This window comes from Neptunicella marina, assembly GCF_014270035.1.
Lineage (GTDB): Bacteria > Pseudomonadota > Gammaproteobacteria > Enterobacterales > Alteromonadaceae > Neptunicella > Neptunicella marina.
The window spans coordinates 57,672-113,494 of record NZ_JACNEP010000011.1 but is presented as its reverse complement, the minus strand read 5'-3'; the positions used below and the strand labels follow the sequence as shown (position 1 = coordinate 113,494).

General features: G+C 44.8%; 53 protein-coding genes (1 of these 53 only partly in view). 21 read left to right on the top strand and 32 right to left on the bottom strand.

Going from position 1 to position 55,823, the window contains the following annotated elements; genetic code table 11:
- The 4 genes from H8B19_RS13655 to H8B19_RS13640 form a co-directional block, all read right to left on the bottom strand.
- Positions 1 to 88, bottom strand: an 88-nt coding sequence (locus tag H8B19_RS13655) for a valyl-tRNA synthetase (protein ID WP_186507450.1), incomplete at its 3' end; no start/stop codon positions are given.
- A 92-nt stretch (positions 89 to 180) separates the two neighbouring features.
- A complete protein-coding gene (locus H8B19_RS13650; protein WP_186507449.1) occupies positions 181 to 927 on the bottom strand; it encodes a gluconate 2-dehydrogenase subunit 3 family protein in 747 nt (248 codons plus the stop codon).
- 1 nt (position 928) lies between these two features.
- Positions 929 to 2,608, bottom strand: coding sequence for a GMC family oxidoreductase (locus H8B19_RS13645; RefSeq protein WP_186507448.1), 1,680 nt, complete (start codon positions 2,606 to 2,608; stop codon positions 929 to 931).
- 1 nt (position 2,609) lies between these two features.
- A complete protein-coding gene (locus tag H8B19_RS13640) occupies positions 2,610 to 3,305 on the bottom strand; it encodes a 3-keto-disaccharide hydrolase (protein ID WP_186507447.1) in 696 nt (231 codons plus the stop codon).
- Between the two features lie 397 nt (positions 3,306 to 3,702).
- Here H8B19_RS13640 and H8B19_RS13635 point away from each other — a divergent pair, with 397 nt between their 5' ends.
- From H8B19_RS13635 to H8B19_RS13610, 6 genes are all read left to right on the top strand, one after another.
- Entirely contained in the window at positions 3,703 to 4,425 is a 723-nt protein-coding gene (locus H8B19_RS13635) for a helix-turn-helix domain-containing protein (RefSeq protein ID WP_194362724.1), read from the top strand.
- A 465-nt stretch (positions 4,426 to 4,890) separates the two neighbouring features.
- Positions 4,891 to 7,929, top strand: a complete 3,039-nt coding sequence (locus H8B19_RS13630) for a TonB-dependent receptor (RefSeq protein ID WP_186507445.1) — start codon at positions 4,891 to 4,893, stop codon at positions 7,927 to 7,929.
- 90 nt (positions 7,930 to 8,019) lie between these two features.
- Positions 8,020 to 10,881, top strand: a complete 2,862-nt coding sequence (locus tag H8B19_RS13625; RefSeq protein WP_186507444.1) for a discoidin domain-containing protein — start codon at positions 8,020 to 8,022, stop codon at positions 10,879 to 10,881.
- Positions 10,882 to 11,047: 166 nt separating this feature from the next.
- The gene (locus H8B19_RS13620) at positions 11,048 to 11,626 is read left to right on the top strand and encodes a thymidine kinase (RefSeq protein ID WP_186507443.1); all 579 of its coding nucleotides are present in this window, start codon (positions 11,048 to 11,050) and stop codon (positions 11,624 to 11,626) included.
- Between the two features lie 42 nt (positions 11,627 to 11,668).
- Positions 11,669 to 12,346 (top strand): hypothetical protein, encoded by a 678-nt coding sequence (locus H8B19_RS13615; RefSeq protein ID WP_186507442.1) that lies wholly within the window; start codon positions 11,669 to 11,671, stop codon positions 12,344 to 12,346.
- A 17-nt stretch (positions 12,347 to 12,363) separates the two neighbouring features.
- Complete coding sequence (locus H8B19_RS13610; RefSeq protein WP_186507441.1) at positions 12,364 to 12,786, top strand: DUF3859 domain-containing protein; 423 nt, start codon at positions 12,364 to 12,366, stop codon at positions 12,784 to 12,786.
- Here the strand turns inward: H8B19_RS13610 and H8B19_RS13605 are convergent.
- Positions 12,783 to 13,292 carry an arsenate reductase ArsC gene (locus H8B19_RS13605; protein WP_186507440.1) on the bottom strand — a complete coding sequence of 170 codons (510 nt, stop codon included), beginning with the start codon at positions 13,290 to 13,292 and terminating at the stop codon, positions 12,783 to 12,785. The two genes, H8B19_RS13610 and H8B19_RS13605, sit on opposite strands and share 4 nt — an antisense overlap.
- 201 nt (positions 13,293 to 13,493) lie before the next feature.
- On the opposite strand from H8B19_RS13605, the gene H8B19_RS13600 reads away from it, so the two are divergent.
- On the top strand, positions 13,494 to 14,666 hold the full coding sequence (locus H8B19_RS13600; RefSeq protein ID WP_186507439.1) for a benzoate/H(+) symporter BenE family transporter: 1,173 nt from the start codon (positions 13,494 to 13,496) through the stop codon (positions 14,664 to 14,666).
- 1 nt (position 14,667) lies between these two features.
- Positions 14,668 to 15,294: a GntR family transcriptional regulator gene (locus tag H8B19_RS13595; RefSeq protein ID WP_186507438.1), complete on the top strand. Its 627-nt coding sequence runs from the start codon at positions 14,668 to 14,670 to the stop codon at positions 15,292 to 15,294.
- A 31-nt stretch (positions 15,295 to 15,325) separates the two neighbouring features.
- Here the strand turns inward: H8B19_RS13595 and recJ are convergent, their stop codons facing one another.
- The 4 genes from recJ to H8B19_RS13575 all read right to left on the bottom strand — a co-directional run bounded on the left by recJ (position 15,326) and on the right by H8B19_RS13575 (position 20,063).
- Positions 15,326 to 17,044: a single-stranded-DNA-specific exonuclease RecJ gene (gene recJ, locus H8B19_RS13590; RefSeq protein ID WP_186507437.1), complete on the bottom strand. Its 1,719-nt coding sequence runs from the start codon at positions 17,042 to 17,044 to the stop codon at positions 15,326 to 15,328.
- A gap of 8 nt (positions 17,045 to 17,052) precedes the next feature.
- Positions 17,053 to 17,763 carry a bifunctional protein-disulfide isomerase/oxidoreductase DsbC gene (gene dsbC, locus H8B19_RS13585; protein WP_186507436.1) on the bottom strand — a complete coding sequence of 237 codons (711 nt, stop codon included), beginning with the start codon at positions 17,761 to 17,763 and terminating at the stop codon, positions 17,053 to 17,055.
- 98 nt (positions 17,764 to 17,861) lie between these two features.
- A complete protein-coding gene (gene xerD, locus H8B19_RS13580; protein WP_186507435.1) occupies positions 17,862 to 18,776 on the bottom strand; it encodes a site-specific tyrosine recombinase XerD in 915 nt (304 codons plus the stop codon).
- A gap of 39 nt (positions 18,777 to 18,815) precedes the next feature.
- A complete protein-coding gene (locus H8B19_RS13575; RefSeq protein ID WP_186507434.1) occupies positions 18,816 to 20,063 on the bottom strand; it encodes an EAL and HDOD domain-containing protein in 1,248 nt (415 codons plus the stop codon).
- 223 nt (positions 20,064 to 20,286) lie between these two features.
- On the opposite strand from H8B19_RS13575, the gene fldB reads away from it, so the two are divergent.
- On the top strand, positions 20,287 to 20,808 hold the full coding sequence (fldB, locus tag H8B19_RS13570; RefSeq protein WP_186507433.1) for a flavodoxin FldB: 522 nt from the start codon (positions 20,287 to 20,289) through the stop codon (positions 20,806 to 20,808).
- Positions 20,809 to 20,817: 9 nt separating this feature from the next.
- Here fldB and can read toward each other — a convergent pair whose 3' ends face one another.
- On the bottom strand, positions 20,818 to 21,447 hold the full coding sequence (gene can / locus H8B19_RS13565; protein WP_186507432.1) for a carbonate dehydratase: 630 nt from the start codon (positions 21,445 to 21,447) through the stop codon (positions 20,818 to 20,820).
- Between the two features lie 147 nt (positions 21,448 to 21,594).
- Positions 21,595 to 22,305, bottom strand: a complete 711-nt coding sequence (locus tag H8B19_RS13560; protein ID WP_206683189.1) for a methyltransferase — start codon at positions 22,303 to 22,305, stop codon at positions 21,595 to 21,597.
- A gap of 160 nt (positions 22,306 to 22,465) precedes the next feature.
- Between H8B19_RS13560 and H8B19_RS13555 the strand changes: the two genes are divergently transcribed.
- A complete protein-coding gene (locus H8B19_RS13555) occupies positions 22,466 to 23,461 on the top strand; it encodes a serine/threonine dehydratase (RefSeq protein ID WP_186507431.1) in 996 nt (331 codons plus the stop codon).
- Between the two features lie 46 nt (positions 23,462 to 23,507).
- Here H8B19_RS13555 and H8B19_RS13550 read toward each other — a convergent pair whose 3' ends face one another.
- Positions 23,508 to 24,269, bottom strand: coding sequence for a LytR/AlgR family response regulator transcription factor (locus H8B19_RS13550; RefSeq protein ID WP_186507430.1), 762 nt, complete (start codon positions 24,267 to 24,269; stop codon positions 23,508 to 23,510).
- Positions 24,262 to 25,356 (bottom strand): sensor histidine kinase, encoded by a 1,095-nt coding sequence (locus tag H8B19_RS13545; protein WP_241737610.1) that lies wholly within the window; start codon positions 25,354 to 25,356, stop codon positions 24,262 to 24,264. Before H8B19_RS13545 ends, H8B19_RS13550 begins: the two co-directional genes overlap by 8 nt.
- Positions 25,357 to 25,786: 430 nt before the next feature.
- Between H8B19_RS13545 and H8B19_RS13540 the strand changes: the two genes are divergently transcribed.
- The gene (locus H8B19_RS13540) at positions 25,787 to 28,759 is read left to right on the top strand and encodes a TonB-dependent receptor (protein WP_186507429.1); all 2,973 of its coding nucleotides are present in this window, start codon (positions 25,787 to 25,789) and stop codon (positions 28,757 to 28,759) included.
- A gap of 82 nt (positions 28,760 to 28,841) precedes the next feature.
- Here H8B19_RS13540 and H8B19_RS13535 read toward each other — a convergent pair whose 3' ends face one another.
- Both H8B19_RS13535 and H8B19_RS13530 read right to left on the bottom strand, forming a co-directional pair.
- A complete protein-coding gene (locus H8B19_RS13535; protein ID WP_186507428.1) occupies positions 28,842 to 30,263 on the bottom strand; it encodes a PepSY-associated TM helix domain-containing protein in 1,422 nt (473 codons plus the stop codon).
- Between the two features lie 14 nt (positions 30,264 to 30,277).
- The gene (locus H8B19_RS13530) at positions 30,278 to 30,811 is read right to left on the bottom strand and encodes a hypothetical protein (RefSeq protein ID WP_186507427.1); all 534 of its coding nucleotides are present in this window, start codon (positions 30,809 to 30,811) and stop codon (positions 30,278 to 30,280) included.
- A 337-nt stretch (positions 30,812 to 31,148) separates the two neighbouring features.
- Here H8B19_RS13530 and H8B19_RS13525 point away from each other — a divergent pair, with 337 nt between their 5' ends.
- The 5 genes from H8B19_RS13525 (at position 31,149) to H8B19_RS13505 (ending at position 35,246) form a co-directional block, all read left to right on the top strand.
- Positions 31,149 to 31,622: a MarR family winged helix-turn-helix transcriptional regulator gene (locus H8B19_RS13525; protein ID WP_186507426.1), complete on the top strand. Its 474-nt coding sequence runs from the start codon at positions 31,149 to 31,151 to the stop codon at positions 31,620 to 31,622.
- A gap of 33 nt (positions 31,623 to 31,655) precedes the next feature.
- Positions 31,656 to 32,912, top strand: a complete 1,257-nt coding sequence (locus H8B19_RS13520; protein ID WP_186507425.1) for a S41 family peptidase — start codon at positions 31,656 to 31,658, stop codon at positions 32,910 to 32,912.
- Positions 32,913 to 34,090: 1,178 nt separating this feature from the next.
- A complete protein-coding gene (locus H8B19_RS13515; RefSeq protein ID WP_186507424.1) occupies positions 34,091 to 34,396 on the top strand; it encodes a DUF1889 family protein in 306 nt (101 codons plus the stop codon).
- 104 nt (positions 34,397 to 34,500) lie between these two features.
- Positions 34,501 to 34,815: a hypothetical protein gene (locus H8B19_RS13510; RefSeq protein ID WP_186507423.1), complete on the top strand. Its 315-nt coding sequence runs from the start codon at positions 34,501 to 34,503 to the stop codon at positions 34,813 to 34,815.
- Positions 34,812 to 35,246 (top strand): hypothetical protein, encoded by a 435-nt coding sequence (locus H8B19_RS13505; RefSeq protein WP_186507422.1) that lies wholly within the window; start codon positions 34,812 to 34,814, stop codon positions 35,244 to 35,246. Before H8B19_RS13510 ends, H8B19_RS13505 begins: the two co-directional genes overlap by 4 nt.
- Before the next feature lie 791 nt (positions 35,247 to 36,037).
- Here H8B19_RS13505 and H8B19_RS13500 read toward each other — a convergent pair.
- Both H8B19_RS13500 and H8B19_RS13495 read right to left on the bottom strand, forming a co-directional pair.
- The gene (locus tag H8B19_RS13500; protein ID WP_422121161.1) at positions 36,038 to 36,262 is read right to left on the bottom strand and encodes a DUF1653 domain-containing protein; all 225 of its coding nucleotides are present in this window, start codon (positions 36,260 to 36,262) and stop codon (positions 36,038 to 36,040) included.
- On the bottom strand, positions 36,249 to 37,451 hold the full coding sequence (locus H8B19_RS13495; RefSeq protein WP_186507420.1) for a XylR family transcriptional regulator: 1,203 nt from the start codon (positions 37,449 to 37,451) through the stop codon (positions 36,249 to 36,251). The genes H8B19_RS13500 and H8B19_RS13495 overlap by 14 nt, the downstream gene beginning before the upstream one ends.
- A 236-nt stretch (positions 37,452 to 37,687) precedes the next feature.
- Here H8B19_RS13495 and xylB point away from each other — a divergent pair, with 236 nt between their 5' ends.
- Together xylB and xylA are read left to right on the top strand one after the other, a co-directional pair.
- Complete coding sequence (gene xylB / locus H8B19_RS13490) at positions 37,688 to 39,142, top strand: xylulokinase (protein ID WP_186507419.1); 1,455 nt, start codon at positions 37,688 to 37,690, stop codon at positions 39,140 to 39,142.
- A 150-nt stretch (positions 39,143 to 39,292) separates the two neighbouring features.
- Positions 39,293 to 40,612 carry a xylose isomerase gene (gene xylA, locus H8B19_RS13485; protein ID WP_186507418.1) on the top strand — a complete coding sequence of 440 codons (1,320 nt, stop codon included), beginning with the start codon at positions 39,293 to 39,295 and terminating at the stop codon, positions 40,610 to 40,612.
- A gap of 38 nt (positions 40,613 to 40,650) precedes the next feature.
- On the opposite strand, the gene H8B19_RS13480 is transcribed toward xylA, so the two are convergent.
- Positions 40,651 to 41,754, bottom strand: coding sequence for a hypothetical protein (locus H8B19_RS13480; protein ID WP_186507417.1), 1,104 nt, complete (start codon positions 41,752 to 41,754; stop codon positions 40,651 to 40,653).
- Between the two features lie 152 nt (positions 41,755 to 41,906).
- A complete protein-coding gene (gene serB / locus H8B19_RS13475; protein WP_338401529.1) occupies positions 41,907 to 42,911 on the bottom strand; it encodes a phosphoserine phosphatase SerB in 1,005 nt (334 codons plus the stop codon).
- A 122-nt stretch (positions 42,912 to 43,033) separates the two neighbouring features.
- Here serB and H8B19_RS13470 point away from each other — a divergent pair, with 122 nt between their 5' ends.
- Positions 43,034 to 43,630, top strand: a complete 597-nt coding sequence (locus tag H8B19_RS13470) for an AhpA/YtjB family protein (RefSeq protein ID WP_186507416.1) — start codon at positions 43,034 to 43,036, stop codon at positions 43,628 to 43,630.
- Between the two features lie 14 nt (positions 43,631 to 43,644).
- On the opposite strand, the gene H8B19_RS13465 is transcribed toward H8B19_RS13470, so the two are convergent.
- From H8B19_RS13465 to rpoE, 10 genes are all read right to left on the bottom strand, one after another.
- Positions 43,645 to 44,430, bottom strand: coding sequence for a TatD family hydrolase (locus tag H8B19_RS13465; RefSeq protein ID WP_186507415.1), 786 nt, complete (start codon positions 44,428 to 44,430; stop codon positions 43,645 to 43,647).
- 8 nt (positions 44,431 to 44,438) lie between these two features.
- Positions 44,439 to 45,086, bottom strand: coding sequence for a pyridoxamine 5'-phosphate oxidase (gene pdxH, locus H8B19_RS13460; protein ID WP_186507414.1), 648 nt, complete (start codon positions 45,084 to 45,086; stop codon positions 44,439 to 44,441).
- Positions 45,087 to 45,088: 2 nt separating this feature from the next.
- Complete coding sequence (era, locus tag H8B19_RS13455; protein ID WP_186507413.1) at positions 45,089 to 45,988, bottom strand: GTPase Era; 900 nt, start codon at positions 45,986 to 45,988, stop codon at positions 45,089 to 45,091.
- Positions 45,981 to 46,664, bottom strand: a complete 684-nt coding sequence (rnc, locus tag H8B19_RS13450) for a ribonuclease III (RefSeq protein ID WP_186507412.1) — start codon at positions 46,662 to 46,664, stop codon at positions 45,981 to 45,983. Before rnc ends, era begins: the two co-directional genes overlap by 8 nt.
- Positions 46,665 to 47,588 (bottom strand): signal peptidase I, encoded by a 924-nt coding sequence (lepB, locus tag H8B19_RS13445; RefSeq protein WP_186507411.1) that lies wholly within the window; start codon positions 47,586 to 47,588, stop codon positions 46,665 to 46,667.
- Complete coding sequence (gene lepA / locus H8B19_RS13440) at positions 47,589 to 49,385, bottom strand: translation elongation factor 4 (protein ID WP_186507453.1); 1,797 nt, start codon at positions 49,383 to 49,385, stop codon at positions 47,589 to 47,591. It abuts the gene before it with no gap.
- A 208-nt stretch (positions 49,386 to 49,593) separates the two neighbouring features.
- Positions 49,594 to 50,049, bottom strand: coding sequence for a SoxR reducing system RseC family protein (locus H8B19_RS13435; RefSeq protein WP_186507410.1), 456 nt, complete (start codon positions 50,047 to 50,049; stop codon positions 49,594 to 49,596).
- Entirely contained in the window at positions 50,050 to 51,006 is a 957-nt protein-coding gene (locus tag H8B19_RS13430) for a MucB/RseB C-terminal domain-containing protein (RefSeq protein ID WP_186507409.1), read from the bottom strand. It lies immediately after the preceding gene.
- Between the two features lie 9 nt (positions 51,007 to 51,015).
- Complete coding sequence (locus H8B19_RS13425; RefSeq protein WP_186507408.1) at positions 51,016 to 51,627, bottom strand: sigma-E factor negative regulatory protein; 612 nt, start codon at positions 51,625 to 51,627, stop codon at positions 51,016 to 51,018.
- A 13-nt stretch (positions 51,628 to 51,640) separates the two neighbouring features.
- Positions 51,641 to 52,219 (bottom strand): RNA polymerase sigma factor RpoE, encoded by a 579-nt coding sequence (gene rpoE, locus H8B19_RS13420; protein WP_186507407.1) that lies wholly within the window; start codon positions 52,217 to 52,219, stop codon positions 51,641 to 51,643.
- A 243-nt stretch (positions 52,220 to 52,462) separates the two neighbouring features.
- Between rpoE and nadB the strand changes: the two genes are divergently transcribed.
- On the top strand, positions 52,463 to 54,052 hold the full coding sequence (gene nadB, locus H8B19_RS13415) for an L-aspartate oxidase (RefSeq protein WP_186507406.1): 1,590 nt from the start codon (positions 52,463 to 52,465) through the stop codon (positions 54,050 to 54,052).
- Here the strand turns inward: nadB and H8B19_RS13410 are convergent.
- The 3 genes from H8B19_RS13410 to H8B19_RS13400 are packed head-to-tail and all read right to left on the bottom strand — an operon-like array spanning position 54,042 to position 55,557.
- Positions 54,042 to 54,875, bottom strand: coding sequence for a MaoC family dehydratase (locus H8B19_RS13410; protein WP_186507405.1), 834 nt, complete (start codon positions 54,873 to 54,875; stop codon positions 54,042 to 54,044). The two genes, nadB and H8B19_RS13410, sit on opposite strands and share 11 nt — an antisense overlap.
- 18 nt (positions 54,876 to 54,893) lie before the next feature.
- Positions 54,894 to 55,319: a protein YgfX gene (locus H8B19_RS13405; protein ID WP_186507404.1), complete on the bottom strand. Its 426-nt coding sequence runs from the start codon at positions 55,317 to 55,319 to the stop codon at positions 54,894 to 54,896.
- Positions 55,306 to 55,557, bottom strand: a complete 252-nt coding sequence (locus H8B19_RS13400) for an FAD assembly factor SdhE (RefSeq protein WP_186507403.1) — start codon at positions 55,555 to 55,557, stop codon at positions 55,306 to 55,308. The genes H8B19_RS13405 and H8B19_RS13400 overlap by 14 nt, the downstream gene beginning before the upstream one ends.
- Positions 55,558 to 55,712: 155 nt before the next feature.
- Here H8B19_RS13400 and ygfZ point away from each other — a divergent pair, with 155 nt between their 5' ends.
- A protein-coding gene (gene ygfZ / locus H8B19_RS13395) for a tRNA-modifying protein YgfZ (protein ID WP_186507402.1) crosses the window boundary here: on the top strand, positions 55,713 to 55,823 show its 5' portion. 810 nt of this gene lie beyond the right edge of the window; the window shows 111 of its 921 coding nt (coding positions 1-111); it begins with the start codon at positions 55,713 to 55,715; the stop codon falls past the right edge of the window.

Below are 55,823 nucleotides of genomic sequence, written 5' to 3'. Positions count from 1 at the left end.
TTTCAACACGTGCTACGACCCCTAATTTAAAAGCCATCGTGTAATCGCGTTGAGTACGCTTACGATTTGAATTAGTTGCTGTTGTCATAAAGAAGTCCTCTTTATGTCAACGTATTTCAGGACGGGACATTCGATACAAAAAAGCCGGGACTCAACCCGGCTTTTTTAATTAAAGCAAAATCAGCTTTCCTGATACGCAAATTCACTCAGACCCAGATCTTTTAATACACCATCTAAGTGCGCCCGGGCTTCATCCGTTGGTCCCGGGTAGTCACCAGCGATTGCCACATTTCCCATATATCCAATATCTTTATGACCCTGAGGCGAACAGAAAAACGCAGCCAGCACGAGTTGTTTTAAGCGTGCGAATGCTTTACGGGCACGACCGAATTCTTCGTCTTTTTCTTTGGTTCGATAAGCAATATCATCAATAATTGCGGTTTGCTGGCTTTTATCCAAAGTAGCAAAAGGCTTTTTAAAGCGTAAATTAGCTTCATCATCAATCCAGGCTAAACCATGCAAAATGGTTACACGATCGCGCTGCTGACCATCATAAGGTGCGCTAACCCACTCATCGATAACATCAGGTACATTCACTTCAGTAGCAGAAGGCACACTGCCCTCTCTGGGAACGATAATGTCAGACAAAATTGCCACCAGTGTCAGTTGTTGCTGATTCAGTGTGCGTGGCCAGGGTGATTCAGGCGGCACCACCATATTAGGATCGGTTCCATAACCTTTTGCTGTAACAGGTTTAATATCCAAATCCGGCCAGTGACCCGCACTGCCACCGGTTACAACGTCTTTAGCAGGGCTACAGGCCGTCATGGTGGCTACTGAGGTACCCGCTGCAATTAATCCCAGCCATTTTAATGATTCACGGCGGGTCATACCCGGTTTATACGTGTAGGTTTCATGATCTTTCATATTAAATCACTCCTTTATCCAGCTGCTGCGCCAACCAGGAAGAATTACGCATTGCCAGCGTCATAATGGTTAGAGTACAGTTTTTGTGTGGATTGGAGGCAAAGACACCGGCATCCATCACAAACAAATTATCGCAATCCCAGGTCTGTCCCCATTGGTTACATACTGAATCTTCAGGTGAGCTTCCCATACGTGTTGTACCCACTTCATGGATAATTTCTCCACCTTTGGAAATCGCTTTTTCCGCAGGAGGTAATTCCCCCACTTCTGCCCCCATTGTTTCCAGCAGTTGTTTGGCGGTTTTTAATCCATGTTCAATTTGTTTTAGTTCATGATCAGACCATTTGAAATGGAATTTGGCTACCGGAATACCCCATTTATCTTTCACACTTTCATCGATTTCCATATAGGAGTTCGGATTGGGTAACATCTCACCGCGCAAGGCGAATCCGATGTAAGCACCGTAATGTTCACGGATTTGCTCTTTTAGTTTAACCCCGTAACCGTCAATATCACCGGAGACCCAAGCGCCAGGCTGACCAAATCCACTTCCTACCTCAAAATGGTAACCACGAGGGAATTCCAGTTCTCCTTTTTCCTGTGCTTTATGGCCCCACCACGGAATAAATAAGTGATTGGCAGTATGACCGTCTTCGTTATAACGGGGACGTCCTTTTAACGCAGGAATCAACCCACCTAACCAGGCGCCGGTAGAATCCATTAAGTTACGACCTACCTGCCCACTTGAGTTGGCCAACCCTTTAGGGAATTTTTTACTCCTGGAATTAAGCAGAATACGTGCGGATTCACAGGCGCTGGCTGCCAAAATAACCACTTGTGCCGTAAGCGTCTGATCTTCACCTGTGCTCTTATCCACATAAGTTACGCCAACAACTTTACCGTTTTCATCGGTATTCACTGAACGCACCATGGCATCAGTAATCACTTCCAGATTTCCGGTTTGTTTCGCCAGAGGAATGAGCGAGGTCGTGGTCTGGAATGCAGCGCCTATTGAACAACCATGACCACATGGGGTGGCATAAAAACACGCAGCCCGAATATCTTTTGGTCTGGTCAGAACGGCTCTGTGCATGGGCAAAGCAGTAATGCCATGTTTTTTCGCAGCCGCAGCCATCAACAACTCAGGTATACGTGGTTTAGGGGGGGGCTGCAAAATACCGTCGGACGAGGGGGGCATATCGTCATGATCTGCATTAATACCACATACCCCAACGATTTCTTCTGTTTTATCATACCAGGGCGCGATATCGTCATAGTTAAAAGGCCAGTCAGCGCCTAATCCATCACGGCTTTTGCCTTTAAAGTCGTGTTGGCTAAAACGCAGCGAATAGCGACCCCAGTGGTTAGTGCGTCCGCCTAACATACGCGCACGCCACCATAAAAAATCTGAATCTTTGGCGCTGGTATATGGTTCGTCAGGTACCTGCCAGCCACCATCAACTGTGGCATCATAAAAGCCAAAGTTTTTATCTTTATTACCCGATCCCATTAAAGGGGCTTCACCGTTGGTTTTAAACATCGGCGTTTCGGTTTTAGGATCGTAATTACGTCCAGCTTCCAGCATCAATACTTTATGCCCGGCATTTGCCAGCGTATAAGCAGCCATGGCGCCACCGGCGCCTGAGCCAACAACCAGTACTTTGTGTTCGAACTTAGCCATCTTAAAGCTCCCTGATTTTTATGTTTTTAAACCATACCTGATCACCGTGATCCTGCAATCCAATATGACCCGAATCTTTGACGGCAAACCCCTGCCAATTGGCAAATTTACTGCTCGCCACCAGGTTATTCCAGGTAGTACTGCCAATGACGATACTGGTAGTAACCACATCATTTTGCGTAATCACCAGATGTGAATCTTTGACTTTAATAACAACATGATTCCACTCACCCGCTTGTTTTTGAGAACTAACGGGCGATGCCACCATATCGTACAAAGAGCCCGATAAATGCGAATCAATTTTATTGTCTGAATGGCGCTCATTATCCAAAATCTGGATTTCGGGCGCATGGGAGTAGATCGCGTGACCGGTTTCATCTACCAGAAAAAAAATACCGCTGTTTCCGGCTATCGCAATTTTCCAGTCCAGTTGCAGTTCAAAGTTTTTATAACTGGCCTTGGTAAGAATATCCCCTGCCCCTTTTTCAGCGAGCGTCATCGCACCATCCTGAATCTTCCACTTTGGACTCAGTGTTTCACTTTTAAAATTACGCCATTGCGACATATCTTTGCCGTCAAACAATAATGACCAACCTGCTTGTTTTTCACTGGCAGTTAGCTGGTTATCTGCAGCGTTTGCCTGTACCGCGAGCAGTAAAGCCGCCATACAGACACCGGATTTGATGCCCTTTAACATTGTGTTCCCCTTATTCTCTCTGGTCTTAATAAATGCTGGCAGCCATAAAAACCCAACAATGGCACCAGTAAAACCGGGGGAAATCCCCCTTTTAAAATGCAAATATATTGGCGTAGCCACTTTTAACACATATTAAAATGCTTTTGACTTCGACCTTCCATAGAACAGCCATAAATAAGTTATGCATCCTGAAAAAGCCGATTATCGAATATTGAAAATATTCTTTATATACAATATCTTAAGTCTTAAATTTGATGATTATTTGCTTTCTTTTTAAGCAGAAATATGTATATAAATTGTTAATTTAACCGATAATCAGCAGCCATCATACCCCCAGCATCTTTATGGGTACTATTAGAAATTCGGTTGACAATACAACAAAATCGGCGTTTATATAATGAGAACAACATTGATATCCAACAGTGAGGATAAGTTGAACGTGACGGAACATGAACTGCTTCAGCAAGCCGGTGTACAAAAAATAATTGCCGCCTTTGATTTGCTTCCGGATATTCTTTTTTGGGTAAAAGATACACAAAGCAGGATCGTATATGCCAATACAGAATTTGTGCAACATCAGGGATTTAAGCATCTGGAGCAGGTGTTAAATAAAACAGATTATGATTTTTCACCTCAGCATATGGCGCATCAATTTGTGTCGGATGATGAACGGGTGCTAGCCGGACATCAGGTAACTGACAGACTTGAACTTAACCACACCAGCTCAGGCGAGCTTGGCTGGTTTTCCACATCCAAACGCATTTTAACCGATGCCAAAGGCAACATTATCGGCACACTGGGCATTACCCGCCATTTGGAAAAAACCTCAAAAACCCTTCTCAATGTCAATGCCATTGAAGCACCGGTAAAATACATTCGTGAGCACTACTACACCAATATCACCATCGAGAAACTGGCAGATTTAGCTCACTTGTCGGTTAGCGCTCTGGAGCGGCGTTTTAAAAAATATCTGGCTAAAACACCCAATCAGTTTATTAATGAAACCCGACTGGAAAATGCCAGACGCTTGCTGATTGAAACATCGCTGCCTGTTGGTGAAATTGCTTACCAATGTGGATTTTCCGGCCCAAGTTATTTCAGCAAACAATTAAGCAACTAAGCAACAACTGGCGAATTACGATTTTTAGTAATTCGCCGGTTTATCTAAAATTTCACACGTCAATAACCTGCCACAGGCCTTGTTTCACGACTGATACATAAAATATGCAATGCCGTGATTTTTATTTTTTACTGCCACTTCCATCAATTCGGAACGATACCAATTTATTATTAAATAACAATAAGTTATGTAATAAAATCGCTTAAAACTGCCAAAAAAACACCACACCAGATGGGATACTTTTTAATCAACAAAAGCCGATTTTGTTGCATTGTTAACCGAATTTCTATTATCAGTCTGATGAATGACTCGTTTATGATTTTTAACAATTAATTAACGCCGGTTATTTAGCTGGCGATTAAATGACATCGCTGTCATGAATAATAGCAATACAGCAGCGGTGACAGGCGTAAAAACCAGGAAACACCCAGTAAAACTATACCCTCAGATAAAATGGAGAAAGGAATGACGACCAATAATAACAAGCCAATTCCTGATAAAAATATCAGGTTATTTAAGCGGTCAGCAGTAAGCCTAGCGCTTTTAACCGTCTTTACCTGTGCCCATGCACAAGACAATAACGATTCACCATCGGCACAAACAGAAGAGCAAAAAGTTGAGACCATCGAGATACGTGGTATTCGCGCCAGTATGGCAGAAAACCTTGCGATCAAACGTTTGTCCAACTCCATTGTTGATGCAATTACCGCAGAAGATATCGGTAAATTTCCGGACAAAAACGTCGCTGACTCATTACAGCGTGTGCCGGGGGTTGTGATCACACGCAGCGGTGGTGAAGGTAGTGGTGTCAGTATTCGCGGTTTATCCGAAGGCCTTACTTTTACTCAGCTTAACGGTAACTATATTGCATCTTCTCCTGGCAATCCTGACCGTTCATTTAACTTCACCATGTTACCTTCAACTATGGTACAACGAGTTGAGGTACATAAATCCTCTGAAGCGCGCTTAGATGAAGGTGGTGTGGGCGGTACCATCATTGTACATAGCCGCAAACCTTTCGATTTAGACGCAAACTCGGGCATTGTTAGTGCTGAATATACCTATGCCGATGTCACTGAAAAATTCGAGCCGAGTCTGAGCGGTATTTATTCATGGAAAAATGAAAACGAGGATTTTGGCTTTTTAGTAGGTTATACCCGCCAAAAACGTACCAACCGTTCATTAACGGGTGACGCATCTGGCGGTGGTGGTATTCGTTATGCAACCGATGCCGATGACGATCCGGTACTGGAAGTTCCCCCCGCCTACGATGGAAAAGGCAATTTAATCCCTAACAGTACCCGTCGCTTCCCTGCACTTAAAGATGCCTATGGTAACGTCTATGAAGCCTGGTTACCTCAGGTTGTTGGTGCTCAGGTTTTCAAAGAAGAACGTATTCGTGAAGGTGCCCAGGCAACGCTGCAATATGCCCCAATGGATAATTTGCAATTAACCCTGAACTACTTCCATTTTGCCCTGGGTCAGGATCAGACCAATTCACGTTTTTCAATGCCTGAGTGGAAGAACAACGCTAATTTCGTTAACAATGTTTATCTGGATAATAGCGGTAACATGGTCACAGGAGTGGACTACACGATTGGCGCAAGTGGTACTGAAGGTAACCTTGAGTTCCCCTGGTTTACCGGCAGTTATGTGCGTGAAAAAGATACATCCGACACACTTGATCTTGAAATTAAATATCAGACCGATGACTACGATTTACATGTCAATGTAGGGCATACCGAAGCAGAAGGTGGCCCATCTGAGTCATGGAATACAGCCTATAAAAGTGGCGAACCTGCCAGTCGTAGTGAAACGGGGGTTTTACGCAATGCTGCCGCATTTGCCGGATGGCGTTTGGGTGACAGAGTATCAATTTATGCCGATCCTAAATTGTTAGCCAACCTAAAAGCCGGTGTAGGTGGCGACCCGGATGCGGGCTCGACCTTCTCAAGTTATGTAAATAGCGATATTGAAGAAGACTACGCACAAATCGATCTTGATTATCATATTAACTGGAGTTTTATCACGACCCTGCGCGCAGGGGTAAAATACCGAGATGCGCAGTTACACCGTGAGATTAACAATACCCACTTCCTGACGCAGGAAGGTATTGACTTAATCAACGCCGGCGAACTGGATCCTAACGATGGTCCGATTGAGGACTACCAGTATCAATGGATTGGCGGCATGCCAAACTTCAAAGATATTCTCAACGATAAAAGTGAAGGCAATATCGTTGCCGGTTTTGATATCAACATTATGCCCACCATCAACTGGGACGCATACCGCGATATTGTCACCAGTAACTACGTTAAGTTCACCAATAAAGAACCTGAGTCTGTATATGAAATTGGTGAAGAAGTGACTGCCGCTTATTTACAGGCAGATTTTGCCCATAATGATTTTCGCGGGAACTTTGGTTTACGTTATGTAGAAACCACCAGCACAGTGGCATCGACCGACCGTATCACTCTGTTACTGGATGATATCGATGACGAACTCTATGAACAAACCCAGGATGTTAACGTTTCCAGCGCCTCTGGTGATAACCGTTCTCTGGATTTTTTCACCCTTATTGAGCGCGAAGTGACAAACAAACAATGGTTACCCAGCCTCAATATTGTATGGGATATGTCAGAAAATATGGTTGTACGTGGCTCCATTGCCAAAACCATGTCAAGACCCGGATTTGGTGACTTGGGTAGTCAGGAAAGTCTGACTTACATCTCAGAAGAATACGCCGATGACCGTGCCACCATTCGTTTTAATCCGGTTGATGTCGGCTGGTCAGGCAGCGGTGGTAACAAAGCGCTGGAACCATTTGAATCCGTTCAGTCGGACTTGTCACTGGAGTATTACTACGGTGAAGGCTCGGGTGTGGGTATTGCCGTATTTAACAAGGAAGTTGATAACTTCATTGTACCCTTACTGATTTCTTCAGTACGTCCAACCGAAGGATATACCCACCCCACCACAGGTGATGTGATTATTCCTGCGGGTGAAATCACGGTTAGTCCGTTCAGAACCATTGCCAACGGCTCAAATGCCACCTCTCGCGGGGTGGAAGTGTTTATTCAGCATGCATTTGAAAACGGCTATGGTATCAACGCCAACTACACCTACAACGATACCAATCAGGCCGATGTCAGTGTAGACGGCACCAAAATTGGTGAATCGGCGTTAATTGGCAGCTCAGATTATCAAATCAACTTCTCAGCCTATTATGAAAACGATGATTTCAGTGTGCGTGCGTCCTTTAACCGCCGTGGTAAACGCAGTCTGGGATTGCATGATGGTTTAACCATGTATGGCAGACCTTACCAGCAAATAGATGTCAACGCGTCTTATAACATTACCGAAGATCTAATCCTTAGTGCGTCAGTCATCAACCTGACCAAGGAAGAATCGTTTTCACAGTATGGTGATGATATTAGCGCCCGCTTGCTGAGTGGCAACTATACCGGCCGTCGTATGTACGCTGGTGTGACTTATCGCTTTTAAATCAAACGGAGACGAAAAATGAATAATCAAAAATCGATCCGTTTTACGGAAAGTCACTTAATATCAACACTGAATTGCAAAGGAATTATTATGAATCAGGCCAGAAAAGCCAGGCTGGCGGTGCCAGCGGTAATGGCAGCCACAATGCTGGCTGCTTGCGGTGGGGCTGGTGATCCCGACGCGCAGAATGTGCCCTTTCACCCTAAATCCACATCTGCCGAAATACAGGGTACTGTGGTTAAAGGTAGTTTGGCTTACGCCAATATCAATATCCAGGCTCTGAGCAACACGCAGCTCACGGTAAAAGGTGGCGGCACGACCGATCAAAACGGCGGTATGTTTGTTGAAATAAACAGTGCTGCCGGCTTTGGAATTAATAGCCTGTACAAGATTACCGTAACTGCTGACGCCAACTCGTCTATGGTGTGTGACGCTGCCATGTGTGGTGACGCCATGATGGGTGACGATGTTACAGGTTCAAGTATTAGTGGAACTGAACTCAGTTCGCTGGGTCATGTTGCAGTTCCTTACAATGCCAGCGCTGATGGTGTGGCTGATGGACATGTGCAAGTTAGCGCGCTGTCAACACTTGCAACCAGGCTGATAGAAAGTGCTATTGCGGATGGTCGCAATGTATCCACTCCAGCCTTATTAGAACTGGTACAGAGTGAATTTTCAGCCAAAGTATTACGTGCCATTGGCTGGCAAACCGGTAAAGCTAACGTTTTTAGCATGCCGATTGTTAGTGCCGAAAGTGCCGATCATTTTATCACGGGAACAGAATGTAATGATGTTGCTACCACAGATGAAAATGGTGAACCAGTGCTTGATGCTGATGGCAATGCGGTAACAGAAGAAATCTGTACCGATGTGATGCTGGATGAAACCAGTACAAAAATGTCGTTACTGAATGCTGCGTTCGCTCAGTTTGCACCGGGTGAAACTCAGGCTGCTCAGTTAAGCGCTGCCTACACCAACCTGCTGGCGGCATTTGCCGAAGAGCCTGATGCACTAATGGCATTTCGTCAGCCACTTTACGATGCGTTAGCTGCGAATCCCCTGGTTGCGGAGTTAGGTTTTACCGCTGCGGATCTCATCGATCTGGAACTGCCTCTTGCCGATGAGGAATTGGCAGGTGGACCAGTACATGAAATTACCACAGCCACAAACCTTGCATCGGCTGTCATTACCGGTCGTGGAAGCATCAGTGATGCCGAAAGCCCGGCCAAAGCGTTTGACGGAGACAGTGACACTAAATGGCTGGACAATACAGCCATTCCCAGTGAGGAAGATCCGGCCTGGATCCAGATTGATTTTGCAGAACCACAAGCGGTGAATAGTGTACTGATTACCAGTGCTAACGATGCGCCAGCACGTGATCCCGAAAACTTTACACTTGTAGGATCAAATGATGGTGGTGAAACCTGGGTAACGCTTACCAGTGTGGTAGGTGCCAGCTTTGACGACAGGTTCCAGCGTCAGGAGTTCAGATTCGCCAACGAATTAAGCTATAGCAGCTATCGCCTGAATATCACCAAAGATGCCGGTGATAGTGAGTTAATGCAACTAGCTGAAATTCAGTTACTGGGCCCGGTATACACCAGTGTTGATCATACTGACAACGCGTTGGGTACAGTCACAGCCCGGGGTGTGATTGGTGACGCTGAGAATCAGGACAAAGCCTTCGATAATGATGCTCAAACCAAATGGCTGGATAACACCGCTATTCCTACGGAAGAAGAACCAACCTGGGTTCAGGTTGACTTTACCCAACCGGTAGCAGTGAACGTGTTAGCAATTACCAGTGCTAACGACGCACCAGCACGTGATCCTGAAAACTTTGCATTGATGGCATCTAACGATGGCGGTGAAAGCTGGGTACAACTTGCAGCCTGGGTAGGTGAAACCTTTGACGATCGCTTCCAACGTCGTGAATTCCGTCTGACCAATCAGTTAGCATATGGCAGCTATCGCTTAAATATCAGCAAAAATTCAGGCGACAGCGAACTCATGCAACTGGCCGAGATTGAATTAATTGGTCCACAGTTGCCCAGCCTTAACCACGCAATGTCAGTTGGTGCAGCCTACTCAGCGCGCGCCAGCATCGGCGATGCGGAAAATCAGGACAAGGCTTTTGATGGTGATGCTGACACCAAGTGGCTGGATAACTCTGCGATACCTACTGCGGAAGAACCTACCTGGATACAGGTTGATTTGGCCGAAGCGAAAGCAGTCAATGCACTGTCACTCACATCGGCTAACGACGCACCTGCACGTGACCCGGAAAACTTTGAACTACTGGCATCAAACGATGGCGGAACAAGCTGGATTACGCTGGGTTCCTGGGTAGGTGAAACCTTTGATGACCGTTTCCAAACCCGTGAATTTAACTTTGCCAACAATCTTGCTTACAGCACTTATCGTTTAAATATCAGCAAAAATTCGGGAGACAGTGAATTAATGCAGGTCGCCGAAGTGGGTTTAATTGGCCCACAATACGCGGCTGTGGATTTGAGCGACAGCGCAGGTGCCAGCTATTCAGCCAGAGCCAGTATCAGTGATGGCGAAAGTGAAGGCATGGTATTTGACAATAACAGTGAAACCAAGTGGCTGGACAACGGCGGCGTGCCTTCTGTGGAGGAGCCGTCATGGGTGCAAGTTGATTTAGCCGCACCACGCGTAGTGAGTTCATTAGCCATTACCAGTGCCAACGATGCACCGGCGCGTGACCCGGAAAACTTTGAGCTGCTGGGATCAAATGACGGAGGTGTAACCTGGGTCACGGTAGCAAGCTGGGTAGGTGAAAGCTGGGATGACCGTTTCCAACGTCGTTCATTTGAGTTTGCCAATGGTTTTGCTTATAGCAGCTATCGCTTAAACATTACCAAAAACAGTGGTGATACCGATCTTATGCAAATCAGTGAAATTGAACTGATAGGCCTGGATCAGTAGTGTGTGTGGGGCAGGATGCGTCCTGCCATTTGCAAACGGCGAAGCACAGGCTTCGCCGTTTTTTTAGAATAAACAAAAATCAAAAACAAAGTTATTTATCCACCCGAGCTTTTAATTTGTGGCTAAATCTGGAAAATGCAGCGGTCGGTATTTTTAAGGGATCACAGTGGCTCAACTCTATTTTTACTATTCAGCAATGAATGCGGGTAAATCAACCTCATTGTTGCAATCGGCCTATAACTACAAAGAGCGTGGTATGCATACCGCAATGTTTACCGCAGCAATCGATAACCGTTTTGGCAAAGGCATAGTTGCATCACGCATAGGTTTAAAAGCTGAAGCTCACTTGTACTCCCCTGATACCAACCTGTTAGAGCAATTGGTTAAATTAAATAACGAACACAAAGTTGATTGTGTATTTATCGATGAAGCACAATTTCTCACCAAATTTCAGGTAAAACAATTAACCGATATGGTGGATGAACTGCATATTCCGGTACTTGCCTATGGCCTGCGTACCGATTTTGCGGGTGAGACCTTTGAAGGAAGCCATTATTTGATGGCATGGGCCGATAAAATGGTCGAATTAAAAACCATTTGTCATTGCGGACGCAAAGCCAGTTTTGTTGTAAGAATGGACAGTAATGGGCAAGCCGTTACTGAGGGTGCACAAGTTGACGTAGGTGGAAACGACAAGTACGTTTCCATGTGCCGCAAGCATTTTAAACAACTGGTGTGGAAGTAACCATCGGCTAGCCACTGTCCCCCCCAAATAAGGTAAAGGTTTATGCGACAAAAGTTCCTAACGCGTTTTTTGCCATTACTGATAGCACTACTGGCTTTTACAGCTCACGCTCAGGATTACCCAAAATCACTAACCATCAGTTATGTAAAACATCAGGCTGTCATCAAGCTTTACAAGCCACTCATCGAAAAAGCGTACGCGAAACTCGGTATAAAGGTAAATTTTTTACCCATCGATATCGCACGTTCTTTAACCTTTATCGATCAGGGCAAAATTGATGGGGACGTGATCCGCGCCAGCGTTGTCACCAAAAATCATCCCAATTTAATTGCGGTTACACCGACTCTGACCGAAATGGACATCATTTTGTATTGCCAGAAACAAATCAATTGTGGTGGTGACGCTCTGAATCAGCCAAATGCCATTTTGGGCTTGGTTGGAAGCATCAGGCAATATCATGATGTGTTAAAACATGCCAGGGTTAGCACGTCCAGTTATGTGGATTATCAGGTAATGAAACAGGCATTTGAGAAAAAGCGACTGGATTATATGCTGGGCATTAAAGACAAACACAGTAACAATAATTATCTGATTGGCACCCCTTATCAACAACAACCGCTTTTTAAACAGCGTGGCAACCATATCCTGCATAAAAAATGGGCGTTTCTGATACCTGCACTCAGTAAAGCCATTGTCGAATTACAACAAAATCAACCTTAAATCAGAAAGCTCTTTTTATGGCTAAAGCAAAAATTCAGATTGAAATACTCAGTTACGGTATTCACAGCCAGTGGGATGCCAACAGCAAAGCTCTCCCCAGGGTTCAGCAATTTACTACCGACATTCCAGCCCGGGTTGATATTGAATTTGGGTTTATCGTGAATATAAAAAAAGCCAAAGGCAAAAAACTGCGCTACTGCATTTATCATCCTGGCATATTAGACAAAAAAGGCCGGGAAATGGCGCCTTTCGATGGTGAGGAATATGTGCGTAGCAATGACTGGGATTTTTATCTGGGTGACACGATCTGGTTACCGCTGGAAGACAAACTAGGCCCCTGGCACATGACTATCGAAATTGACAACCAGATAGTAGCCGAGAAATTGTTTGATGTGGTGCCGGAAACACCACAGGAAAGTTTGTACTGGGCTAAACGTTAAGTCAGTGCTGGATTGCGCCAGTCAGACGGTAATAACAATGCATCAGGCAAGGTTGCAAATGCGTCGGTTAAGGTCTTTTTGTCCTTCCCAAGTAAAGCAATACGTTTTAAAACCTGTACACGTTGCTGAATAATGGTCATGCATTCAGCAAATGCCTGACGCTGTTCATTCTCTCCGGTGGCAACTGAGGGGTCGCTCAATGCCCAGTGTAAACAGACGGCTTGCTGCATCCACATTGGGCATAACTCACCAGACGCCGTATCACATAAAGTAATGACGATATCCGGCTGAAATGATTGTGCAGTGTGCCAGGATTTACTGTGTAATCCTCCGGTACTAATGCCCTGCTGCTCAAGATAAAACAACGTCAGTGGATGAACCTGATCAACAGGTTTACTACCCGCACTCTTTGCCTCGATCACATCACCGGTAACATAATTAGTCAGAGCCTCAGATAAGATACTGCGACAACGATTATGGGTACAGATATACAACACTTTAAGCATAATCAGTAACGTCCTTCTGATAAGTAAATTTGCTCAACAACAAGTGATTTCAGACCAAAATTATACTGCCATAATCTAATCTCTGATTATGACATTTAACCTGTCAATAGATTTTAAAATTTGGCGGCAATGCAGTTTATTTCTGGTTATTTACATGCAAAACCACTATTTTATGTATACATTTTTATTTTGGTATACAAAATGTCAATCAAACACATATTAAAAGATATCTCTCCATCAACCATCAGTGCCGGCTTAGTGGCGGTACTTGTAGGATTTGCCAGCTCTGTGGCGATTGTGTTTCAGGCAGCACAAGCTGCCGGCGCCGATAACCATATGATGGTCTCGTGGATTCTGGCGCTTGGGATCGGCATGGGTATCACCTGTTTTGGCTTTTCCATTTGGTATCGCATACCCATTATTACCGCATGGTCAACACCGGGAGCTGCGCTGCTGGCAGTCAGTTTAACCGACGTTCCAATAGCACAGGCGATTGGTGCTTTTGTTTTTTGCGGCCTGCTAATCTTTTTACTCGGGATTAGCGGGTTATTTAACCGGATAATGAAGTATCTTCCCTTACCCATTGCGGCAGCCATGCTGGCAGGTATTTTATTTAAATTTGGATTAAATGTGTTCATTAGCAGCGAACAACATTTGGGTTTAATTGCCAGCATGCTTGTGGCTTATATCCTCGGAAAACGCGTGTTGCCACGTTATGCTGTATTGCTGGTGCTGGCCGTTGGCTTAGTATTTTGCTTATTATTTTACGCCCCCGATACCACTCAGTTAGTCTGGCACTGGCCTACCCCCGTTTGGGTCACCCCGGCATTTGACTTAAACATATTGCTCGGCACCGGATTACCCTTGTTTATCGTTACCATGGCGTCACAGAATGTGCCAGGGGTAGCAACACTCAAAGCCAGTGGCTACCAGGATTTACCTCTATCTCCGATAATGACAGGAACCGGACTGACTACCATGTTACTGGCCCCGCTGGGCGGGTTTACCTTTAATCTGGCAGCCATTACCGCCGCGATTTGCACCAATGAAGAATCTCACACCGATCCAGCCAAACGTTATATAGCGGGGTTAGCCGCAGGTGTTTTTTATTTTACAGTTGGGATCGCAGGCGCCTGGTTAATCGCCTTATTCACTGCACTGCCTGCCAGTTTTATTGCTGCACTGGCAGGAATTGCACTGTTTAGTACCATAGCTAATAGCCTGTACGCTGCCACCAGCGATGCGCAGTATCGCGAGGCGGCCATTGTTACCCTGTTAATCACTGCATCAGGCATGCAGTTGGCGGGTATTGCCTCTCCTTTCTGGGGATTAATTGGTGGCATGATGACCCATCTACTACTGAGCCGGAATTAATATGCACTTAGTTGAACAGATCAAACAGGATATACAACGCGGCATTTGGCAGCCGCATCAGGTGTTAAAACAAACAGAACTGGCTGAATTCTACACCGTCAGTCGCATCCCGGTGCGCGACGCGATTGCCCGCTTACGGGTTGAAGGCTGGCTGGTTGCCCATGGCAAAGCGGGAAGTGCTGTCGCGGCGTTTGATTGTACTGAAGCCGAAGATTTGTATTTAATGCGATGCGAGCTCGAACCTCTTATTCTGCAAATGGCGGCGCCATTTTTAACCCACACCATACTGGGACAAGCCCGCGACATACTGGAAAATGTACAATCGACTCATTCTGCCAGTCAGGTTGGTGAACTCAACTGGCAATTCCATCAAATACTGTACACCAGTGCACAACGCCCGGTAATGTTGGAAACAATCAATCAGTTACACCAGAAATGCGGGCGTTATATTGGTTATCAATCGGTGAGTCTGGATTATCTGCAACAAAGTCAGCAGGAGCATTTACAGATACTGGCACTTTTACAACAAAAGCATTATGACGCTGCCTGCCAAACTCTCAGGCAACATATTCAGCAAGCAGGTGTCTCGTTAGTCAAATTTCTGAATAACAGTGGTGCAACAAGCTAAGTTTACCGGAGGGATGGTTTTAGCCTCCAACTCAGGCAGGGTTAATCGCTTCGACTAACAGTTGTACCGATACATTGCCACGGAACTCATTTAACTCAAGTTTGTAAGCCAGTTGTACTTTTTTAATTGCGTGATTTGGCCACTGCTGAGTGTCGATATTAAACGCGATAGCATCAAAGCTTTGTCCGTCACTATTACTCACTTGCAATTTAAGGTGTTTCTGACCAACAATTTTTTGCTCAAGCAAATAAAAGGTATCGTCGAAACAGGGTTCTTCAAATCCCTGTCCCCAGGGACCAGCCTGCTTTAACATGCGGGCAAAATCCAGTGTCATTTCGGTGCCTTGTAGCGCGCCATCCGACAAAACGGTCCCCGTTAAAGGCTTGCCTTCCAGCCACCTTTCACAGGTTTGTGCAAATATGTTCCCAAAGTCGTTAATGCTGGCCACCGGTAGTGTTAACCCTGCGGCCATCGCATGACCACCAAACTTGGTGATCAGATTAGGAAAACGACTATTGATATCTTCCAGTAAATCCCGAATGTGCACGCCGGCAATCGAACGTGCGGACCCTTTAATAAACTCGTCGTCCTGATGCGCAAAAGCAATCGTTGGCCGGTGATACTTCTCTTTAATTCGCCCCGCCAAAATACCAATCACACCCTGATGCCAGTCTGGCTGATATAAACATAATCCAAAAGGAACATGCTGGTCATTCAGCGTCAGCGAATCCAGCGCTTTTAGCGCCTCATGCTGCATGGAGGCTTCGATTTCACGACGTTCACGATTTAAACTATCCAGTCTGACGGCCATTTCACGTGCCAGCCCAATGTCTTCACACAATAAGCACTCAATTCCCTGCGACATATCGTCCAGACGTCCGGCGGCATTTAGTCTCGGCCCCACCACAAAGCCCAAGTCAGACGCAGCAAGATTGGCCGATTTTCGCCCAGCCACATCCAGAATGGCCTGGATACCGGCACGACAGCGACCACTGCGAATTCGTTGCAAACCCTGATGCACTAAAATCCGGTTATTGTGATCAAGTTTTACCACATCAGCCACCGTACCTAATGCGACAATATCCAGTAGCTCTGCCAGATTGGGTTCATTAGCCTGATTAAAATGGCCCCGTTGTTTCAGTTCAGCTTTAAGTGCCAGCATCATATAAAACGCCACACCGACACCGGCCAGATTTTTCGATGGAAAGTCACACCCGGGCTGATTAGGATTGACAATTGCGTCAGCACCGGGAAGTTCATCGGCCGCTAAATGGTGATCGGTAATGATCACCTGCATACCTAAATCTTTAGCATGTTTAACACCGGCAATACAGGCAATGCCGCTGTCGACAGTCATCAACAAACGCGCTTGCTGAGAATGCGCCACATCTACAATTTGCGGGCTTAATCCATAACCAAAATCAAAACGATTGGGGACCAGATACTGGTGAGTACGACACCCCAACATCGACAGGGATAACATGCATAATGCAGTGCTGGTAGCACCATCCGCATCAAAATCCCCCACAATACAAATAGCCGTCTTATTCTGTATTGCATCGGCCAGAATGGAGGCGGCCTGCTGAATACCTTTAAGCTGATTAAAATGAATTAACTGCTTAAGGCTGGTATCGATCTCGCTTAACTGATTAATGCCACGATTGGCATAAATATTAATAAGGCGGGCGGGTAGTTGCGCGTCAGCAGCAAGTGAACCTGCCGCTGATCGCCTTTGAATTTGTGTGAGCATTAAGGGTATTACTGAGATTTTTCCAGTACCGCAAGAAGTTGTTGCGGAGTCTGATAGCCCGGAATTAAGGTTCCATCTTCCAGTACTAATGCAGGAGTACCATTAATGCCAATTTGTGCGCCAAACTCATATTCTTCTTTCACTTTATTATCAGCACAGGTTTTAGCAGCAATGTTCTTATCATTTTTAGCATCCGTTAACGCCTGCTGCGGGTTATCGGCACACCATACTGACACCATATCATCATAGCTTTGACTTTGCAGACCACCACGCGGGAATGCCAGATAATCAATCGTAATGCCCAGATCATTGTATTGTGCCATCTGAGAGTGCAGACGACGGCAATAGCCACAGGTTATGTCGGTGAAAACCGCGATGCGGTATTTCTCATTTTTTGCCGGATAACGGATCATTGCATCATCAAACTCCTGTAAACCCGCTTTTCGTACAGCCGCTAATGATTTTTCCGTTTCGTTAACAATGCCATCGGTTAAATTGAATAAACGGCCATGTATTAAAAATTTGCCATCTTCTGTACTGTAAAAAATACCATGATTGGTAGTGAGCTCCACCAGTCCCGGTGCCGGAGCGGCCTTTACTGAGGAAACATCCAGTCCGAGTTTGCTGCTCAGCTGCGTTTTCAATTCGGCAAATTTATCCTGTGCGATAGCACCGCAACTAACCAATGCAATCAGCAATAGTGTTTTAAATGACTTCATAAAATTCAACTTCTTAATAGTATTGAGTTAACAGATTACAGCATCTGACCGGCAAACCCTTGTGAATAATTTCATTGTAAGGCAAAGCGCCAGTGAATTCAGCCCCTTGGATGATGCTCATGTATAACATTTTGTAACCTTTGCGTGGCCACATGGGTATATATTTGCGTGGTGGATAAATCACTGTGTCCAAGCAACATTTGCACAACGCGCAAATCAGCCCCATGGTTGAGCAAATGTGTGGCAAATGCATGACGTAACGTATGGGGAGAAAGCTCTGCACGAATATCGGTTTGTTGCGCATAAAACTTGATGCGGTGCCAAAAAGTCTGGCGTGTCATTTGTTTGCCTCTTTTGCTGGGAAACACCACATCACTGGCCTGCGTTAATAAGTCAGAGCGCGCCTGCCGAATAAACTGACTGACCCAGTCACTGGCGACTTCCCCCAGTGGCACTAAACGTTCTTTATTACCCTTGCCTGTCACCCTGATGACACCTTGCTGCAAACCAATTTGATTAAGTCTGAGACTCACCAACTCACTGACCCGAATACCCGTGGCGTACAATAACTCGAGCATGGCTTTATCACGATATTGCACAGGATCCTGAATATTAGGTGCATCCAACAAGGACTCAACCTGGGCTTCACTCAGTGTTTTAGGCAAGGACTGGGGAATTTTTGGGTTACTCAGCAAACGCATGGGATCATCTTCACGCCACTTTTGCTGAATCTGAAATTGCACAAACGCCCGCAAACTGCTTAACAAACGTGACGTACTGCGCTCTGACAACCCTGTATCATAACGATGCGCGAGGTAATGATTTATCTGCATGGCATCAAGATATTTAAAGTTAATGCCCTGTGCGGAAAAAAACTGACTGGCCTGCTTAAGGTCACGCCCATAGGCTGCGATGGTGTTATCACTCAGGCCTTTCTCCAGCCATAAAAATTGCAAAAAACCATCAATTTGCTGCGCATTGTCCTGCGCCACATCTTCGGGTGATAAGGACACCTAACCTCCAGTACATAGTTCGGGATAACACCGACTATTTTACGCGAATACCTGAGAGCGTGGATAGTGAGGCGATACGGTCTGACGCACACCATTGCCCCAGAGAATGGCCTGATTAAATAAATGATGCAGCATTTTTTGCTCAATTCCGATGTCTTTTGACAATCGAATCAGTTTAAGCCAGTTAGCACTTTCAAACGCTTTAGCAATAGCCAGATAATTGTTCAAACGACCGGGCTGATTCAACAATGCCTGTTTAATTTCCAGATCAATCGGCAGCTTATTTACCACTTCGGGCAGGTTTTGACTAAGCAGTGCATCCAGCAAGGAAAACAGCCCCACCAAAAAACCTTTTGGAGGGTTATCTTTGTCATAACAGGCATGGCTTAGCAATTCGCAAAACTTGGCCCTGACCAGAGACATATGCAGCAATTCCGTCGGTTTTTCATCGCCCAGACGCGCCAGCGCCAAAATCGAAATGAACTTTTTCAATTCAATTTCACCCATATAATTTAACGCATGGCGCAATGAGGTGATTTCCTGTCGTTTATTCACTGTCGGGTTATTGATAAAACGCAGTAACATGTAGGATAAACCCACATCACGTTCAAGAATGGCATTAACGCGCTCAAACGAAAATACACTGCCAGCGCTCTCTTTCATCAGTTCAATTAATGCCAGTTTGGATGTGGGCAGATTGCGTTGTTTTACTATTTCAGGTTTGGCAAAAAAGAATCCCTGAAACAAATCAAAACCCAAATCCTTAAATGAATGAAAAGCATCATGGGTTTCAACTTTCTCGGCCAGCAGCGTTATGTTATTGCGCTGAAGCTGCTCAACCTTAGCAGCAATGGTTTGATAGTCCGATAAATAAGTATCAACTTTAACAATGTCCACCAGCGGTAAAAACTTATCCCACCTTGGATCAAAACTGTAATCGTCCAGCGCCAGTTTGTAGCCCTGATTTTTTATCTTTTGGCAGGCGGCCAGCACATCATCCGTCGCTGGCACAGTTTCCACCAGTTCAACCACTACATGTTCCGGGTCAAGTAAGCTGGTAAAGTCATTTAATAAAGCTTCGCGATGGAAGTTGATAAAAGAACGTTTATGGCAAGCGATATCCTCTAAACCCAATGTCAGGTGATTATTGGCCAAAATCTTAGATGTGGCTTCATCAGGCTGAATATCAGGAAAACAATTATTCTGACCATCCCGGAACAGCAGTTCATAGGCAAACACATTTTGGTCGCTATCCATAATGGGTTGGCGAGCAACATAAGCAAACATTGAAATTAGTCCTTTTGTTCAACTTCTATACCAAAACTTATATTGCTGACTTTATCAGCACACCAGCGGCTGCACCAACAAAATCAGCGTAAACTGTGTAGTTTTAATGCAGTTGCGCCACTGATAACTGAATTTTTATAAATCAGACTGGCATATCCCGGTCTGAGTCCGCACAATAAGGGGTTTAATTGGCAACAAAATATCTCGGATTACAGGGTCGCACATGGCAGCAACAATTGGCTTATTTTACGGTTCCACCACTTGCTACACAGAAATGGCAGCAGAAAAAATACAGCAGGAACTGGGTGAAGAGCTGGTTGATGTGTATAACATCAAAGATGTATCCCTGAGTCTGAGCGAGGATTATGACGTACTGATTTTTGGTATCTCAACCTGGGATTTTGGTGAATTGCAGGAAGACTGGGAATCCAGCTGGGAACAAATTAAAACCCTGAATCTCGCCGGAAAAACGGTAGCTCTTTTTGGTCTGGGCGATCAATTAGGTTACGGTGACTGGTTTCAGGATGCCCTTGGCATGTTGCACGATGAATTGCAGATACTGGATTGCGATATAATTGGCTACTGGCCTAATCAGGGGTATGAGTTTACTGCATCAAAAGCCCTGACCGCAGACAAAGACTATTTTGTTGGTTTAGCGCTGGATGACGAGAATCAATTTGATTTGAGCGAACAACGCGTTGAACAGTGGTGCGCTCAACTGCTGGAGCAGCTAAGCGCTGGATAATTTAACCTTTTACCCCATTCGGTGCGAATCTGAAATTTCGTCAGCACCGTTAATGCAAACATCCAGATCCCGGATAATGCCGTCTTCAATACTGTAAATCCAGCCATGAACTGCCAATTCCTGCCCTCGTTTCCAGGCGTTCTGCACAATAGTGGTATGACATACATTCGCCACCTGTTCGATGACATTCAATTCACACAATTTATTTACCCGTTGTGTCTCATCATCGATGCTGTCGATTTCTGCCTGATGCATTCGGTAAATATCTTTAATATTACGTAACCAGTTATCGATCAATCCGTGCTCCTGATTACCTAACGCTGCTTTTACACCACCGCAACCATAGTGCCCACTGACAATAATGTGTTTAACTTTCAATACTTCAACCGCATATTGAATCACGGACAAACAATTAAAATCAGTATGAATTACCAGATTGGCAATATTGCGATGCACAAAGATTTCACCTGGCATCATATCGGTAATTTCACTGGCAGGGACACGACTGTCTGAGCAGCCAATCCATAAATATTCAGGCGTTTGTTGCAAAGAAAGTTTGGTGAAAAAGTCCGGGTCCTTTTTCTTAATTCGGTCGGCCCACTTACGGTTTTGCTCAAAGAAGTTACTTAAAAGTCGCATATGCTACTGTTTATCCTTTATCACGTCATCGAATGTTGGTTGAGCACTCAGATTACAAACCAATGCTCAACCGGATAAGCTACCAGATAAATCATCGAAGGACTAACACTAAGCAACTTGTCAGAGCTGATGGCAAACCATGACGCGTTAAAAATTGAGATAAAACTCACGACACAAATTTTTGTAATCCTCAGAATATTCACCGTTCAGGTTGCGAATAAACAACTGAACCTTGTCCGCTGAAGCTGCTTGCTGAGCGCTGAACTCAAGTAATAGCCGTGACACAGCCTTATTTGGGGTGCTTTTTACCGCTAACCGGCGATTAAGATAAAGTGCCGACTGCGCTGCACTGTTTAACAGCTGACGTTCAAACTGTGCCGGTATAACACAGGCAAACCGACCGTTATCAGCCAGTAAACGAGCAACATGTCGCATCAAATCATCGAAATTTAACCCGGCCTGATGTCTGGCTTGTTGCCGTTGCGGATCAAAGGACTGACCTGCCGGATAATAAGGTGGATTACTGATAATTAAATCAAATGGTCCCTTTTCACACAGTTGCAATGACTGATAAAAAACCCTGATTTTATCCGACCAGAGACTGGCTGCAATGTTACGTCCGGCCTGCTCCACTGCAGCCTGATCAATATCAATTGCGACGATATCAAAATCTGCAGCGCCGGCTTCCTGTGCCAGCATTAACGCCAGTAAACCGCTGCCCGTGCCAACATCCAGCATACGCCGGGCATTTCCCGGCTTTACCCAGCTGCCTAACATGATGCTATCGGTCCCTACTTTCATGGCCACATCACTATGCTCAACAACAAATTGTTTAAATCGAAATCCGGCTTTTTCCACGTTAATACATTACTAGCTGGTTGTTTTTGCTAAATTTTACCTTGCTTTGCACTGGATAAAAAACAACTTAACGGTAGGCAACCCAATTAAGCTTGCATACAATGGCAATTTGCACTGACCCAATCCAATAATTCAACTGGATGATCCACAGGAAGTATTGATGTCCCCTATTGATTACGCTCAAATCGAAGCGGCAGCCCAGCGTATTAGCCCTTACGCAACCGTAACCCCAATATTCCAGTCACGCATGTTAAACAGCTGGTTTGGACACGAGATTTATTTTAAAGCTGAGTGTCTGCAACGTGGCGGGGCATTTAAATTTCGCGGCGCAATCAATACGCTTAGCTGGTTACAGGAACAAGGAAAGTTGCCCTGTAAAGTGGTCGCCAACAGTTCGGGAAATCATGCACAGGCCGTTGCTCTGGCGGCTAATTTATTTGGTATAGAAGCTGAAATATATACCGCGAAAAATGTATCAAAAGTCAAAGCGGCTGCCACCGAATATTATGGCGCAACCCTCAATATGTTTGAAACCCGGGCAGAAGCTGACCACCAGGTAAAACTAGCAGCTGAGCAGGACGGTGTTTACTGGCTGCCGCCGTTTAATCATCAGCAGGTTATCGCAGGGCAAGGCACGGTAGCATACGAGGCTTTGCAACAAGTAGAGGGCATCAATGCTATTTTTGCCCCATGTGGAGGGGGCGGATTGTTGTCCGGCACTTTACTCGCAACACGTCACTTAGCACCAGAGGCTGACGTTGTCGGGGTAGAACCCGAATTAGGCAATGATGCTATGCAATCACTACAGCAGGGGAAAATTGTACGCCTGCCGGAATCCCCAAAAACACTGGCAGATGGTGCCGCTACTTTAGCAGTGGGTGATTTGACCTTCCCATACTTACAACAACTGGATGATTTTTACACGGTGGAAGAAGAGCAGATCGCGTACTGGACTCAGTGGTTACAGCACCTGCTTAAACTGCATGTGGAACCCACCAGTGCCATGAGCATGGCGGCCGTCGCGGCCTGGTTACAGCAGCAGAATACACCACAAAAAGTCATGGTAATACTGTCCGGCGGCAATATCGACAACAGCAAAATGCAACAACTGTGGCAACAGGACTATCTGCAACAAATGCCCATCTTAGTGGACTAAAACGCACCTGAATTAACAATAGTAGCAAGGCACATTAAGGTGCCTTTTAATTTAATAATTCGTCCAGCTTGTGCCGGTTTCGGCGTGATAAGGTCAGAGAGTCGCCATTTTTCAGGATCACGCTGTAATCACCTTTTTCATTGGGGCGCAATTCAGAGACAAAAGTGCGGCGTACAATGGATGAGCGGTGAATACGAATAAACTCGTGAGGATCGAGTTGTCTCTCCAGTGTGGTAAGCGTTTCACGATGCAATACTTTGCGTCCATCGGATAAATGCACTTCAGCATAATTGCCGGCACCTACAATATATTCAATTTCACTTACATCAATTAAACGAATGCGTCCGGGATCTTTCACCACCAAACGGGATTTAAACTGGCTCTCCTGTTCTGACAACAAATGTTTCATCAACTCAACCAGTTCCGCAGGTTGATGGGCATGTTCATTTTTTTCATGCAAACGCCGTTTAACTTTCTGCCAGGTTGCCGTGAAGCGCTCATCATCAAAAGGTTTGAGCAAATAATCAATTGCATTTAATTCAAACGCATTAATCGCGTACTGGTCATAGGCGGTAACAAATACTACTTCGCTGTGATGAATAATTTTTTCTGCCAGCTGAATACCGGTTTGTCCGGGCATCTGAATGTCTAAAAAAGCAATATCAGGCTGGTATTTCTCAAACGCTGCCAGAGCTTTATTACCATCTTCTGCCTGAATAATATCCAAAGACTCATTTAACTGATTTAGCAGTAAAACAATGGTCTGTCTGGCCAGCGTTTCGTCATCGGCGACCAATACCTTAATCATTATGCTCTCCTAACGGTATTAGTAGTGAGGTTTTAAAATAGTGATTTTCCAGTGGTTGCAATTGCAAACTAAATTTTCCCTGATACAACTTATCCAGTCTTTCACGACAATTTTTAATGCCGATGCCAAACCCTTTGTGTTCGCTTTTCTCGCTCACTTTATTGATCAGCTCCACTTTTAGCTGATTAAAATGCTGCTTAATGGTCAGACTAAGCAGGTTATTATCCGATTCCAGTTGAGAGCCGTGTTGCACCGCATTTTCCACCAAAGGTTGCAGCAACATAAATGGAATATCGTTGTGTAAACAATCCGCATCGATATCCAGTTTAACCTGTAACTTGTTTTCAAAACGCATTTGCTGAATAGCCAGATAACTGTTAATAAATTCCAGCTCCTGTTCGAGCGTGGTTAACTGACTGGACTGGTGTTCCAGTACTTTTCTGAGCATCATGCTCAGCTCAGTTAAAGCTTTTACCGCCTGATCTTTTTTATCTAAACGGATTAAGCTGGCAATGGTATTCAGGGTATTAAATAAAAAATGCGGATTTATTTGCGCTTTAAGGGCCTGCAGTTCAACCTGAACCAATTGTCTGGCAAGGTTTTCATTACGAAGCTGCTCATCTCTGCTCGATTGATAATAGCTGATGGTATAGCCCAGTGATAACACCGCCAGATAAACAATCAGGTCAATATGCAGCAGGCTTCGCACCCACATCTCATATGCTGAAACCCAGTTGGTCAGGGTAAAGCCATCATATTCGAACACCAGCGTCATAATGATGGTTAACGCCCAGTATCCACCCATAAAAAACATACCGGCCAGGATATTTTTAACGATAAAAGCAACGGGGTGCCCACGTTTAAGCGGAATACTTTTACTGCTGGCAACAATAAAAGGTGCAACCAATGCCCACAACATCCACCAGGGAATATATTTCCACCAGATAATAAACCACGATGCAGGTTTGCCACTGTCTATCAGACCCCGGTAGGTATTTTCAGTTGCCAGACAGGTTAACAGTAGCCAAAAAAGAAAATTGGCCAGCCAAAACCAGATACCGGGAATGTTTTTTATAAATTTATGCAAGCATCTGTACCGCAAGCTTTTAAACAGGAAACATCGATTATTCCCTAAAGGTTTGTGCAAAAGCAAATGACTCGACGCTTCATCACAGCAAAACAACCATTAAGCGCGAATTTTGCCGGTTTTATCCCCGGACAGATCCATTTATTCAGCGTTATTTACCACAATACAATCCCGCTTATCCGCGATTTAGACACATTAATCCCCCTGCTCCCTCCTTTTGTGGATCTCACATGGTTTACAAATCGTCATAGGCATAATTTTGCGTTGGGTAATCAGATTTACCCTCTGAAAATTAACCATGACCTGTAACAACAATTTTTGTATCGCCAGTCTGCATCCTGACTGACATACAGGATATGTAGGTTACAGCGTCATGGCTCACAAAAAATAAGGCTCAAATTAATAAATAAAATGAGCCGGGGAGACATGAATGACATTTTTAAGAAAAAGTATGACGGCCATTGCCGTTGCAGCCACTCTTGGTGTATCTGCAACCGCTTTTGCCGCAGAAACCGGTGGATTAAAAATCACTATTGTTAATGCACAAGGACAACCGGTAGCAGGAGCCAAGGTCATGGTAAGTTCACCTGAGAGTCTGGTGAGCAAAGAAGCGGTGACCGATGCAGAAGGTGTGGTGCGATTAACCGGTCTGGATCCTTCCAACAAATATGAAGTGGACGTAACCGGTAACGGTTTTGAACCCTTCGAAGCCAATAACCTGCGTGTAACCACGGGTAAAGTATTAAGCTTCAGTTACGCTGTTGGTGACAGCGGCATCGAAAAGATTGCCGTAACAGGCCGTCAGATTGCAGCTCTGGATACAACCTCTTCTGTTGTTGCCACGGACATTACACTGGATTTAACTGAATCGCTTCCTACACAGCGTAGCTACCAGAACTATCTGCAATTGGCGCCGGGCGTAAAACCCAGTCTGGATAACAACCCTTCATCTAAATCCGGGGTTAACTATTCTGATATTCCAGATCCTAAAACGGGCAGCGCCGGTAGTTCATCAGATAACGTTTATTATATCGATGGTGTCAATGTAACTGATAACTCTACGGGTACATTTGGTGCCAACTTCAACTCTGAGATTATTCAGGAACAACAAATCATTACCGGTGGTGTACCAGCAAAATACGCTGGCGGCGCGGGTCTGGTTTCACGCGTAACCACCAAGTCAGGTAGTAATGAATGGCATGGTTCAATCAACTACTACATGCAAAACGACAGCCTGGTAAGTGATTATGACCATGAAGAGCAGGCCGAAGGCAGCTTTAAAAACTTTGATACTGCGGTAACCTTAGGCGGCCCAATTATCAAAGATCAACTGTGGTTCTTCGCTTCATACCAGTTAAAAAATGAAAAAACCGATGTAACTAACCCCAATACCGGCGCTTTTGCCCGCTCGGTAGAACGTGATGAAAAACTGGGTTTTGCCAAATTAACCTGGCAGGCAACCGATGATGATCGTTTAACTGTTACCTACTTTAACGACCCAACGACCATTTCGGGTTCAGACGACATTAATACGTTAAATAACCGCGACCGTGCCCGTGATCAAGGTGGGGATAATTACAAAATTGAATACAGCCATTCCTGGGATGACGTTGTATTAAACGTGGGTTATTTCTCACATGAAGGTGAGTTGACAGACAATGCCGCGGATCAGTCTACATCAAATGACGTGGCGTATAAGGGTGGTAATCCAACTAAAGCCGACCTGTCATTAGGTGGTTTAGGCGCCAACACCATTCGTTTCCGTAATAAAGAAACAGCTTATTTTAATCTGGAATATTATCTGTACACCGATTTTGGTGATCATACCATCGAGTTTGGTTTCGAACGGGAAACCAATGAAAACATCTCCAATCAGGTTTATACCGGTGAAGGTGCAATTTATACCTCAATTGCCAAACAGAATTCAGGCGTATCGTTAGGCGAATATATCGGTTCGGGCTGGTCAGGTATTCGTACCATTGCCTCGGCTGATCTTGAACGTATCATTGAAGCCATGGGTGAAAGCAGCGATTCCGCTTATTACACAGGTATACTGGATAGCGATAGTGATGGTGTTATCAGCAACGATGAATTAAAAGCATTAACGTTTAACAGCTCTGACGGTAACCCAGGTGGCCAAATTAATAACTACCGTATTGTGCAGGTTCAACAGGCAGAATCCAAACTGGAAACCAAGGGAACCACTTTCTATATTCAGGATAGCTGGACGTTGGACAGCCTGACTGTTGCCGGTGGTATCCGTGCAGAAAAATGGGATCACTACGCCTCAACAGGTGACAAAATCTTCACCTTCGACTGGGAATATGCTCCTCGTTTGAGTGTGGTATACGATGTTAATGGTGACGGCGAAAGTAAAGTCTGGGCATTTGCAGGGCGCTACTATGATCCGATTCGTACTAACATGACATCATTTGCAGGTAACCTGACCGGCTCTGTGCGTGAAGAACAGTTATGGGTAAACGATCATTGGTTAACGTATCGTACCCGTGGTGGTATCGGAACACAGGATGCTTTCTTTTCTCCTAATACCAAGACTCCATATACCGACGAGTTTATGATTGGTTATTCGATGAATGTTGCCGAAGATATGAGCGTATCTGCAACCTATACCGATCGTAAAACCAGTGACATTCTGGAAGATTACGATTTAGGTCTGTACGACGAGCAAGGCGCTTATGCCGGTACCTGGCTTGAATTGCCGTTATCATACTTCGGTTATACTGAACGTCCTGACTCAAACTATGTCATCGGCACACTGGCCGGTGGTGAACGTAAATATAAAGGCTATGAGTTAACCTTCCGTAAACACCGTACCGATAACTGGCAAATGCTGGTTTCATATACCCACAATGAAGCTGAAGGTAACAGTAACTCTGACAGTAATGCTGATTATCAGGGTGACTGGGGTGCACTGGATCCACGCGCACCTAACCAATATGGTAAACAGCCTGGTAACGTTGCGGACCAGTTCAAAGTCATAGGTTCCTATTACTTTGATAATGGTTTTGAAATCGGTGCTATTTATAACTGGAACTCAGGTACCCGTTATAGTGAAACACAAGCCATTGGTAGCCGTCATTTACCGGTTATGGATGACGCTTATGATTATCAGGGCGTGGTTGATACCTGGATTTCTGAAGGCGCAGTTGGTTCACATACAACACCTTCATACGGAACTCTGGACTTACGTATCAAGTACAGCATGGATATTGATGACACCTATAAAGCTGAATTCTTTATGGATATCTTCAATGCACTGGATGATCAGGCGGTTACCCGTGAACAAGACCTGTTAAACGGTGACGGTGATACACAATTTGGTGAAGCACTGGGCTGGGTTGAGCCACGCAGACTTTACTTAGGTGCACGTTTGTCTTTCTAAAGACAACTACCTGACTTAACCAGACAAAAGCCCGCGCATGCGGGCTTTTTTATAAGTTTAATTTGAGATTGAACCAGTCGGTTTAGATACGTTTAAGGCTATATCGCGACCAAAGCCAAAATCCAATTGCAGTGAGCAATAACAAAGCATTTAGCGGCCATACAAAATCAAGCGACCAATAAGCACTAAATTTGACTACATACCCGGCTAAGAACAACACCAGTGCCAGTGCAGTTAAGCCCTGTAATACGCTGCGATTCAGGTTGTGTTTATCCACTAACTGACACATCAACATACTGGCAATCACACTAAACCAAAAACCGGGTACCGCAGCGATGCCAAGTAATATCTGGCCGATAGCCGAAATCACCAAAGCCAGCGGCGTGCCCCACACAATGCCCTGCCAGGCATTATTAATAAAATCGCGTCCTTTACGTTTACTAAGCCACAGGTTAATCCCGGTTACTGAAACCACACTTAAGCCTAAGCCCAGCAATAAATACATCACTTGCACCAAAGCGTGACCAAAATGGCCAAAGTGCAACCGATAGATAGAAAACATCGCCTGCTTGGCTGCGCTGCCGTCACTAAAACCCACTTTGTTAATGTAATTGCCCTGACTATCAAAACGGTATTGCTCGGCGTAAATCAACCGGTCTTTAAAATGCGCACCGATGATCATGTACTGCTCAGGCTCACCCACGTCCTCTAATGTCACATAAAACGGTTCGGCCTGCGGTGCCAGTTCACGTAAATTCTGCATTGCCACATCAATCGATGCCGCCGAGACAGGCTGACTTAATGCAGGCTCAGCACCGTATAAATCGGCCATCAGTTTGCTTTGATCATCCTGATAAAATACTTCAGCAAAAAACACGTTAATTAAACTCGCCAGGCCAAAGTAGGCGCCTGTTATGCCAATCATTAAATGAAACGGTAAGCCCCATACACTAATTCGGTTATGAATATCGGCCTGGGTTTGCACCGCCTGCCCTTTAAAGCGCAGATTAAAGGCATCTTTAAATATACGCCGATGCGCAATCACGCCGGATAAAATCAGCGCACATAACAAGGCGCCCAACACACTAACCACCAGCATGCCGATGTTATACGGCAGATGCAGATACAAATGCAGATTGACCAGCATGTCTTTCCACGGATGCGATTTACTGCCACCCAGGCTGCCGTCATGATTGATTAACCAGCTTTGAGTATCGGATGCAATGCTTGGGCGCTGCATCTCCTCGGTGGGCAGCATAATAAATAAATGATGGGTATCGGCCGACAGCTGATTGGCCGCTTCGTAAGCTTTTTGTAAATTGGCATCGCTTAGCGTGCGATACTCCTGTATGTCCGGTTGTTCCCAGCGCTCCAGCAGCGGGTAATACACCGCCAGTGCGCCCGATAAACAAACCCAATACATCAGGGCGCCGGTTAATAAACCGAGCCAGGCGTGTGCTTTTAATGATTGCTGACTAAACAGCTTTGACGGCGTAAAACGCATAAATCCCCTTTCGCCTAAAGCCAGACGCGATACGCACCAAACAGTGCAATCAAAATAATAATCAGATGACTGAAAAAACGGCGCTGTGAGGCGCAGCCCCAATAACTAAAACCGCCCCACACCACAGGCAATAAATAAATGCCCAGCACACTGGCATTACCTGACGTAAGCGGAAATAAACTCAATACCCAGGGCGTTACGGTTAACGCTGCGATACCCGCCACTGGCACAGCGACTATAAATAACCACAGGTTGGGAACAAGATTACGTAGTTGATAACCTGGCTTGTCTTCAATTTTCGCTTTGCTGTTGGATGCTTTCTTTAGCTCAAGGCGGCTTAATACCAACACACTCGCCGCAGCCGATACCGCCAGCGTTGCGTACGCCCAGCTAAATTCAGCGCTGGTCACATTCATCCAGCTAAAGGCCGCCACTATGGTTAACATCCAACCAAGCCACTTCAGCAGCGGATGTTTTAGCTGCCCTTTCCAGCTTAAAAACACGCAGCCAACACCGGTAAAAGACAGTAACAAACTTAACAACGCCATCAGGGCTCCTTTCACTAAGGGATTGGTTAGCAAAGACAAAACAATCGGCTTTGCATAAAGACATTATGTATGAACTGGCACGCATGGTAATGATATTTATTATCATTTTCAATTTTTACGCAGCATTTACGCTATGAATCACTTTCAATCTTTATATTTCAAATGCTCAGCCATGCGTAGGCCTTTGTTTGCGCATGCCAGCCAAAGGTATTAGCCGTGAAATTTCCCTCAAAGTAACAAGCTCATTTTCATTTATTTAATCAAAAAGATTGATTTATGAAAATTTTTGCGCAAAATATTTCCTTAATGTTTAATAACCAGTGAAAAGGATGTCCATATGATCAGAAGCCCGCAATTTGGCGCAATATTAATGCGCTCTGCCGAACTTATCGCACTACAAGGGCAAGAGGTATTCGATGAACTGGATATTCGCTTTCCGGCCAATTGCATATCAATAATGCTCGCGCTATATACACAAGGCCCCTTATCATCCTCTGAACTGTCGAAACATATCGGACTGTCGCGTCAGCTGATTGAAAGCCGGTTAAAAAACACGGTGCAAAATAATTATTTTCAATCACAACCAGATGAACATGACTCGCGCAAACGGGTTTACATCATTGCCCCTAACGCCATGGCTGAAGCGCAGCAAATCGTCGCCATCATGCAGGATTTTGAGAAAGTGTACGACACCTTATGGAACGAGGTGGGAGTTGATCTGGAACAAGCACTTAAGGCCATGGAAAAAGGTCTGGCAAAACGTTCACTACTGCACCGCCTGTACGATCAATCCCCTCACCTTGAGCCATAAACCAACATGCAAAAAACACCAATAAGGATAGTTATGGGTTATAAAACCTTGCTTCACACACTTGTTCTTTTTATCAGTTTAACGGGCGGCACCTTTGCTGCGGCTTTTAATACTCAACAAAGCTGGCAGCAGTTCGTAAAAACCACAGAGCAGAACTATGCCTACCTCGATACCGCGCCAGTGGACTGGCAAGCGCTTAAGGCTTATTACGCAGAGCAGGTAACACAGGTTAAATCAGAGGCGGAATTTAAAGACCTGCTGCAGGTGGTGAAACAGTTTTTTATCGATCCACATTTCAATGTAGGTCCGTTAGATAATAAAGATTTTAGTGTTACCCCAACAGGCTCTGATATCTGGGCAACAAAACAAGGTAACAGCTATATTATTGAGCGTATTAAAGCCGGTAGCGCCGCATCAAACAGTGCACTAAGAGCCGGGCTGCGCATCATCACAATTAACGGCCAGAATATTGAAAGCACCATTGCACAGGTATTTGGTCATACAAAGTTCCCCCTGAGTGATGCACATAAGTTATGGGCAATAAACGTTGCCTTAGGCGGCCTGCGCAACACTAAACGCAGCATTGAGGTTCTGGATGACAGCGGGGTTAAACACACGGTGAATTTAGCCGCCAGTTATGATGCGATAAATACACTTAAACAACAGCCCGCGTTGGTGGTTAAACAGTTTGGTAGCGTGGGTTATATCCGTTTTAATAACAACCTGGGCGACAGCGCCACCGTGGCAGCCTTTAACGATGCGATTAAAAACTTACTGCAAACCGATGGCCTGATTATAGATTTGCGCAATACACCAAGTGGCGGCAACACAGGTGTGGCAGAACCTATACTCGGGCATTTTGTCACGAGCAAAACCGCTTACCAAAAGTACCGTGTACAAACTGCCGAACAACATTACAGCGATGCGCCGCTGCAAACAGCCTATGTCACGCCAACCCAGCCTTATTACTCCAAACCATTTATTGTGCTGGCCGGACGCTGGACAGGCAGCATGGGCGAAGGCATGACCATTGGTTTTGATGCCCTGGGCGCCAAAGCGATTATTGGCACCCCCATGGCCGATTTATTAGGTGGAATTAATCAATTTAAACTGCCTAATTCCAACATAAGCATAGATATCGGATTTGAGCGCTTGTACCACGTTAACGGGCAGTTTAGAGAGGATTTTGTTCCAGAGGCAGCGCCGGTATGTGATAAGCAAAGTGGCTTAGAGTGTGATGCCGAGGTGATGGAGGCGTTGCAGCGATTGCAGGTTGAATCACAGATTTAGTCAAATTACACAATTAAGCCATCCATAGCTTTACTCTCCCCGCATCCATGCGGGGCAAGCCCCTTTTTTAGACACCAAACTGGCGACAAAATTTTCAGGAAAAATTTTGAACGCACTCCAGTGCGGTCTGAAAGGCGAAGGGCAGGATGCCCGGAGTAAAAACCCTACACTCCACTGACTTTTTTAACGCCAAAATCAATCTGGCTTTAATTCGAAACGGCCAAAGGCAGCAATCCCTGCAAAGCATTGGCCTTGGCTAAACTTCCTGTTTAGCCATTCGAAAGCCACATCGATTTTGCCTAAAAGTCAGAGTCGCAGATTTGGTCAGGCGCTGCTTGATATATTGGCAGTATTGCTGCGCAACTAACCACTTGTTATAAAAGTTAATCTTGGGCGTCGCGTTGGCGACGACCACAATCTTAGTGCTTTGCACACTTCGGTATCATCCATGATGTTTTTCACGCCCAGTCCTGTGGGCGCGAGCCTATTTGGACAGACCCAAATAGGCTAAAGGTCTTTCACTCCGCCGACTTTTTAACGCCAAAATCAATCCGGCTTTAATTCGAAACGGCCAAAGGCAGCAATCCCTGCAAAGCAATGGCCTTGGCTAAACATCCTGTCTAGCCATTCGAAAGCCAAATTGATTTTGCCTAAAAGTCAGAGTCGCAGATTTGGTCAGGCGCTGCTTGATATATTGGCAGTATTGCTGCGCAACTAACCACTTGTTATAAAAGTTAATCTTGGGCGTCGCGTTGGCGACAGCAACCAAGGGAATTGTGCTGCCGCAATTCCCTTGGAACCCAACGGCACCCCTGCACTGTGTCTGTTCAATTTTTAATTCAGGCAAACCGCCACCGCCGCAAATCCACATCCGTTCTGTTGCAACTGGCTCGGCATCCCTGCCTCGTCTGGCAGTTCACTAATCTGAATTTAAAATTGGCCACAGCGAATGGGGAATTTAGGTTAGGCGTAGCCTGACCCAGTTATTCACAAAATCTTGCGGGTAGAAAACCTGCTTTCATTTTCGACTCAACAAATTGGAACATTTAACTAATTGATTTGATGGATATTGCGGAGTAACTTAAAAAATTAAATAAAGGAAAGAAGGAATTTTACCCGGCATGAAAGCGGGATAATTCCTTCTATTAAGTTGTTATGCATCAAATGGAGATTGAGTCTTGAACCCGATATTAGAAGAAGCAATAAAAAAACTTTCAGTAGTGGTCAATGTATCCACTGGTCTTGCTCACCCCCTTGATGATTCCCGAGCGAAAGAGCTATTCAAAGCACTGAAAAAATACAATGTTCCATTGTCTGGGGCAGATGTTTATTCACTAGCAGTTTCGAATGCTTGGCCTGAGCGCCATGCCAAACAGCTTGCTGAACTAGCTGAAAAATTGGGTAGAGGTGGCCGTGTCCAGATTCGAGAACAGAGAGGCTGGGGAGAACCCACTGTTAAAAGAATTATTGCAGAGTTGGATTAGGATGCATAACAAGCCGCACCATTTTCGTGGCTGTGCCACTAGGACTCGCACATCTCGCCCATGTGCGGGGCGTTATGCATCTATATTGACTTGGGAGATTCATTTTGAATGACAAACTGGCAAGATTCTTAAACAAAAAATACGGAATACTATTTATGGTTTCTTCGGTATTTTTGGTCATCATATTATTGCTCAATCTTCATTGGCGTGCAGATTTCACGTTTATGCAAAACCTTTCTTATGGATATATTTTCAGAATTGATGAGTTCTTTGATGAAGAGTGCAATGGTAGCGGACTTTATAGACGTTGTACTGAGGAGCATTTATATTTTTACTTTAAATATCTAGCTATCATACCTATGGTGACCTTTGTGTTTGGTCTCTTCGGATATTTAAATGACGCAGAGCGGAATGCATGAGCATTTTTGATTATGAAGGTAAAGGGGAAGAGGATGAGGCAACATTTTTTTCTCTTTCTGGTGAATATCTTGAAGCTGCAATAACATTGAATAATACGCCGCCAACTACAGTTAATTACTGGATAGTCACATATTATTTACTAGGCCATGCGGCAGAATTATCATTAAAAAGTTACTTATTTAAACATGAACTAAAAGCTAGTGACCTTAAAAAAATCGGCCATGACTTAAGTGGGCTACTAAATAAAGCCAAAGAATATAGTCCTAAAGATTTCGAACTAAAAGCAATACACGAGTTATCACATATTTATAAAGGTAAAGACTTAGAATATCGCTGCAAGAAAAGGCAAACATTTCCAGCGGTTGATATGTTAATTGATGAAGTAAAAAAATTACAAAGTATTGTATTTAATGAAGTGGTCAAGTTCTAATTGCATAACAAGGCAACTCAAATCGGACACAAACTCGTTGTCACTTTTCTTGCAAACGGCGCAACAAAAGCGCCATCAAGTTCGAGCCGCTGGTTGCGGCGTTAACTCCGAGTTTCAAGCAGCGCTTGACCTATCTCCCCCTCCACTGTGGCCGATTTTTAATTCAGATTAGCAAACTGCCAGACGAGGCAGGGAAGCCGAGTCAGTTGCAACAGAAGGGATGTGGATTTGCGACGCTGGCGGTTTGCCTGAATTAAAAATGGATCAGACACAGAGCAGGGGGTGCCGTTGGGTTCCAAGGGAATTGCGGCAGCACAATTCCCTTGGTTGATGTCGCCAATGCGACGCCAAAAATCAACTTTTATGACAAGCGGTTAATTGCGAAGCAATACTACCAATATTTCAAGCATCGCTTGACCAACCTCCCCCTCCACTGTGGCCGATTTTTAATTCAGATCAGTAAATCGCCAGACGAGGCAGGGATGCCGAGTCAGTCGCGACAGAAGGGATGTGGATTTGCGACGCTGGCGATTTGCCTGAATTAAAAATTGAACAGACACAGTGCGGGGTGCCGTTGGGTTCTTAGGGGATTGCGGCAGCACAATCCCCTAAGCCGCTGTCGCTGGCGCGACGCCCAAACTATCAATCAATGACCAAGCCAATTTGCGAAGCAATTAATACCGCCCCCATAAGACTGCCATGGATGACAAAGAATAATTGGCGCAGCCAATACAACAACGCCCCACTTTTGTGAGGCGTCATTCAATACTTATGTGAAGAATAGTTATTAACTATTCTTCACTGATAAAAGCAAACCTGGGCACGCTTTCACCATTCACTTCAACTGTCTCAGTAAACATCTCCAACGGTCGCACCCACAACTTGCCTTCACCATACAGCGGCCGGTAAACCACCAGCAAGGATTCATCCTCAGAATGCCTTGCTACATCAATCACCTGATAATCATTGCCTTTGTAATGGCGGTAACGCCCAGGTTTAAGCTCAGGCTGACTCACGTGCATCTTCCTCGCTTTCGTAGCCTTTGGCTTCATCACGGTATTCACGCGGGGTTTTGTTAAAGTGTTTTTTAAACACGGCGTACATATATTGCAATGATGGATAACCGCAAATTGAGGCAATGGTTGCGGTGGGCTGATCGGTTTGTTTTAGCAGGTTACAGGCTTTTTTCAGTTTTTCATTATGGATTTCATTATGAATACTGTGGCCACGTTCTTCTTTAAACCTGTGTTCAAGGTTGGAGCGCGATATGCCCACATAATCCAGTACCTGATCCACTTTAATTCCCCGGCAGGCATTCTGACGGATAAAGTGCATCGCCTGCATCACATGCGGATCTTTAATCGCTTTAAAGTCGGTGGACTGGCGCTCTGCCACGCCTGCAGGTGGCACCAATATTGGTTTTTGTGTGCCTTTGCGGCCATTTAAAATTTTGTGTAACTGTTTAGCGGCCTGAAAGCCCATTTCAAAACAGCCCTGCGTTACCGAGCTTAAACTTACGCGACTTAAAAAACGTGCAATATCGTCATCATCAATGCCAATAACACACACTTTTTCCGGGATTAACATACCGATATGGTCGCACACCTGTAATAAGTGACGCGCGCGCGCATCGGTCACGGCCACAATACCAATGGGTGTTGGCAGCGATTGCAACCAGTCGGCCAAACGACGAATACTGTACTGCCAGGTTTCCGGGCGCACCGGATGGCCACGGTACACATGACACTCATAACCTTCAGCCTCGGTGATTTTCAGCATGGCGTTTTCGCGTTCCTGTGCCCAGCGCTGTGACTCGTCAATCGGTGCACCATAAAAGGCAAAACGTTCGATGCCTTTTTGGCGTAAATGCTGATAAGCCTCATTCACCAGTGCATAGTTATCGGTTGCCACATACGGCACATCCGGATAATCACTTTCATTTGAGTATGAGCCACCTACCCCAACCACCGGCACTTTGGTTTTGAGCGACGCCGCCTGAATTTGCGGATCGTCAAAGTCGGCAATAATACCATCACCGCCCCAGTCATCCAGATGCTCCAGACGCGCCATAAAGTCTTCTTCCAGATAAAGATCCCAGTCTGCTTTTGAGGTTTGCAAATAGCTGCCAATACCTTCGATGACGTTACGGTCATAGACTTTACTGGCATTGAATAAAAGCGTAATGCTGTGTTTTTTCTCAAACATGTTGAACCCTTACCTTAGCCTGATTTGTTAATATTCTGTGACTATTTCGAACACATTTCAAGAAATATCATAATAAAGTTTATGTTTTTTTGTATAGACATTATTACCAATCGATTTAACATGGCGCCCCATATCGATAAACCACAAGAGTTTTATCAAATTTCGTAATTGCTCTACATGCCTTATCAATCAAGGATTAGACAAAATTTATTCAACACCATTTTTAGGAGTATGCCGTGTACATTGGCATTGATTTAGGCACATCAGGGGTAAAAAGCATTCTGATGAGTGAGTCCGGCGACATTATCGCCACCACCAGTTGTAAATTAAATGTAAGCATCCCCAGGCCGCTTTGGTCAGAACAGGCTCCACAAGATTGGTGGACGGCCACTTGCACCTCTTTGGATGAACTCAGCCAGCAACAGGATTTATCACAGGTAAAGGCAATTGGCTTAGCGGGTCAGATGCACGGTGCCACCTTATTAGATAAGGATAACAATATCCTGCGCCCGGCGATTTTATGGAATGACGGCCGAAGTGAAGCCCAGTGTAAAGAGTTGGAAGCGACGGTTGCCGATGCGAGAAAAATCACCGGCAACTTAGTGATGCCCGGTTTTACCGCACCAAAATTATTATGGGTAAAACAAAACGAGCCTGATGTGTTTACCAGGGTCGCCAAAGTATTGCTGCCAAAAGATTATCTGCGTTTATGTTTAAGCGGTGATTACGCATCGGATATGTCAGATTCTGCCGGTACCAGTTGGTTAGATGTGGAAAAACGTGACTGGAATGATGCCATGTTGTCTGCTTGCGGCCTTACCCGCGAACACATGCCAAAACTGTATGAAGGCTCACAAGTAACCGGCCACTTGTTGCCTGAACTGGCACAAAAATGGGGCATGGAAAATGTCGCTATTGTGGCTGGTGCCGGAGATAACGCAGCAGGTGCGATTGGGGTTGGCATAGTAAAACCGGGACAGGCAATGTTATCGCTGGGCACCTCGGGTGTGTATTTTGCGGTGAGTGAGAGTTATTTATCTAACCCGGAATCAGCAGTACATAGTTTTTGCCATGCCCTGCCACAAAGCTGGCATTTAATGTCGGTAATGTTATCGGCCGCAGCTTGCCTTGACTGGTATTGCGGTATTAGTGGTTATAAAGATGTGGCGGAAATGCTGGCGGATGTGGAAAACAACACATCAGTAGACGATGAATCCGTGCCCTACTTTTTGCCTTATTTAACCGGTGAACGTACCCCACACAATAACCCCAACGCCACCGCCAGTTTCTTTGGCATGACGGCCGCCACTAAACGCGTATCACTGGCACAAGCTGTGTTGCAAGGCGTATCCATGGCGTTAGCCGATGGTATGGATGCGGTGCATGCATCGGGTATGCAGCCGGACGATATCAGCCTGATTGGTGGCGGGGCTCGCAGTAAATACTGGCGCCAGTTACTGGCCGATGTACTGGGTAAACCGGTGAGTTACCGTAAAGGTGGTGAAGTGGGCCCGGCATTAGGTGCGGCACGTTTGGCCCAGATTGGTGTTAATCCAGATATTGCTATTGAAAAAATTTGTCCGGTGCCTGAGTTGATGGAAACCCATCAGCCATCACCGTCATTAAGTGAATACTACGCTAAACGTCGGGAGACTTTCCGCGCGCTTTATCAGCAAACGCAAGGTCTGTAGGCCAGTATTCAAAAGGGCTTTGGCTTACGCAAAAACGAAAGAAGCGAGTCAAAATCCGTAATTGTGAGACAGGACCTCAACGTCCAGAATCTCCACACTTTTTATTATCGGCCCACATGAATTTGCGGGCCCAACTGACCGGAGCGTCTTATGTCAGAATTTTTTAAATCAGTGGATAAAATCCAGTACGAAGGTCCTGAATCCACCAATCCACTGGCGTTTCGCCACTACAACCCGGATGAAGTGATTCTGGGTAAAACCATGCGTGAACACCTGCGTTTTGCTGCCTGTTACTGGCACAACTTCTGCTGGGACGGCGCTGACGTATTTGGCGGCGGCACCTTTGGTCGTCCATGGTTACAAGCTGGCGATGCCATGCAGCGTGCAAAAGAAAAAGCCGATGTGGCCTTTGAGTTTTTCTCCAAGCTAAATATTCCTTTTTACTGCTTCCACGATATCGATGTGGCCCCGGAAGGCGCATCTATCAAAGAGTACGTAAATAACTTCTCGGCCATGACTGACGTACTGGCGCAAAAACAGGAAGAGACAGGTCTGGAATTACTGTGGGGTACGGCTAACGTATTTAGTAATCCACGTTATATGTCGGGTGCGGCAACCAATCCGGATCCTGAAATTTTCAGCTATGCGGCAACCCAGGTTTTTAATGCCATGAACGCCACCAAAAAACTGGGTGGTCACAACTACGTATTATGGGGTGGCCGTGAAGGTTACGAAACCCTGCTAAATACCGATCTTAAGCGTGAGCGCGCACAGTTAGGCCGCTTTATGCAGATGGTTGTTGAGCATAAATACAAAATCGGTTTTGATGGTTTGCTGTTAATTGAACCTAAGCCACAAGAACCAACCAAACACCAGTACGATTACGATACGGCAACGGTTTATGGTTTCTTAAAAGAGTACGGTCTGGAAAAAGAATTCGCGGTTAACATTGAAGCTAACCATGCAACCTTATCTGGTCACTCTTTCCACCACGAAATCGCTACCGCATTTGCACTGGGTATTTTCGGTTCTATCGATGCTAACCGTGGTGATGCGCAATTAGGCTGGGATACTGACCAGTTCCCCAACAGCGTAGAAGAAATGACTCTAATCTGTTACGAAATCCTCAAAAACGGTGGTTACACCTCTGGTGGTTTCAACTTCGATACTAAGTTACGTCGTCAGAGTATTGATGCCGAAGACTTGTTCCACGGTCATATTGGTGGCATGGATACCTGTGCGTTAGGCCTGAAAAAAGCCGCTGCCATGATTCAGAACGACTTTATTGATGCAGCTAAAACCAAACGTTACAACGGTTGGGATCAGGCGCTGGGTCAGGATATCTTAAACGGTAAACTGAGCTTAGAAGCACTGGCTACACAGAGTGTGGATAATAGCATTGCACCTAAACATGTATCAGGTCAGCAGGAACTGCTGGAAAATCTGGTTAACGGTGTAATCTTTAAATAAAGTTAATCAGAGCGGCGGTAACCGCCGCTCTGAATCTACTATAACGTCAAATGCTTTCTGCACTTTCCGCCAAGTAACAACATCAACCCAAACAAAAATATTGAATCAGGCTCTGGAACACTGGGAGGCTGATTAACAGGGCTTGAAAAATCTTCAAAGACTTGAAGATCTTCACTCGAAGATAATTGAAAATTTATATCACTCCCGCTACTGTCTTTTACTTTAACATCGCTTAAATTAGCAGTATTAAAAAAGTCCGCAAAGACCAAAAAATCATCTTCTCTTGGTTTTAAACCTATGTTGTTTCCGTTTTCAACTTCATGATAGTTGATGTAACTGCTCGTACGTAACGCCAAAACAACGTCTAACGGTTCACCGAAAACAAAATTCAAATCCAACTGAACTAACGTGTCATGTGGCCCAGCATCCAAAAAGGATTGGCTGTCTGTTTCCCCTCTCGTCGTAATAGTTGTGCCTTGTGAATTTTGATAGGTAATTGTGTTATAAAATTCAATACTCGACGTAGAGTTTGAAACACCAGAAATAGAACCAAGATCATTCTCAAATATATGATTTTGGATATTGCCATCAATTGCATAAAACACAGAAAGCGTACCTGTAGTACCTAGATCACCACCTTCAATAAGCCATGTATCTGAAAGGCTAGCTCGTGCACTAATACGTAGCTCATTTGGGTCGATACTCAAATTATCCTGAAGGTATGTCGCCGGATTAAAGCCTACTTCTTCCTCAAATACGTAAGGATCGGCTTGCATCTCATTTACAAAATAATCGATATCTTCCTGTGTATATCCCTCTTGCTCCAATATACGGACTAAAACATCTTGATATGTAAGCCCACCTTGTTGATTTAGAGAAGATTTACTTTTTAGACTTTGATTTGTAACAGTGGAGTCACCTGCGGCTGAGACTACCGTGTACAGACCCGTTGCCGAATCTTGATAATAAAAAGTACCTGCACAAGAGGCTGTCGGATTATTGTAGGAAAAACCGCAAGCATTTGTACCATCTTGCTTATAAAACGACACCGACGATGATAGTCCTGCTGTCGCATATCCATTGAAGAGCATCGATGTTAAACATATTGAGCCAGTAAATATTTTTGACATTAACTTTTGCATATAAATTCCCTATTGATTAAGCGATACCTGAATCAAATTAAGCAATTTACATACCAATTAAAATATTTATAAATTTCAATTAGTTAACTTTATACCCATTTTAAATTATTATGAATTGTAAAAGATTTCGACAAAAACTTTCTAAATAAGAATCAACCAAGTAAATGCAACAAAGTATCTAAGTTACTGCTGCGAATCGCCACATCGGCCTGTTGTCTTACGATGGGTTTAGCATGACAGGCCACACCTAAACCAGCCGCTTGCATCATCACTAAGTCATTGGCGCCATCACCCATGGCAATGGTTTGCGATTCATCAATGCCAAAGTCTTTGGCTAAAGTTTTTAGTGTTTGCGCTTTGACCTTGGCATCCACCACTTGCCCCAGCACCTTACCGGTTAACTTGCCATCTTGCTGTTCAAGCACATTAGCAGTGGCAGAATCGAGCTCAAAGCGCTGTTTTAAATAATCGGCAAAAAAGGTAAAACCGCCAGAGGCCACTGCCACTTTCCAACCGGCTTGTTTTAACTCACGAATTAATACCGATAATCCCGGCATAATCGGCAGGCGATCACGAATACTTTTTAGTAACGTTACATCTACGCCTTCAAGACAAGCCACACGTTGATACAAACTTTGCGCGAAATCCAGCTTGCCCTGCATCGCCTGTTCGGTAACTTTTGCCACACTCTCGGCTGCACCGGTTAATTTGGCGATTTCGTCAATGCATTCACAGGCAATCATGGTGCTGTCCATATCCATCAGCAACAAACCCGGCTGATCAATACCCGGGGCCTGCCCGGTTAACATCAGCTCTACTGCCAGTTGTTGTGATAATGCATCCAGTATTTGATTATCTAACTCATCCGTAATGGTGACATTAACAATCACGGCTTGTGTCTGACATACCTGATTAAATCGACTGGCGTAAAATTCATGTACTTTCAGTTTACCTGTAAGCGCAGTAAATACCGCGTTGATCTTGCCCAGGTTCAGACCATCGGCAGCAATTAACAAACGATGTGTTGCGCTATCGTTTATCTCAGCCAAAGATACCCCCGCTTCACTAAGGTCAGTTAAGTAAGTGGTGCGAGCACTAAGTTGCTCAAAATAGAACTGGCTAGTGAATTCAGCCGGATTAAATGTGATTAACGACACTGGCAACTCCTTGTTATTGCTCGGGGATTTTAACCAAAGCAATGTATAATTGCACCTGCGTAGCAGTGGTAAATTCCAGCTAATTTATGTATCTTGGCAAAGCCGTTTTAACAGGACATCTCATGCCGCTAAAATCGAACATCAGCCGGGTGCAGGCCGAACAGGAACACAGTGGATTATCGATTTTTAAACGAATAGCTAATTTTGCTATCGCGATTTTGCTGGCCTTTATCATTATCTATTTATGGCTGAACAATGTGATTCAGGATCAGCGTCAGCTGGAGCAACAAGCCAGTCAGCTTGGGCGCACCCTTAGCCAGCAACATGCCTTAATTATCAAAGATAAACTGCAACAAAAAGATTTAAAAAGTATCGAGAAACAGCTCAATTATCTGGAATCTGATCCGCATATTTTTTCCGTCGCCTTATTTGATGAGAAGGGACAAAAAATCCTCGGCTCACAAAATGACACGGATATGGTTAGCGTATTTTCTGCGAGTCAGGATAAAGGTTTGCTGGTGTTTGTGCAGGATATTCATCAGGACAATCAGGTGATAGGTTATTTGAGAGTACTGCTGCTACGTGAGCAGGTGCTGGCTTTTTTCAGCCAGTATCAGAAAGAAATTCTGTATCAGGCACTGTTACTGGTTATTCTGGCTTTTTTAATGGGTATTCTGGTCACACGCGGCTTTTACAAAATAAAATACAAGCTGCAATAAGACGTTATTGTTGCTCAGTTAAGTCTGAGCGCCCGCCCTACATTTTCGCTGGTAAGTTCAATCACATTTTCAACCGACCTATTTTGTAATTCAGCCAGCGACTTAGCGATATTGATTAAATATTCGGGACTATTACGCTGTCCCTGCCGTCCATTAATTGGCATATCCGGTGCATCGGTTTCCAGCACCAATACATCCAGTGGTAATTTAGTAACTGTCTCGCGTGTTTTGGCTGCACGAGGATAAGTGATAGTGCCACCAATGCCCAGCATAAAGCCTTCATCAATATAGGCTTTGGCCTGCTGATAACTACCGCTAAAGGCATGTATTATGCCGCCATAGTTAAACTGCCGGGCTTTGATGTGTTGCATTAATAAATGATGACTTTTTCTGTGATGCAAAATAACCGGCAGCTTAAACTGCTTAGCAAGCTGTAACTGTTCAGAAAAAAGCTGGGTTTGCAGATTAACAGGCACCTCGATTGCCTGATCGAGTCCAATCTCGCCTAGTGCCACCACATTGGATTTATATTGTTGTAACGCAGTTTCCAGTTCAGTTAACTGCGCCAGCGATTCTGGCTTAGCAAAATAAGGATGCAGCCCGAGGGCAAAATAACAATTAAAGTCAGGTGAGAATTGTTGATTTAACTGCTCACAGAGTTGAATTTGCTGCTGCCAGCGCTGTGCTTGTGTACCGGGAATAATTAAACCGGTTAGGCCTTGTTTAATCGCCCGTTCCATCAGCTGCTCGCGATCCGTATCAAAAACCGCAAAATCCAGATGACAGTGACTGTCGAACATAGTGCTAATTAAGGGTTGAGGCGGGTAATCTGCCAGCTATTATCCGGCTGTTTAGTGTAGTTAAATCTGTCGTGCAAACGATGAGCTCCACCTTGCCAGAACTCAATCTCATGCGGTTCGACCAGATACCCCCCCCAAAAATCTGGCAACGGAATTTGACCATCAGCGAACTTTTGTTTCATGCGATTAAATTCAGACATCAACATCTGGCGGGTAGACACCGGCTGACTTTGGCGTGATGCCCAGGCTGCCAACTGGCTTTCTTTAGGACGCGATAAAAAATACTGACTGACTTTGGCCACAGACAAGGGTTTAGCCACGCCACACACTTTGACCTGGCGCTCCAAATGGTGCCAGGGGAAGTGCAGCGAGATTTTATTATTATGTTTTAATTCCTGTGCCTTGCGGCTGCCTAAATTGGTATAAAACACAAAACCGTCCGGGCCAGAATCTTTTAACAAAACGATACGTTGTGAAGGTTGCCCCTGTTCATCAACGGTGGCAATAGTCATGGCAGTTGGATCAGGTAAACCGGCATCAATCGCCTGTTTTAACCAAAGCTCAAACTGCAGCATGGGATCGGCATCTAACATGGTCTCATCTAAATGATCACGAGTATATTCGCGTCGGATGTCTGCTAAATGCTCAATCGTCATTTTTATTCCTCGCCATAACCTAAGCTGCGCAGGGCACGCTCATCATCGGCCCAGCCGCTTTTGACTTTTACCCAAAGCTCAAGAAAAACTTTATTATCAAATAATTTTTCCATATCCATACGCGCTTCGGCACCTATGGTTTTTAAACGGCTGCCACCTTTACCAATAATCATGGCTTTTTGGCTGGAACGCTCAATTAGGATCAATCCATTGATTTGGTATACACCGTTTTCGGATAACTTAAACTGCTCAATCTCTACCGTGACCGAATAAGGCAACTCATCACCGGTAAAGCGCATCAGTTTTTCACGAATAATTTCCGCTGCCATAAAGCGCGACGAACGATCAGTGACATATTCTTCCGGATAATAATGTTCACTTTCCGGCAACTGTTTTTGCACCATGTCACGTAACTCAGTGACGTTTTTACCCAGTTTGGCCGACATCGGCATAATATGGGTAAAGTTATGTTGCTCGGCCAGCCATTTGAGGTGCGGCATTAGCTGAGCTTTATCTTTAACGTTGTCGGATTTGTTCACCAACAACCAGCATTCAACACCAGATTGCTTAATTTTGTTGAGCACCATCTGATCATCTTCAGTCCAGCGGGTACCTTCTACCACAAACAAAATCAAACCCACATCATCCAGAGAACTGGACGCTGCGCGGTTCATAAAACGGTTAATTGCACGTTTTTCTTCGATATGTAATCCCGGCGTATCCACATAAATCGCCTGATGCGCACCTTCGGTATCAATCCCCATTATGCGATGGCGTGTGGTTTGCGGTTTACGCGAAGTAATACTGACTTTTTGTCCAAGGATTTTATTCAGTAAGGTGGACTTACCTACATTTGGACGGCCAACGATGGCAACCAGTCCACAGTATTGTTTGTCAGTCATTAATCAATTCTCTTAAGGCAATGGCGGCGGCTTTTTGCTCGGCCTTACGGCGACTGCTTCCCTGGGATTTAATCGGATGTTCAATACCGGTTACCCTGCATTCAATGGCAAAGGTTTGCTCATGAGCATCGCCACTGATATTCACCACCTGATAGTCAGGTAAAGGTAACTTGCGCCCCTGCAAATATTCCTGCAAACGGGTTTTGTAATCTTTAGGATGCTGATCCGGGCTTAAGGCAGCGATACGGGTTTTCAGCCAACTCAGAATCAGCTTTTGTACCTCTGGCATTCCGGCTTCGAGATAAATGGCACCAATGATAGCTTCAACCGCATCGGCTAAGATCGAGTTGCGCCGAAAGCCCCCACTTTTTAACTCACCCGGGCCTAATAATAAGAATTCCCCCAAACCGAATTCATTTGCCAGCTCGGCTAAGGTATCCCCTTTAACCAACGTTGAGCGCATGCGGGTTAATTTACCCTCTGACTGCTGTGGAAAACGATGAAACAACGCATCGGCGACCACCATGCCAAGAACAGCATCACCTAAATATTCCAGCCGTTCGTTATGCTGGCCTTTGTTGCTGCGGTGAGTCAGCGCCATTTTAAGGTTTTCAACATCCTTAAACGAATAACCCAAAACCTTATATAAAACCTGATAATCGGTACGTTGAACCATTTATATCAGGCCACCTACCCGGGAAAAACGCACACCGGATGGGATCCAGCCAGGCACCCAGCTTGATGGTTCACGATCAAATTCAAAACTAATCCAAATCGCGACGGCTTTACCGACCAGGTTTTCTTCCGGTACAAATCCCCAAAAACGGCTGTCGCGGCTGTTGTCACGGTTATCACCCATAGCAAAATAATGACCTTCAGGCACGATCCATTCATCAGCTTGTGTTCCAGCTTGTTGGTAGTAAGGCTCGACGGAACGGAACATGGCCGGATTTTTAAGGATATCGTGTTTGACCTCTCCCAGTTGCTCGCTATAACGTTCGAGCGGCACCATGCCCTGATAGAATTCACCGCGGGCTTCAAAACTCATCTCAATCGGCTCCAGCGCAGGACATTTGCTTTCATCCTGCTGATGACAGGCGGGCTTAATAAATATTTGTTTATTTCGGTACACAATTTTATCGCCAGGAAGACCCACTACGCGTTTAATATAGTCAATCGTTGGGTCATCCGGGTATTTAAATACAATAATGTCGCCACGCTGAGGTTCACCCAGTTGCAGGAATTTATGACGTGCAACCGGATCACGCAGACCATAGGTGTATTTATTCACCAAAATAAAATCCCCCACCAGCAAGGTAGGCATCATGGAGCCGGATGGAATTTGAAAGGGCTCATATAAAAACGAACGCAGCACCAGTACAATCGCAATCACTGGGAAAATCTGTTGCGCTGTATCGACAATCGCCGGCAACGGGGCCACGGTTGCCAAAGTATCATCATCAATATTGCCATTGGCATTCGCTTTAGCCAGAGCAATGCGTTCCTTGCGCTTTGGTGCCCATAAAAGAGAATCCGCCAGCCAGATAAGACCACATGCCAGCGTCAGCACCACCAAAAAAATTGAGAAATAATTAGCCATTTACTTTCCTGTTTTAAGTACCGCTAAAAAGGCATCCTGCGGTAATTCCACATTACCGACCTGCTTCATGCGCTTTTTACCTTCTTTTTGCTTTTGTAGAAGCTTTTTCTTACGGCTTACGTCACCGCCGTAACATTTTGCGATTACGTTCTTACGTAATTGTTTAACCGTGCTACGTGAAATAATCTGGTTACCAATTGCCGCCTGAATCGCGATATCGAACATTTGACGTGGGATTAAGTCTTTCAGTTTTTCCACCAATTCACGTCCACGACGGATTGAATTATCACGGTGAGTAATCACTGCCAGAGCATCAACTCGTTCGCCGTTGATTAGAATATCTAACCTGACCATATCGGCAACTTGAAAGTGTTTAAAATTGTAATCTAATGATGCAAAGCCACGGCTGGTTGACTTTAACTTATCAAAAAAGTCCATCACCACTTCAGCCATTGGCAATTCATAAGTTAGCGCCACTTGTTTGCCGTGATAGGCCATATTGGTTTGCACACCACGTTTTTCCACACACAGGGTAATAACGTTACCTAAAAATTCCTGTGGAACCAGAATGTTAGCTTCAACAATAGGTTCATTGATGACGGCAATATCGTTAACGGGTGGCAGTTTAGATGGGTTATCTACCATCACTTCCTCACCACGCGTGGTTTCAACTTTATAGATTACTGTTGGCGCGGTAGTGATGAGGTCAAGGTCGTATTCGCGTTCCAGTCGTTCCTGAATGATTTCCATGTGCAACATGCCAAGGAAGCCGATACGAAAGCCAAAACCCAACGCTGCAGAACTCTCTGGCTCAAAAAACAGCGAAGCGTCGTTAAGGCTTAATTTGGCCAGCGCATCACGAAAATCTTCATAGTCATCGCTGCTAATGGGGAACATACCCGCATAAACCTGCGGTTTAATTTTCTGGAAACCGGGCAGAGGTTTATCTGCAGGCTCTTTAGCCAAAGTGATAGTATCGCCCACAGGTGCACCGTGGATCTCCTTGATACCGGCGATAATAAAACCTACTTCACCGGTTTTTAACACGCCTGTATTGGTCATTTTAGGCGTGAAAATGCCGACTTTATCAGCCTGATGCACCTGACCATTCGACATAATTTTGATTTTGTCGTTAGTGCGTAATTCACCCTGCGTAACACGTACTAAAGAGACAACGCCCTGATAATTATCAAACCAGGAATCAACAATCAGTGCTTTTAATTCTTTACCTTCTGGCTCAGACGGTGGCGGGACGCGTTTTACAATCACTTCGAGCACGTCTTCAATACCAATACCGGTTTTAGCACTACAACGCACGGCATCCATGGCATCAATACCGACGATATCTTCAATTTCCTCAGCGACCCGATCCGGATCTGCCTGTGGCAAATCAATCTTGTTTAGAACCGGAACCACTTCAAGGTCCATATCGATGGCGGTATAACAATTAGCTAACGTTTGTGCCTCAACTCCCTGTCCTGCATCAACCACCAGCAACGCCCCCTCACAAGCAGCGAGTGAACGTGATACTTCATAGGTAAAATCAACGTGTCCCGGCGTATCTATAAAGTTAAGCTGGTAGGTTTCGCCATCTTTTGCGGTGTAATTTAATGTTACACTTTGCGCTTTGATGGTAATGCCACGTTCACGTTCAATATCCATTGAATCGAGAACCTGTTCTGCCATTTCCCTTTCGGTTAACCCCCCACAATGCTGGATAAGACGATCCGACAGGGTAGATTTACCATGGTCAATATGCGCAATGATAGAAAAGTTACGTATGTGCTTGAGTTGCATGTTGTTATCTGACATTTACCTACTACTTAAAAACGCCGTGAATCAGCAGGCTTTGTCCTGCTCGTTAACGGATAAATTGAGTACACAAAAATTGCTGGCGATTTTACCGTTTTATGCGGCTATTTGCGATCTATCTTGAACAATTGTGATGCGATATTGGCAAGTTTCTCAACGATGGAACACAGTATAGGGAATTGTACTGACGATTTTATGATGTAATGTTTAGCACATCGATTGTTTTGGGCTGCACTTTTATCAAAGTTGGTTCAAATTGAGTATCGCGTGTTGCTAACCACCGTTTAACCAATAACCAGCTTATTGCTGCAAAAGATAACGAAAACAACACCACTAACCCTTCGGGTAATCCGGCTAATGGCAGTAAAATCGCTGCAACCACTAACATCAACACCGGCACTAAATACACCAGCAGAGAAGCGAGTAATAGTGTTTGCTCAGGAATACCCACCACCACTTGTTGCCCCTGCTCTACCGGCAATGAACAATCAAGCTGCAGACGTTGCATTTTAGGAGACATCGCCTTAGCAACAATACCGGTACCACAGTGATCATTGGCCTGACAGCCACCACAGGTGGTTTTTATTTGGGTTTCCACCTGGATTTTGCCATTTCTAACTGCCGTAACCGTTGCTAATTCTTCAATCACTTAATTTGCCTCAATGGCCAGAGACTGTGCCATGCGATCCGCTGTTTGCGGGGGAATTTTACCGACGACGGTGATCTCGAGATTGCCCTGATGAAATGAATAATAGGTTTCCGCCCCGTGGCGATAAAGATTTTTATTACTCTCTCCGGGATAATCATCCTGAATATAAACCGAAATATCCACTAACCCATCAGAATAAAGGATGTAATCAATCACATTCCCGGTCACCGATAAACGGTGAGTATCGCGACGTACTTCGTTCATACCCTGTGGTAACCAGCGTAATTGCCATTTGTGTTCGGGTAGTGCCGCAATGCTGTTATTAACAATATCCGGCAGCTTCTCCTCTTCAATTTTCTGAAAAATATCCGCTGGCTTTTCGGTAACGGATAATGATGCGACCTGCACTTGCTCGATAATTTTGCCGGACTGGTCAACCATATCCATTTTCAACAATAAACCACTTTCCTGATCCAGCCATAAATTAAAGCCATAACGGGTTTTATCTTTACATATAACACGTATTTGCTGTGTCGCGCGGCCGGAAATACGGCTACGACCCACCAATACAAAATTATAAGCATCAGCTAAATCCAGTGGTTCACGAAATAAAATAGCAGGCAGCGGACCGTTAATGGTATCTGATTGCTGTGAATAGGCCGGAACATTGGGTTCAAACACACTGACCTTATCATCGATACGCACCATTTCACGTCCAGGACCATTTAACAGACTTAAATGTTCCATCTCTTTGCCATCCACAATAGCATGACGCCAACGATAAGGTTCAACGGTTGATTGAGGTTGCAACACCACAAAAGACATATCATAGTTTTTGGTGCGCAGGGCGGTTGCCATTTTAGTTAACCAGCCTTGTGCGCTGTCTTCAGATGGCAAATCGGCAGCCGAAGCTGCCGAACAAATCAATAAACTAACTACTGCAAATACACGCCACATATTGACTTCTTATTTGGGAGAAACCTCAGCTTGTTCGGTTTCATTTTCAGTTACTTGTTGAGGATTATTATGCTCAAGCTCAGTGGTTTTGCGGCGCATTTGCTGCTGATGGTCAGTTAAAAATGCAATAATTTTACGCTGCTGTTCCTGAACTGACTGACGAGGTAACGCCCGGGACTGCTCAAGACTAACGGGCGACAATCCACCCTGCACACCCAGTCCACTGAAACCACTATTGGATTCAAAATTGGTTTCCACATCTTTGGGCTGGTTGTAATTCTGTACACCTATAATCATCGCGGTTGCTACCGACGCCGCAATAGCAAACTGACCAGCATTACGTACCAAAGGAATAACATTCCCCACCACAGGCCAGTCACGCCAGGTTGATTTTTTAGGTGCCAGTAATGTGGGTTCATTCTCTAATGCTGCCGCTACATTGGCTGCAATATCAAAGTTTAACTGGTCCGGTGTTTCCTTACGCAACGCATCGCGAACAAGGTGATACCCCTGCCACTTCTGCATCAATTCAGCATCGTTTTTCAGATCATCCACCAGCCCATCGTGATGAATTTCACCGTCTACCCATGCTGATAATTTTTCATATTTCTGCTGCGTCATAAAAAAATCCTGATTAACGCTCCAATAATGGCTGAACAACTTTATCAATCGCTTCACGTGCTCTGAAGATACGGGATCTTACAGTACCAACAGGACACTCCATTACATTAGCGATATCCTCGTAACTTAAGCCTTCCAATTCACGTAAGGTAATCGCCATACGTAAATCTTCCGGTAACTTGTCCAAAGTGTCAAATACCAATGCTTCCATTTGATCTGACATCATGGTTCTTTCGGGGGACGCGTTTTCTTTCAACGCATCACTACCGTCATAAAAATCAGCTTCTTCTGCATCTACATCGTTGCTGGGAGGTTTACGCCCCTGAGCAACCAGGTAATTTTTAGCGGTATTTACCGCAATCCGGTAGAGCCAGGTGTAAAACGCACTCTCACCTCTGAAATTAGCCAGTGCACGATATGCCTTTATAAAGGCTTCCTGCACCACATCGGCCACATCACCGGAATTTCTTACATAACGTGAGACCAAATGACTCACCTTATGCTGATATTTAGTAACCAATAAATTGAAGGCGTTTTTATCACCTTGCTGTACACGTTCTACAATTTGTTGGTCGGTTAACTGCTCGCTCATCTGAGCCAATACTCCCTACGAACTTCTATCTAAACTGCATCTGGCTCATGCAAGCTACAAACATAGACTCGGACTTTTTCATTTAGTTCGATTATTTTTTAAGGTTTTTGTTATTTTTTCTGAATTAACCGCTAAAAACCATAATTTATGCGATTATTTCAATTGTAATTTGTTTGCACATGAATACCATGTCAAACCATTCTGTGGTCTTTCCACCCTTTACCCACCTGACAAGTTTACATTATGAATCAAGCTGTTGAACATTGTTGTGACGTTCTGATCATCGGCAGCGGCGCTGCGGGTTTGTCCATGGCATTAAAATTAGCCGATCACTGCAATGTTATTGTCCTTAGTAAGGGCATTATCTCAGAAAGTTCCACCTACTATGCTCAGGGTGGTATTGCCGCAGTCTTTGACCAGCAGGATTCTGTCGACTTTCATATCGAAGATACCATGATTGCTGGTGGGGGTATATGTGACCGCGATGTGGTGCACTTTACCACATCACGCGCCAAAAAGTGTCTGGAATGGTTAATTGGCTACGGTGTACCTTTTGATCAGGAGCAAACCGCAGCCGGCGATCAGCAATATCACTTAACCCGTGAAGGTGGCCATAGTCACCGCCGCATATTGCATGCGGCCGATGCCACAGGCAAAGCAGTAGAATTGACCCTGGTAGACGCGGTTGTAACCCACCCGAATATTCATATTTTTGAACGCTATAACGCCATCGATCTGATAACAGATAAAAATGACAACAAACGTATATTGGGTGCTTATGTGTGGAACCGCAAACAGGAGCATGTTGAAGTCATTCGCTGCCGCTTTGCTGCACTGGCTACCGGAGGTGCAAGCAAAGTATATCAATATACTTCAAACCCGGATGTATCCAGTGGAGATGGTGTCGCGATGGCGTGGCGAGCGGGATGCCGTGTTGCCAATATGGAATTTAACCAGTTTCATCCCACTTGCTTATATCATCCTGAAGCACGCAACTTCTTAATCACTGAGGCTTTGCGAGGTGAAGGAGCCTATTTGTGTCATGCTGATGGTAGCCGTTTTATGCACAAATTTGATGAACGTGCAGAGCTGGCCCCCCGGGATATTGTCGCGCGTGCTATCGACTATGAAATGAAACGCTTAGGCGCGGATTGCATGTATCTGGATATTAGCCATAAACCCGCTGATTTCATCGTGAAACATTTTCCAACCATTTACCGTAAATGTCGTTCACTGGGAATTGATATTACCCGCCAGCCGATTCCTGTGGTACCAGCAGCACATTACAGTTGCGGTGGTGTGATCACCAATACCGATGCACGTACCGATTTGGATAATCTATATGCCGCGGGTGAAGTCGCTTATACCGGTTTACACGGTGCTAATCGTATGGCTAGTAATTCACTATTAGAGTGCATTGTGTTTGCCCATGCTGCTGCAGAACACATTATCGGACGTTTGAATGAAACTCATGATACGCCAGCAATTCGTCCCTGGGACGAGAGCATGGTAACCAACTCAGACGAAGAAGTGGTAATCCAGCATAACTGGCATGAGCTCAGGCTCTTTATGTGGGACTATGTGGGTATAGTACGCACCACCAAAAGACTGGAACGAGCTGCGCGTCGTATTGAGCTGCTAAAACAGGAAATCCATGATTATTACGCCAATTTCAGAGTCAGTAATAACCTGCTCGAATTGCGTAATCTGGTCACCGTGGCAGATTTAATTGTTCGTTGTGCCATGCAGCGCAAAGAAAGTCGGGGATTGCACTACAATCTCGACTTTCCACAGCAACTTGAACAAAGTGGCCCAAGTATCATTAAACCATGAGATTTTGTATGCTTCCGCGCAAATGACTCGCCTCTGAGGATGTTAATTCAAAGCTGGTTAACTCATTTCTGGTTGCGTAACTCAAAGCAGCATAACCCGGTAAAAACAAAGGTCTGGTAAAATTAACCGTCACTGAAAATTGTTGTGGCAGCGTGTTTGCCAACTCAGCTAAACAGCGTGCTTTACTCCACATACCATGGGCAATATGTCGCTTAAAACCCAAGCATTTGGCTAATAACGGATATAAATGAATCGGATTATAGTCCCCAGAAAAACGCGCATAACGTCTACCGATATTTGTTGGCGCCAAAATTTCAGCCTGAAGCTTAAGTTCATCGGGTAAATTGATTAATGGATGTTTAGGTATATTGTGTGTTTTTCCGCGACTTAGATTGGTGCTAATTTCACGCCATACCAGCTGATTACTGACACAAGCCTCGGTAACAATATCAAAACACCAGCCTTTTGCATGCGGCTGCAGGTTATCTAAATAACTTTTCAGATTAATGCATTCATTGACGTTTACCGGGCGCAACTGTTCGATACGGTTAGCAATATGCACCAACCCCAATAATGCAAAAGGCTGTTCAGACTCAAGCAATAATTGCAAATGCGACGCTGAAGCTAATACATGCAAATAAGTCGGGCTAAGTACCCCTTCCGGCTGCCAACCTATACAATTGTTATATCCTGCAAGATGTTCACTATCTATTGCATCAATCTGAAGTTCAAGACACTTGTGTGGCAATACGCGTTCAAAAGACGTCTGATTACGTTTAAATAACGCTTTAGACATCCGGGCTATTGTTTGTATAAGAGACATACTTACCAACTTCGACTGTTAATGTTCAACAGGGTGTTTTTGCATTTGTAATATAATGCGGGATAAACGTCTGAAATCTTCATATTTAACCGCATCTTTAAAGATCCAAAGCCAATGGCGTTTTCCGTCCGCTTCTTGCAGATAAACCCACAGTACAAACTGACTTATTTTTGAAGAAGATTGAATGTTGGCGGTTGTTTGCCGGTCAAGCCATAACCAATGACCATCGGTATCTACCGATACGATAGCCGACAATGAAGACTGTTTAAGATGATATATAACAAAAACCAGCAGAATCAGGCTGATAAACAGTTGCAACCAGACCTGCTGCCGCATGACATCGGGCTGCCAACTCCATACCGACAAAATTAATATGCCGGTTAATGCTATCTGCAGTCCTTTGACCAATTTTGAGGGTTGAATCTCAATTCTATACTTTGACACGATTTAAAATGATACTGACCATCTCTGCCAGTTCTTTATCCTCACAAGCCTGATGCCCCATAAACCAGGCATATAAATCGGGATCATCACACGTAAGCAGTCGTTCAAACGTGACCTTTTGCTCTTCAGATAATTGATCGAATGCTTGCTCGACAAACGGCATAAAAAGCACATCCAGCTCCAGCATGCCACGACGACACGCCCACTTTAAACGATTAAAACGTTGGGTTGAAAACATGACTCACCTTAATCAAAGAATACACATGCATAATATCAAAATCCGGCAGGGATGTATTTTAATATCAGAGTGGTATAAGAAATCTTAGTGCCCTGATTGCAAATTGATATTTCCCCCCCATATTCAACAATATTGTTCTTAGCATTGATATTGATATGACTGATTTTATTCAAAAACTGGACCATCTGGGTGTCATTAGTTTAGCCGGACAAGAAAAAGAATCTTATCTTCAGGGGCAAATTACTGCAGACGTAAAACAACTGCAT

Bases quoted from the DNA above. Each gene is read 5' to 3' on its own strand.
- fldB (WP_186507433.1), top strand. From the start codon at position 20,287: ATGGCAGCAACAATTGGCTTATTTTACGGTTCCACCACTTGCTACACA.
- H8B19_RS13625 (WP_186507444.1), top strand. From the start codon at position 8,020: ATGAATCAGGCCAGAAAAGCCAGGCTGGCGGTGCCAGCGGTAATGGCA.
- era (WP_186507413.1), bottom strand. From the start codon at position 45,988: ATGACTGACAAACAATACTGTGGACTGGTTGCCATCGTTGGCCGTCCA.
- H8B19_RS13495 (WP_186507420.1), bottom strand. From the start codon at position 37,451: ATGTTTGAGAAAAAACACAGCATTACGCTTTTATTCAATGCCAGTAAA.
- dsbC (WP_186507436.1), bottom strand. From the start codon at position 17,763: ATGAAGTCATTTAAAACACTATTGCTGATTGCATTGGTTAGTTGCGGT.
- H8B19_RS13595 (WP_186507438.1), top strand. From the start codon at position 14,668: ATGCACTTAGTTGAACAGATCAAACAGGATATACAACGCGGCATTTGG.
- can (WP_186507432.1), bottom strand. From the start codon at position 21,447: ATGCGACTTTTAAGTAACTTCTTTGAGCAAAACCGTAAGTGGGCCGAC.
- lepB (WP_186507411.1), bottom strand. From the start codon at position 47,588: ATGGCTAATTATTTCTCAATTTTTTTGGTGGTGCTGACGCTGGCATGT.
- H8B19_RS13505 (WP_186507422.1), top strand. From the start codon at position 34,812: ATGAGCATTTTTGATTATGAAGGTAAAGGGGAAGAGGATGAGGCAACA.
- rnc (WP_186507412.1), bottom strand. From the start codon at position 46,664: ATGGTTCAACGTACCGATTATCAGGTTTTATATAAGGTTTTGGGTTAT.
- H8B19_RS13630 (WP_186507445.1), top strand. From the start codon at position 4,891: ATGACGACCAATAATAACAAGCCAATTCCTGATAAAAATATCAGGTTA.
- H8B19_RS13610 (WP_186507441.1), top strand. From the start codon at position 12,364: ATGGCTAAAGCAAAAATTCAGATTGAAATACTCAGTTACGGTATTCAC.
- H8B19_RS13540 (WP_186507429.1), top strand. From the start codon at position 25,787: ATGACATTTTTAAGAAAAAGTATGACGGCCATTGCCGTTGCAGCCACT.
- H8B19_RS13520 (WP_186507425.1), top strand. From the start codon at position 31,656: ATGGGTTATAAAACCTTGCTTCACACACTTGTTCTTTTTATCAGTTTA.
- H8B19_RS13640 (WP_186507447.1), bottom strand. From the start codon at position 3,305: ATGTTAAAGGGCATCAAATCCGGTGTCTGTATGGCGGCTTTACTGCTC.
- rpoE (WP_186507407.1), bottom strand. From the start codon at position 52,219: ATGAGCGAGCAGTTAACCGACCAACAAATTGTAGAACGTGTACAGCAA.
- recJ (WP_186507437.1), bottom strand. From the start codon at position 17,044: ATGCTCACACAAATTCAAAGGCGATCAGCGGCAGGTTCACTTGCTGCT.
- H8B19_RS13645 (WP_186507448.1), bottom strand. From the start codon at position 2,608: ATGGCTAAGTTCGAACACAAAGTACTGGTTGTTGGCTCAGGCGCCGGT.
- lepA (WP_186507453.1), bottom strand. From the start codon at position 49,385: ATGCAACTCAAGCACATACGTAACTTTTCTATCATTGCGCATATTGAC.
- H8B19_RS13425 (WP_186507408.1), bottom strand. From the start codon at position 51,627: ATGACGCAGCAGAAATATGAAAAATTATCAGCATGGGTAGACGGTGAA.
- H8B19_RS13430 (WP_186507409.1), bottom strand. From the start codon at position 51,006: ATGTGGCGTGTATTTGCAGTAGTTAGTTTATTGATTTGTTCGGCAGCT.
- H8B19_RS13480 (WP_186507417.1), bottom strand. From the start codon at position 41,754: ATGCAAAAGTTAATGTCAAAAATATTTACTGGCTCAATATGTTTAACA.
- pdxH (WP_186507414.1), bottom strand. From the start codon at position 45,086: ATGACGATTGAGCATTTAGCAGACATCCGACGCGAATATACTCGTGAT.
- H8B19_RS13465 (WP_186507415.1), bottom strand. From the start codon at position 44,430: ATGTTCGACAGTCACTGTCATCTGGATTTTGCGGTTTTTGATACGGAT.
- H8B19_RS13530 (WP_186507427.1), bottom strand. From the start codon at position 30,811: ATGGCGTTGTTAAGTTTGTTACTGTCTTTTACCGGTGTTGGCTGCGTG.
- H8B19_RS13650 (WP_186507449.1), bottom strand. From the start codon at position 927: ATGAAAGATCATGAAACCTACACGTATAAACCGGGTATGACCCGCCGT.
- H8B19_RS13525 (WP_186507426.1), top strand. From the start codon at position 31,149: ATGATCAGAAGCCCGCAATTTGGCGCAATATTAATGCGCTCTGCCGAA.
- xylA (WP_186507418.1), top strand. From the start codon at position 39,293: ATGTCAGAATTTTTTAAATCAGTGGATAAAATCCAGTACGAAGGTCCT.
- H8B19_RS13470 (WP_186507416.1), top strand. From the start codon at position 43,034: ATGCCGCTAAAATCGAACATCAGCCGGGTGCAGGCCGAACAGGAACAC.
- H8B19_RS13550 (WP_186507430.1), bottom strand. From the start codon at position 24,269: ATGATTAAGGTATTGGTCGCCGATGACGAAACGCTGGCCAGACAGACC.
- H8B19_RS13410 (WP_186507405.1), bottom strand. From the start codon at position 54,875: ATGTCTCTTATACAAACAATAGCCCGGATGTCTAAAGCGTTATTTAAA.
- H8B19_RS13605 (WP_186507440.1), bottom strand. From the start codon at position 13,292: ATGCTTAAAGTGTTGTATATCTGTACCCATAATCGTTGTCGCAGTATC.
- H8B19_RS13615 (WP_186507442.1), top strand. From the start codon at position 11,669: ATGCGACAAAAGTTCCTAACGCGTTTTTTGCCATTACTGATAGCACTA.
- nadB (WP_186507406.1), top strand. From the start codon at position 52,463: ATGAATCAAGCTGTTGAACATTGTTGTGACGTTCTGATCATCGGCAGC.
- H8B19_RS13400 (WP_186507403.1), bottom strand. From the start codon at position 55,557: ATGTTTTCAACCCAACGTTTTAATCGTTTAAAGTGGGCGTGTCGTCGT.
- H8B19_RS13555 (WP_186507431.1), top strand. From the start codon at position 22,466: ATGTCCCCTATTGATTACGCTCAAATCGAAGCGGCAGCCCAGCGTATT.
- H8B19_RS13575 (WP_186507434.1), bottom strand. From the start codon at position 20,063: ATGTTTGCTTATGTTGCTCGCCAACCCATTATGGATAGCGACCAAAAT.
- H8B19_RS13535 (WP_186507428.1), bottom strand. From the start codon at position 30,263: ATGCGTTTTACGCCGTCAAAGCTGTTTAGTCAGCAATCATTAAAAGCA.
- H8B19_RS13600 (WP_186507439.1), top strand. From the start codon at position 13,494: ATGTCAATCAAACACATATTAAAAGATATCTCTCCATCAACCATCAGT.
- H8B19_RS13635 (WP_194362724.1), top strand. From the start codon at position 3,703: ATGAGAACAACATTGATATCCAACAGTGAGGATAAGTTGAACGTGACG.